The sequence below is a fragment of the Pseudomonas sp. Sample_11 genome (assembly GCF_004307505.1).
GTDB classification, from domain to species: Bacteria; Pseudomonadota; Gammaproteobacteria; order Pseudomonadales; family Pseudomonadaceae; genus Aquipseudomonas; species Aquipseudomonas atacamensis.
Genome location: NZ_RCOD01000003.1, coordinates 22594 through 63379, shown reverse-complemented (window position 1 = coordinate 63379; position 40786 = coordinate 22594). Strand labels below are relative to the sequence as shown.

General features: G+C 57.9%; 27 protein-coding genes, 2 tRNA genes, 2 pseudogenes and 1 riboswitch. Of the genes and pseudogenes, 22 read left to right on the top strand and 9 right to left on the bottom strand.

The annotated features are described in order from the left end of the window. Positions 1-51: 51 nt before the first annotated feature. Together D8U60_RS00385 and D8U60_RS00380 are read left to right on the top strand one after the other, a co-directional pair. A pseudogene (locus D8U60_RS00385) lies at positions 52-609 on the top strand (sulfite exporter TauE/SafE family protein); the annotation flags it as partial. Positions 610-685: 76 nt separating this feature from the next. Continuing rightward, positions 686-1375 carry a hypothetical protein gene (locus D8U60_RS00380; RefSeq protein ID WP_130899209.1) on the top strand — a complete coding sequence of 230 codons (690 nt, stop codon included), beginning with the start codon at positions 686-688 and terminating at the stop codon, positions 1373-1375. A 3-nt stretch (positions 1376-1378) separates the two neighbouring features. On the opposite strand, the gene D8U60_RS00375 is transcribed toward D8U60_RS00380, so the two are convergent. From D8U60_RS00375 to D8U60_RS00345, 7 genes and pseudogenes are all read right to left on the bottom strand, one after another. Continuing rightward, the gene (locus D8U60_RS00375) at positions 1379-2365 is read right to left on the bottom strand and encodes a hypothetical protein (protein WP_130899208.1); all 987 of its coding nucleotides are present in this window, start codon (positions 2363-2365) and stop codon (positions 1379-1381) included. 250 nt (positions 2366-2615) lie between these two features. Continuing rightward, positions 2616-3329 (bottom strand): HNH endonuclease, encoded by a 714-nt coding sequence (locus D8U60_RS00370; RefSeq protein ID WP_130899207.1) that lies wholly within the window; start codon positions 3327-3329, stop codon positions 2616-2618. A gap of 164 nt (positions 3330-3493) precedes the next feature. Then, positions 3494-3979, bottom strand: a pseudogene (locus tag D8U60_RS00365) (Bro-N domain-containing protein). Between the two features lie 332 nt (positions 3980-4311). After that, complete coding sequence (locus D8U60_RS00360) at positions 4312-5346, bottom strand: hypothetical protein (protein WP_130899206.1); 1035 nt, start codon at positions 5344-5346, stop codon at positions 4312-4314. 21 nt (positions 5347-5367) lie between these two features. After that, entirely contained in the window at positions 5368-7050 is a 1683-nt protein-coding gene (locus tag D8U60_RS00355) for a DNA repair ATPase (protein ID WP_130899205.1), read from the bottom strand. Between the two features lie 96 nt (positions 7051-7146). Beyond that, on the bottom strand, positions 7147-8397 hold the full coding sequence (locus D8U60_RS00350; RefSeq protein WP_039757978.1) for a ribonucleotide-diphosphate reductase subunit beta: 1251 nt from the start codon (positions 8395-8397) through the stop codon (positions 7147-7149). 550 nt (positions 8398-8947) lie between these two features. Further along, positions 8948-9208, bottom strand: a complete 261-nt coding sequence (locus D8U60_RS00345; protein ID WP_024014021.1) for a DUF2790 domain-containing protein — start codon at positions 9206-9208, stop codon at positions 8948-8950. 409 nt (positions 9209-9617) lie between these two features. On the opposite strand from D8U60_RS00345, the gene acs reads away from it, so the two are divergent. The 7 genes from acs to argR all read left to right on the top strand — a co-directional run bounded on the left by acs (position 9618) and on the right by argR (position 17650). Further along, positions 9618-11573, top strand: coding sequence for an acetate--CoA ligase (gene acs / locus D8U60_RS00340; protein WP_016773581.1), 1956 nt, complete (start codon positions 9618-9620; stop codon positions 11571-11573). A 694-nt stretch (positions 11574-12267) separates the two neighbouring features. Further along, a complete protein-coding gene (locus tag D8U60_RS00330; protein ID WP_024014020.1) occupies positions 12268-13041 on the top strand; it encodes an ABC transporter substrate-binding protein in 774 nt (257 codons plus the stop codon). A gap of 91 nt (positions 13042-13132) precedes the next feature. Beyond that, the gene (locus D8U60_RS00325) at positions 13133-13822 is read left to right on the top strand and encodes an ABC transporter permease (protein WP_016773583.1); all 690 of its coding nucleotides are present in this window, start codon (positions 13133-13135) and stop codon (positions 13820-13822) included. Beyond that, positions 13819-14517 (top strand): ABC transporter permease, encoded by a 699-nt coding sequence (locus D8U60_RS00320; protein ID WP_024014019.1) that lies wholly within the window; start codon positions 13819-13821, stop codon positions 14515-14517. The genes D8U60_RS00325 and D8U60_RS00320 overlap by 4 nt, the downstream gene beginning before the upstream one ends. A 1-nt stretch (position 14518) precedes the next feature. Continuing rightward, positions 14519-15631, top strand: coding sequence for a succinylglutamate desuccinylase/aspartoacylase family protein (locus D8U60_RS00315; protein WP_130899203.1), 1113 nt, complete (start codon positions 14519-14521; stop codon positions 15629-15631). Between the two features lie 27 nt (positions 15632-15658). Then, complete coding sequence (locus tag D8U60_RS00310) at positions 15659-16423, top strand: ATP-binding cassette domain-containing protein (RefSeq protein WP_130899202.1); 765 nt, start codon at positions 15659-15661, stop codon at positions 16421-16423. Positions 16424-16669: 246 nt separating this feature from the next. After that, positions 16670-17650, top strand: a complete 981-nt coding sequence (gene argR, locus D8U60_RS00305; protein ID WP_041479242.1) for a transcriptional regulator ArgR — start codon at positions 16670-16672, stop codon at positions 17648-17650. Between the two features lie 13 nt (positions 17651-17663). Here the strand turns inward: argR and D8U60_RS00300 are convergent, their stop codons facing one another. Continuing rightward, positions 17664-25427 (bottom strand): DUF6543 domain-containing protein, encoded by a 7764-nt coding sequence (locus D8U60_RS00300; protein WP_130899201.1) that lies wholly within the window; start codon positions 25425-25427, stop codon positions 17664-17666. A gap of 304 nt (positions 25428-25731) precedes the next feature. Here D8U60_RS00300 and D8U60_RS00295 point away from each other — a divergent pair, with 304 nt between their 5' ends. The 7 genes from D8U60_RS00295 (at position 25732) to astE (ending at position 33639) form a co-directional block, all read left to right on the top strand. After that, positions 25732-26952 carry an aspartate aminotransferase family protein gene (locus D8U60_RS00295; protein ID WP_130899200.1) on the top strand — a complete coding sequence of 407 codons (1221 nt, stop codon included), beginning with the start codon at positions 25732-25734 and terminating at the stop codon, positions 26950-26952. A gap of 246 nt (positions 26953-27198) precedes the next feature. Further along, the gene (gene aruF / locus D8U60_RS00290; RefSeq protein ID WP_016773587.1) at positions 27199-28218 is read left to right on the top strand and encodes an arginine/ornithine succinyltransferase subunit alpha; all 1020 of its coding nucleotides are present in this window, start codon (positions 27199-27201) and stop codon (positions 28216-28218) included. Positions 28219-28269: 51 nt separating this feature from the next. Beyond that, on the top strand, positions 28270-29295 hold the full coding sequence (astA, locus tag D8U60_RS00285) for an arginine N-succinyltransferase (protein WP_024014014.1): 1026 nt from the start codon (positions 28270-28272) through the stop codon (positions 29293-29295). Then, complete coding sequence (gene astD, locus D8U60_RS00280) at positions 29292-30761, top strand: succinylglutamate-semialdehyde dehydrogenase (RefSeq protein WP_164488348.1); 1470 nt, start codon at positions 29292-29294, stop codon at positions 30759-30761. Before astA ends, astD begins: the two co-directional genes overlap by 4 nt. Before the next feature lie 163 nt (positions 30762-30924). Then, positions 30925-32271 carry an N-succinylarginine dihydrolase gene (astB, locus tag D8U60_RS00275; RefSeq protein ID WP_130899199.1) on the top strand — a complete coding sequence of 449 codons (1347 nt, stop codon included), beginning with the start codon at positions 30925-30927 and terminating at the stop codon, positions 32269-32271. 57 nt (positions 32272-32328) lie between these two features. Beyond that, complete coding sequence (locus tag D8U60_RS00270) at positions 32329-32619, top strand: hypothetical protein (protein ID WP_016773591.1); 291 nt, start codon at positions 32329-32331, stop codon at positions 32617-32619. A 12-nt stretch (positions 32620-32631) separates the two neighbouring features. Further along, entirely contained in the window at positions 32632-33639 is a 1008-nt protein-coding gene (gene astE, locus D8U60_RS00265) for a succinylglutamate desuccinylase (protein WP_130899198.1), read from the top strand. Positions 33640-33791: 152 nt separating this feature from the next. Here astE and D8U60_RS00260 read toward each other — a convergent pair whose 3' ends face one another. Next, positions 33792-34301 (bottom strand): 6,7-dimethyl-8-ribityllumazine synthase, encoded by a 510-nt coding sequence (locus D8U60_RS00260; protein WP_076563870.1) that lies wholly within the window; start codon positions 34299-34301, stop codon positions 33792-33794. Positions 34302-34404: 103 nt separating this feature from the next. Further along, positions 34405-34576: riboswitch (FMN riboswitch) on the bottom strand. Positions 34577-34851: 275 nt separating this feature from the next. Between D8U60_RS00260 and ltaE the strand changes: the two genes are divergently transcribed. The 6 genes from ltaE to D8U60_RS00230 all read left to right on the top strand — a co-directional run bounded on the left by ltaE (position 34852) and on the right by D8U60_RS00230 (position 40663). Beyond that, entirely contained in the window at positions 34852-35856 is a 1005-nt protein-coding gene (gene ltaE / locus D8U60_RS00255) for a low-specificity L-threonine aldolase (RefSeq protein WP_130899197.1), read from the top strand. Positions 35857-36002: 146 nt separating this feature from the next. Then, positions 36003-38618 (top strand): alanine--tRNA ligase, encoded by a 2616-nt coding sequence (gene alaS / locus D8U60_RS00250; RefSeq protein WP_122612069.1) that lies wholly within the window; start codon positions 36003-36005, stop codon positions 38616-38618. Positions 38619-38708: 90 nt separating this feature from the next. Then, positions 38709-39950 (top strand): aspartate kinase, encoded by a 1242-nt coding sequence (locus tag D8U60_RS00245; protein WP_016773595.1) that lies wholly within the window; start codon positions 38709-38711, stop codon positions 39948-39950. A gap of 187 nt (positions 39951-40137) precedes the next feature. Then, positions 40138-40326 carry a carbon storage regulator CsrA gene (csrA, locus tag D8U60_RS00240; protein ID WP_002554426.1) on the top strand — a complete coding sequence of 63 codons (189 nt, stop codon included), beginning with the start codon at positions 40138-40140 and terminating at the stop codon, positions 40324-40326. Positions 40327-40388: 62 nt separating this feature from the next. After that, positions 40389-40479, top strand: a tRNA-Ser gene (locus tag D8U60_RS00235). Positions 40480-40586: 107 nt separating this feature from the next. After that, positions 40587-40663 (top strand) — tRNA-Arg (locus D8U60_RS00230). Positions 40664-40786 lie beyond the last annotated feature (123 nt).

The following is a 40786-nucleotide window of genomic DNA, read 5'->3' as shown; positions in this document are numbered from 1 at the left end:
GAGCATTTTCTTTGAGCGCTGCGCAGATTGCTAGGTTTTCACACAGTCTGATTGGGCGGGTTTATCGGCGTGGGCGCGGTCGTCGGCGCCATCGTTGAGATGTGGGTCAGTGGCCAAGTGATCCGCTACGCCTTCATCGGCTATCTGGGCGTGACCATCGTCGATTGCCTGCTGCGCCGAGGATTTCTCACACAGTCCCAAACCACATTACCACGGCGACTGACCACGACGGAAACATCCGCCGGCGGCGTAGGCATCGGCGCCATCGCGACGTTTCTCGGCGTAGGAGGAAGCGTCATGACCGTTCCGCTGCTGCGCCGCTGCGGGCTGAGCATGTCGAAAGCGACCTCCATGGCCAATCCGCTCAGCGTGCCAGTGGCGCTGGCCGGCACACTGACGTACATGGCGCTGGCCGGGTTCACTGAGTCTGATTTGGGCGTTTGGTATATCGGGTATGTCGATGTGCTGGCGTTTGCGCTGCTGACGGTTGGTTCGTTGCTGGGGATCAGATTGGCTGCGCGGTGGATAGGGCGAATACCGGATCGGGTGCATGCCTGGATCTATATTGGTTTGCTCATCGTGGTGCTGCTGAGCATGTCGCTCAAATGAATCGTTGATTGACGCTGGCGAAAGAAATCAGAATCGGCGTCGGGCGTTGCCCTCCAGTCTTCAGCAGAGAACCACGATGTTGATCTTCAATTGCACCGAAGCCGCCAGCAAGTTTTTCAGCCGTGTCCATAAAGGCAAAACGATCACGCCGGTGGACACCAAACCGCCGTCATCGGTTATTGAGGATGATGAGCTGAACGGCGCGGACGAACAGTGGTTGGTTCATGCGATCACTGTGCAGCGCAAACATGTGTTGTTGGTCCTGCACATCAAAACCCGCTATTGCGTGATCCTGGCTGATGCCAAAAAGGCCGACGCCGAAGGGTTTGTAGCGTGGTTTAACGAGCGTTGGCGCGAAGGTCTGATCCGCGATGCAATCAATCATGACCTCATGCAATGGGTTGATGCGGGGACAATGACCGATCGTCTCGAGCTGAGTCGCGAGTATCGTTTTTATCGCCGTGGCCATCGCAGCGCACAAAAGCACATCGAACAAATCGCCTGGTTTTTCGAGGATTGCGCGGCAGAGTGGGGCTGTTTGCCCCAAGGCGAACGTGCAGCTATCGGTTTCGATGCGCGGATGAATTCGCAAATGCGAAACACCAAGGACCGAAAAGATTACTTTCGCCCTGATGAAGAAATGCTCGCTCATTGGCTGCGCCAGTATTGCGGAGTGGAAGATCTGGGCGTTCAGGCTGCACTTGAACGACGCAGGGAGGCGGAGCGGGAGATTCGAGCGTTTGAAGAAGGGGCACGCATCAACTGAGCGTCACTCCAACCCCGGCGCGTCACGAATAATGAAGTGATCCAGGTTCTCGATATTGGCATTGAAGACCTCGAAAGGCTTTTCGGGGTTCTTCTTGCCGGGCACCTGCTTCAACTCCGGCGTCACCCCATAAAAGAAACAGAACAACGCCTTGTCGCTATCTACCGCGTGCTTGATCTCTTCCAGAAACGCCTTGCGCTTGCGGTAGTTGTCAATCAGCTTCTTGTTCAGATAAACACTGACCGGATACGGCTTCTTCTTGCTGTCTTCAGGTTTCTTGAACCAGACCTTGTCCTCGAAATCGATACGAAAACTGGCGCTGTGGAAGTCCTCGATCTTCTTGATCCGCCCCCAGTAAATCAGCCCCTTGTTGTCCGTCAGATACTCGATCTTCTTGAAGAACGAACTGTACGGCGCCGTATGCTCGCCAATCTTCAACGGCATGCGCTTGAGCAAATCCTTGTCGGCGAAGTTGGAAACAAAACACTCCACCGGATGCGCAAACACACTGGTCTTATCCGGCGCCGACTCACGACCCACCGAGTCTTTACCACTGCCCGCCGCCGCCCGCACCGGATCATCGCGCAACACATCCGCCGCCCCCGCTGGCGCGACAGGCTTGCGCACATACTCACGCCGGGTCAGTAACAACTCCGATGGGAAGTGTTCCTCACGCCCGTCATCCACCTCGCCATCCGCCGTCTCAACGCCAGAAGCCGACGCCTTCAAACTCACATACGGACAACCCGCCACATGCTGCGTCGTGGGCAGATTCTTGAAGTGCGGCGTGCGCACGTAATTCACATTCTTCGCGTTGAACGTACCCAACTCGTTGGAAGCCTCGAACGCCGCACGACAGGCATCGTTGGGGCACTGGAAGTGTTCCTTCGCCGAGTCAAACGCCACAGTTTCATCGAAATTGAGATCGCGAACGTCATAGATCGACAACTTGTCGTCGAGGCTGAGGCAGTAGGCGAGATCGAATTTCATGGTGGGGCTCGGATCCTTGAGTGGGGGAGGGGTATTAATAGCGGGAGGTGGCGCGGGTTGCACTGATTGTTTTCAGGATGATGCGAGATTTGTGGGAGGTAGCGTGCTGGCGACTCCTAGCATCAACCAGATTTCAATACTCACACCGCCATTGCAGGTTACGCATCACCCTGTGGAGAGGGAGCGTGCTCCCGCTGGGCTGCGGAGCTGCCCCAAGAACAGCAAATACGGTTGGTCAGATAAACCGCGATTATTCCTTTTCGAGTCTTCCTACGTTGTCATACAGCAAAGCAGTGAAAGCCTCTCTGTCGTCAGAATGGTGGCAGCGTCGATGACAGTTTGGGCACAGCGCTACGGTGTTGCTCTTCAAGTCCGTCCCGTTGTCCGACAAATGCTTAACGTGGTGAACCTCAAGGTAAGGTTCTCCATTCATTTCAAAAGGACCTGTTTGTCCACATCCCTCACAGACACCCTTGGCGTTGAACAGAATCCAATCTTTGACTTGGGATATGCGGGCATAGGTTTTGATTGTCCTGACGATTTGCTGGGGTATCTGCGCACCCTCTGGCCCACTCACAAAATCACGATGTTTCGCTCGTTGTACATTTCGAAGTGATGATTCTTCTTGCGTGGAAGGTGTACCGGAATCCAGCGTAATAAGACCTTTCGATTCTAAGATTTTGATCAGGCGCGCAGTAATCCCTGAACCGAGATTCACCTTTGGTTTGTAGCTAGAGATCGTTTTCAGCCCAAGATCTTCGAACAGAGCGGTAATGTTCTGCAGTCGATAGTCGATCGACTTGGTGTTTCGCCCGGCGAGTACGCCGCTCTGCAGACGCCTGTGCTCCGAGGACTTATTAAATTTTTGATCATTTGCGTAGCGGGCCTGAATATCGAGATAGCCATCAACCGAAGCTTCAAGCTCCTCATCCGTCCAGCCACTATTTTCCTTTTCCGTATCCATAAAATCGCCGAGGGTTGAAAACCCTCGGACGATACTGAGTGGCCATTACTGTTGTCTACGAAAATTCCTACAAAAAATAGCGACGGATCTCGCATGTGATCCTACAAGCGTATCGCTTACCCCATTGAATGCTTCGACGACTGAAACGCCTAAGCGAACCTCCTTCACCAAGGTTTCGTCGCGGTAGCTTTTTGCGATATTTGATCGCTCAACAGATAGGGCATGTCTCGCAGTCGAATCCAACCTTCGTTTTGCCAATGTAACAGACTCAGAGACATCTCTGGCCAATCTAATAAACTCAGCATCGGTCGATTTAAATGTCCCGAAGGTTCAGCATCGTGCAATGTCGGCACCACCTGATGAGTCAGCCACTCACGCAACAATTGATTCCCCGGAACATAGTGATACACCAATAATGCGTATACAACTGATTCGCTTATCATCAGTTGCTTGTCGGGTTGCTGGAAATACTCAATCCACAAAACGCGACGCTGATCTTAATCTAGTTTGTTGACCACGCGCTCACTCAAATGGATACCCATCAATCGACCAGTATCGCGGGCACAGAACCAGGGCTGATCTTCCAATAGGAAGGCGTGAAGAGCGAGATGGTGGCGGGAAAAGACGGTTACAGGCAGAGTATCAGAAATTACTGCGCCATGATTCTGGGTTGGGTGAAGCTTTGGTTGTTCAGGTATATCCATTACCTCTTCGCTAGATTTTGGCAGGCCTGACCCAACATAGATTACACATAAGAAATCCCAACAAGCAGTGCAACGACATAATTGACGCATGAACCTTCAAAGGCGATAGCGTGTATTGTAATTGGCAAAGCTCTCTACGGTAGGCGTTTCTTAGGCGCCTGTATAAAATAATATCTGTAAAATGGTTTTTTTGAAAGATAGGGCTTTTATTCAAAACTTGTAGAAGTAATCATCTGTTGATGATGCTGGTTTGATGCTTGGAGTTAGGGGTTGTAAGATTAACGGTCTGTTTTTAGTTGCCAGTGAATCTGATACCTGGCGGTAGAAATTATCTCGTCAAAAGATCTCGCTTGAATATTGGGTTCGTTATTTTCCGTTGGGTAATTCGATGATTTTTTTCCGCCTATTATTAGTATTTCAATTTTTTTATTTATATTTTGTTTTAATGCGTGTCGGTAGCTCGCTGCTTGAATGTAGTCAGAGTGATTTATGGGGTGTGAAGGTCTTTTAAGCTCGATTAACAAATAGTCACCATACATATTTTCATGTAATAATACATCTGGTCGAGAAGAACCATTTGTGCCTGTAAAAGATTTTTCAAGATGGTTCTCTATTTGGCGCTTTAGTGTGATATTTGAGCTGAATAGGGAGTATGTCGAGCCTAGTATCCATAGGTTGTTTTCTATCGCGGTATGCATTTCTTTTTCAAGTGTTCTTGGATTTAGTGCGAGTGACTCCAGGTGATCGAGAAAAGTAAGGCGAGATTTTGCGTTTTTGATAAGTCTAGAGACTTCGTTCAGTCCAAAGTCGTTGAGGGATTCCGCGATGTTAACAATATCAGCTCTGTCAGTGGTTGCTATATGTTTTATGATCGCTTTGTAGTCTGTGTTTTCCAGTGCATATAATGTGGTTTTTATAATATTTTCTATTTCTTCTATTGGTGTATTGAAGTGTTTTGTTAGTATCTCTTTAATTGCTGATCTGGCTATCTGGTGGTTGTCGTTCGGTAACGATGTTAGCCTGTTTTTAAGGATGGTTTCTAAACGGGTCTGTAAGTTTTTACCGAGGTTTTTTGCCGGTAAGTATCCAGAGATTCGAGGGTGTTCGATTGAATCTAAGGCGTTTGATATACACTGCATGCGAAACTCTATCGACGCCTTGGTTCTGGCTGACAGTGCGCCCTCTCTTAACTCTCGGTTGAAGTTTGCTTTACTGTATGGTGTGGACGTTTTTTCAAAATCAAGCATTTTTAGATAAGCATCTATGGACGCTTCTAGTTCTAGGTCATTCCAATCATGTATGTTGTTAATCAAATTAATTGTCTCAAGCAGCTTTTATTGATTCGGGCGAGGGCTGTAAGGCTTTTTTCTTGAGTCTTCACCGTTAACCCCCAAGTATCGCCACAGCATTGGATGCACGTAAAAAAAAGATGATCTTTTTACTTCGCTTTCTGAAATTTCAGGATCGTTATCTTGGCTCCATATAGTAGATGAGTAACTATCTCTTTTTACGCCGACTATTCCCACTTTGTAGAGGTTGCGCAACAGTTGATTCAGGAAGGTAGATCTAGATATAGTGTTGTCTTGGACAAGTGATCGCGCAAGTAGCGCCATTGGATCTTTCGGGGATTTTTCATTAATGGCTAATTCAATTGCAATTTCTTCAATTTGTTCTCTGGTGATTTCTGAATGTTTGAATCCATCTTTTCTTTTTTTAAGTATCTCGCAATAGCTTCCTAAGAGAGGGAAGTCACCAAACCATTCATGGCATAACGAGTTGAATCTCTTCTTCGAATAAGTTATTTCAGCGTCTCGTATCATTTTTGCAGTTATTTTTGGATGGCCTTGTGCTTGTTCCAAACATTCATTCATGAACAAAATCGCATCTCGAGGTCGCATTAGCGTTCTATCAAGCATGAAGTCTAATGATCTTTCGCTACCCACATGAGGTGGGAGTATGTCCTCGGATTTTACTCGGTCTTGGGTATATGCTTGTCGAATCATAAGGCTCGTGCGCTTGTCTAACATTTCCTCTATTTGTTCTTTGTTCCATTTTATCCGTAAAAACATATCCTCATATTTTTCTTCTTGGAAACCGGCATCTCTTGTTCGGTCAAATACTCGGCCAAGCAAATCAAGTCTGAGTGCGACAATGATTTTAACAGGACTTACTTTCCTGAAAGTCTTTATTGTTTCTATCAAGGCCCGAATAAGTCGGTAACGCATCTCGTCTTCGACCCAGTTATCATCTAGCTTGTCGATGATGATGAAAAATTTTTGTTGGGTGTCGTTAAATATATCTTGAGCTAATAAGTTTATGACGTTATTAAGGTCTTGGACTTGTACTTTGTTTACAACGGCCTGGGCGCGACTGCATATTTCTTGTTTTGACTCTCTCGTCAGTTTTTCTGCTCCTGAGGCGTTGATTGGGATTCCGAGTGCGTTTAGATCTATATCTCCTTTAAGTTCATTCTCCAGCTTGGTTGTTAGCTCTCTGATTCTTGTGTCTGTTTCAAGCCAAAATTTATCTCCCCATTGACGGAGGTAGTTGATGGCTTTTTCTTTCTTTTGGTCTCTTCTGAAAATTTCAGAAAGGCGTGCTAAAAACGTTCTGTTAGAGTTTTCGTTGGTGATTTTAAATTTGTTTTTTATTAACTCTACGGATAAAACGTGTCGCCATAGGAGTTGGTAGAATAAGTCGAGGTTTACTCCTAAGCTTTCAAAGAATGTAAGTATGTTTGAATTGGATATATAGCTGATAGATAGCTCTTCTGGAAGAAGTTCTATTACATGCTCTTCTTTTTGTTTTATTTTTTCCAATAAGGCACTTTTGCCGGCACCAGTTCTCCCAAGAGCAATGCATCTAGGATTGTGAATCTCTGTTAAGACTTCAAAGTCACCGGTATCGAGAAAGCAGTCTTGCAGAAAGCGATGGTCGTCCTCTGCGCTCATAGCGCCTACAGACATATGCTTTTTATATTTGAACTGTGGAGCGGGGTCTTTTTTTTCGATGCCCATATCGTTCTCCAATAAAAAAGCCCCGCGTTTGCGGGGCTTTTTAGCTTTCCCGACAAAAAGTAAGGTTAGCTTTTATAGCATGGGGTCATATTGCCATCAATCCCAGCTCAACGCCCCACCAGTCTGATACTCAATAACCCGCGTCTCAAAGAAATTCTTCTCTTTCTTCAAGTCCATAATCTCGCTCATCCAAGGGAACGGGTTAGTCGTCCCTGGGTACTCTTCTTTCAAACCAATCTGCGACAAACGACGGTTAGCGATGAACTTCAGGTAGTCCTCCATCATCGCCGCGTTCATGCCCAGTACGCCGCGAGGCATGGTGTCACGGGCGTATTCGATCTCCAGCTGCGTGCCTTGCAGAATCATCTGGGTCGCTTCTTCCTTCATTTCGGCATCCCACAGGTGTGGGTTTTCGATTTTGATCTGGTTGATCACGTCGATGCCGAAGTTCAGGTGCATGGATTCGTCGCGCAGGATGTATTGGAACTGCTCGGCGACGCCGGTCATTTTGTTGCGGCGGCCCATGGAGAGGATTTGGGTGAAGCCGCAGTAGAAGAAGATGCCTTCCAGAACGCAGTAGTAGGCGATCAGGTTGCGCAGCAACTCTTTGTCGGTGTCCGGGGTGCCGGTTTCGAACTTCGGATCGGAGATCGAACGGGTGTACTTCAGGCCCCAGGCGGCTTTTTTCGCGACCGATGGGATCTCGTGGTACATGTTGAAGATTTCGCCTTCATCCATGGCCAGCGATTCGATGCAGTACTGGTAAGCGTGGGTGTGGATCGCTTCTTCGAACGCCTGGCGCAGGATGTACTGGCGGCATTCCGGGTTGGTGATCAGGCGGTACACGGCCAGGACCAGGTTGTTGGCAACCAGGGAGTCGGCGGTGGAGAAGAAGCCGAGGTTGCGCATGACGATGCGGCGCTCGTCGTCGGTCAGGCCTTCCGGGTTTTTCCAGAGGGCGATGTCGGCGGTCATGTTGACTTCTTGCGGCATCCAGTGGTTTGCGCAACCGTCCAGATACTTCTGCCAGGCCCAGTCGTACTTGAATGGCACGAGTTGGTTGAGGTCGGCGCGGCAGTTGATCATGCGCTTTTCGTCAACGGCGACACGAGCGGAGGCGCCTTCGAGTTCGGCGAGGCCTTCGGCGACGTCGAGGGAGTTCAGTGCAGCCTTGGCGCGGGCCACGGCGGCCGAGTCGTCGGCGGTGACGGCGCGGGCTTCCAGCGCGGCGGCGCCGCCGGCGTTGTCGAGGCGGTCCATGTTGGCTTCGCTTGCGTGGCCGGCATTGGCGCCTTTCACGGTTGCGACTTCACTGTCTTCTTTATCGAATTCGTCCCAGCTCAGCATGACGTGTCGTCTCCTGCGTGAGGGCTTGTGCCCGTGTGAAACCTGATGGGTTGGTTTTTCACACGGCCAAACAAGCCGCGTTGGATGTCGTTTTTTGCAGCGCTGCACGCAGGCAAATAAACAGAAATTTTGACGGGTCCCGAGAGCCTCTGATGGGCGCAATCAGCGTCTGGCACTGTTGCGGGGCTTCAGAATGGCTTTTGCTCCCTGTAAGGGAATATTGCTGACCCGTATAGGGCGGCATTATAGGGAAATTTTTACCGGCGTGGTGCGGCGAATCGGCTCATGGCGAGGCCGAGGAGGGGGTGGATTTCGGTCCGACCGAGGGATTACAGGGCTTTGCGCGGAATTGGCCCGAGCAGATTTTTTTTCGTTAATTTTTTGGCAGGTGGTTTTTTGTTTAAAAAATAGCCAGAAAAGCGGGTTTTTCACTATATCTAGTGTTTTGCAAGCGTTTTTCACGGCTCCAGACACAACTGAGCCCGACCGAAGCCGGGCTGGAATCGACCCTCAATGTAGCGCTGAGCGATCCGATTCGGTGCAGTCTGATTCAGTTCGTGCAGCCGTTGCCCATGATGCTGTAGCGCAGGATGTGGCGTTGGCCTTTGGAGTCGTCGTATTCCATTTTTGCCGGTACAACTTCGCAGACATTCGGAACGTCGCTCATCGATACAACTTTGGCGATGTCCAGATGTGTGGAGTAAGTGTATTCCTCGATGACCGGTTGTTGCTGTGCGACATCAGTCGGGACCTCGTCTGCCATGGCGGTTGCGCACAGACTGCTGAGGGCCAGAACCAATAAAGCTTTCATTTCTAATTCACCTTTTTGAGGTCGAGTGGGGTCACGCAACCTTTTTAGGGTTGCGTGTGCAGCTTGAGTATTTGATGCGTTACTTGGAGAGCTGGATTAACGGCCTTCGTGGGGGCTGTAACGTTGTTAATCGCGGTTGCCTTGTTGGCGAGGTGAATTTTAGGGCGGTGGGGCCGGGGTAAACAGAGCGGGTTTTGATAAACACTTTTGGCATATTTGGTAACAATCCCTCGTGCGGGCCCTGTAGGAGCTGTCGAGTGCAACGAGGCTGCGATCTTTTGATCTTGCTTTGAAGATCAAAAGATCGCAGCCTGCGGCAGCTCCTACAACCATCGTCGAATGGTTCTATGGGCCCCACCCGGCTACAACGGGGTCATACAAAAACAACTATTACACCGAGGTAGGAAAGATGAGTGCGGCTTCTCTGTATCCCGTTCGTCCCGAGGTTCTGGCAAACACGCTGACTGACGAGGCGACCTACAAAGCCATGTACCAGCAGTCGGTCGTCAACCCTGACGGCTTCTGGCGCGAGCAAGCCAAGCGTCTGGACTGGATCAAGCCTTTCACCACGGTGAAGCAGACGTCGTTCGACGATCACCATGTCGACATCAAGTGGTTTGCCGACGGCACCTTGAACGTTTCCTATAACTGCCTCGACCGTCATCTGGCCGAGCGCGGCGATCAAGTCGCGATCATCTGGGAAGGCGACGATCCTTCCGAAAGCCGCAACATCACCTACCGCGAACTGCACGAGCAAGTGTGCAAACTGGCCAACGCCCTGCGTGGCCAAGACGTGCACCGTGGCGACGTGGTGACCATTTACATGCCGATGATTCCCGAAGCCGTGGTCGCCATGTTGGCCTGCACCCGGATCGGCGCGATTCACTCGGTGGTGTTCGGCGGTTTCTCGCCGGAAGCCTTGGCCGGTCGCATCATCGACTGCCGCTCGAAAGTGGTGATCACCGCTGACGAAGGCATCCGTGCCGGCAAGAAGATTTCCCTCAAGGCCAACGTCGATGACGCGCTGACCAACCCGGAAACCAGCAGCATCCAGAAAGTCATCGTCTGCAAGCGCACCGGTGGCGACATCAAGTGGAACCAGCATCGCGACATCTGGTACGAAGACCTGATGAAAGTCGCGGGCACCGTTTGCGCGCCGAAAGAGATGGGCGCCGAAGAAGCGTTGTTCATCCTTTATACCTCCGGCTCCACCGGCAAGCCGAAGGGCGTGCAGCACACCACCGGCGGTTATCTGCTGTATGCGGCGATGACCCACGAGCGCGTGTTCGACTATCGTCCAGGCGAAATCTACTGGTGCACCGCCGACGTCGGCTGGGTCACCGGCCACAGTTACATCGTCTACGGCCCGCTGGCCAACGGCGCGACCACCGTGCTGTTTGAAGGTGTGCCGAACTACCCGGACATCACCCGGGTGGCGAAGATCATCGACAAGCACAAGGTCAACATCCTCTACACCGCGCCGACCGCGATCCGCGCGATGATGGCCTCGGGTCAGGCTGCCGTGGAAGGCGCCGATGGCAGCAGCCTGCGTCTGCTCGGTTCGGTCGGTGAGCCGATCAACCCGGAAGCCTGGGACTGGTACTACAAGAATGTCGGCAAGTCGCGTTGCCCGATCGTCGATACCTGGTGGCAGACCGAAACCGGCGGCAACATGATGAGCCCGTTGCCGGGTGCTCACGCGCTGAAGCCGGGTTCGGCGGCGCGTCCGTTCTTCGGTGTGGTGCCGGCGCTGGTCGACAACCTCGGCAACATCATCGAGGGCGAGGCCGAGGGCAATCTGGTGATTCTCGATTCGTGGCCGGGTCAGGCGCGTACGTTGTACGGCGATCACGATCGTTTCGTCGATACCTACTTCAAGACCTTCCGTGGCATGTACTTCACCGGTGACGGCGCGCGTCGCGATGCCGATGGTTACTACTGGATCACCGGGCGCGTGGACGACGTGCTCAACGTCTCCGGCCACCGCATGGGCACCGCCGAGATCGAAAGCGCGATGGTCGCGCATCCGAAGGTGGCCGAAGCTGCGGTGGTGGGTGTGCCGCATGACATCAAGGGGCAGGGCATCTATGTCTACGTGACCTTGAAGAATGGCGAGGAGCCGACCGAGCAGTTGCGCCTGGAGCTGAAGAACTGGGTGCGCAAGGAGATCGGCCCGATCGCTTCGCCGGACGTGATCCAGTGGGCACCGGGGCTGCCGAAGACCCGTTCGGGCAAGATCATGCGCCGCATCCTGCGCAAGATTGCCACGGCGGAATACGATGGCTTGGGCGACATCTCGACCCTGGCGGATCCGGGTGTGGTGCAGCATTTGATTGATACGCACAAGACCATGAATGTTGCTTAAACGTTAGAAACATAGGAGCCCTGTCCGGTGATGCCGGGCGGGGCTTTTTTGTGTCTGGTGGATTTGTGTCGATCGGGCTGGCCTCTTCGCGAGCAGGCTCGCTCCCACAAGGAAACGGGCGCATTTCAAATGTGGGAGCGAGCCTGCTCGCGAAGGCGATCTGTCAGACACCGCAGTATTCACCTGTAGGAAGCCGCAACACCCCAACCAATAATTATCGATCTGCACCGTCAGACCTTTCCCGCTGTTACCCGCCACAGGCCAATGTGTAACCGCCCGCGCCAAACCGGGGCGAAGGGAAACGCGGTGCGCCGTTTTAGAGCCTCCAATGCCCCGCGGAAAAATAAGACATAACGCTGCGCTTGCCGGATTAGAAGGGTTTGCGAATAATGGGCCCGCAACTTGCAATATGTATCGGTTCACTGTCTTTCGCTCTTGCATGAAATTGCAGGGCTGTCAATGAGCTCAAACCGCTTTCTCGGTGCATCTGTAATTAGTTGTCGCATTGAAGAAATATCGGCTTCGGGCCTGTCGTTAGAATGCCGATCACTCGCTCATCGTGGCTGACGTTGAAATCGCCTGCGGTTTCAATGGGAAATTTCCGCCGATGCGCAACCGATTTCCGATTCACCCATTCGCATATTGGGCTGTCGCTCACTCTGCCGTTTTTGCCCTTTACCGATGGAGTCCCAAGATGAAGAAACTTGTGCTGCTTGGCGCCCTGGCACTGTCCGTGCTGTCGCTGAATGCCGTCGCTGACGAAAAACCTGTGAAGATCGGCATCGAAGCGGCTTACCCTCCATTCGCTTCGAAAGCACCGGACGGCAGCATCGTCGGTTTCGACTACGACATCGGCAACGCGCTGTGCGAAGAAATGAAGGTCAAGTGCGTGTGGGTCGAGCAAGAGTTCGACGGTCTGATCCCAGCTCTCAAAGTGCGCAAGATCGACGCGATCCTGTCGTCGATGTCGATCACCGAAGATCGCAAGAAGTCGGTCGACTTCACCAACAAGTACTACAACACCCCGGCGCGTCTGGTCATGAAGGCCGGCACTCAGGTCAGCGAAGGTCTGGCTGAACTGAAGGGCAAGAACATCGGCGTACAGCGTGGCTCGATCCACGAGCGTTTCGCCCGCGAAGTTCTGGCTCCATTGGGCGCCGAGATCAAGCCGTACGGCTCGCAGAACGAAATCTACCTCGACGTGGCTGCCGGTCGCCTCGACGGTACCGTGGCTGACGCTACCCTGCTGGACGATGGTTTCCTGAAAACCGACGCCGGTAAAGGCTTCGCGTTCGTTGGCCCGGCCTTCACCGACGTCAAATACTTCGGCGACGGCGTAGGTATCGCAGTGCGCAAGGGCGACGCCCTGAAAGACAAGATCAACACTGCCATCGCGGCCATCCGCGAAAACGGCAAATACAAAGCAATCCAGGACAAGTACTTCGCCTTCGACATCTACGGCAAGTAAGACGTCTCTGCGACAAGTCCGAAATGGCGCAAGCAACAGAATCTCTGCGGTTTGCGCCATTTTTTCATCCCAACTTTCGAGGACCTGAATCATGTTGAAAGGCTACGGGGCTGTCATCCTCGATGGCGCATGGCTGACGCTTCAGCTCGCCTTGTCGTCCATGGCTCTGGCCATCGTTCTCGGGCTGATCGGTGTCGCGTTGCGCCTGTCGCCGGTGCGCTGGCTGGCGTGGCTGGGCGACCTGTATTCGACGGTGATCCGCGGCATTCCCGATCTGGTGCTGATCCTGCTGATCTTCTACGGCGGTCAGGACTTGCTCAACCGCGTCGCGCCGATGCTCGGCTATGACGACTACATCGACCTGAACCCGCTGGCCGCCGGTATCGGCACCCTCGGTTTCATCTTCGGTGCGTACCTCTCGGAAACCTTCCGTGGTGCGTTCATGGCGATCCCCAAAGGCCAGGCCGAAGCGGGCATGGCGTACGGCATGAGCAGTTTTCAGGTGTTCTTCCGGGTGATGGTGCCGCAGATGATTCGTCTGGCGATTCCCGGCTTCACCAACAACTGGCTGGTACTGACCAAGGCCACCGCGCTGATTTCCGTGGTCGGTCTGCAAGACATGATGTTCAAGGCCAAGCAGGCGGCGGATGCCACGCGCGAGCCTTTCACCTTCTTCCTCGCAGTGGCGGCGATGTACCTGGTGATCACCAGTGTTTCGTTGCTGGCATTGCGTCACCTTGAGAAGCGCTACTCGGTAGGCGTAAGGGCGGCTGATCTATGATCTTCGACTACAACGTCATCTGGGAGGCACTGCCGCTGTACTTCAGCGGCCTGCTGACCACCCTCAAATTGCTCGCGCTGTCGCTGTTCTTCGGTTTGCTCGCGGCGTTGCCGCTGGGGCTGATGCGCGTCTCGAAAAACCCGTTCGTCAACGGCGCCGCGTGGCTGTACACCTACGTGATTCGTGGCACGCCGATGCTGGTGCAGCTGTTCCTGATCTACTACGGTCTGGCCCAGTTCGAAGCGGTACGCGAAAGCTTCCTGTGGCCGTGGCTGTCGAGCGCAACGTTCTGCGCCTGCCTGGCTTTTGCCGTGAACACCAGCGCCTACACCGCAGAAATCATTGCCGGCAGCCTCAAGGCCACGCCGAACGGTGAGATCGAAGCGGCCAAGGCCATGGGCATGTCGCGCTTCAAACTGTACAAGCGCATTCTGCTGCCGTCGGCCCTGCGCCGCGCGCTGCCGCAGTACAGCAATGAAGTGATCATGATGCTGCAGACCACCAGTCTGGCGTCGATCGTGACCCTGATCGACATCACTGGCGCGGCACGTACCGTCAACGCGCAGTTCTATCTGCCGTTCGAGGCGTACATCACCGCTGGCGTGTTCTACCTGTGCCTGACCTTCATTCTGGTCAAGCTGTTCAAACTGGCCGAGCGTCGCTGGTTGAGCTACCTCGCGCCACGGAAGCACTGATATGCAACGCATCGACCACGTATTGCCGTGGAGCCACTTGGGCAGCGAGCGCAAGGTTTCGGTTTTCCGTTTCGGCAGCGGCGAGCGCAAGGCCTACATCCAGGCCAGCCTGCACGCCGATGAACTGCCGGGCATGCGCACCGCCTGGGAGCTGAAAAAGCGCCTCGGCGAACTCGAAGCCCAAGGCTTGCTCAACGGCGTGATCGAGCTGGTGCCGGTGGCCAATCCGATCGGTCTAGGGCAATTGCTGCAAGGCAATTTCCAGGGCCGTTTCGAGGCGGGCAGCGGCAAGAATTTCAACCGTGATTTCGTCGAGCTCAGCGCGCCGGTCGCGGCGGCACTGGGCGACAAGCTCGGTGATGATCCCCATGCCAACGTGCGCCTGATCCGCCAGGCAATGGCCGACCACTTGGCCGGCTTGCCTGAAGCGAGCAGCCAGTTGCAGGGCATGCAGCGTGTGCTGCTCAGCCACGCTTGCACCGCCGATGTGGTGCTGGATCTGCACTGCGATGCCGAAGCCGCGCTGCACATGTACGCGCTGCCGCAGCACTGGCCGCAGTGGCGTTCGCTGTCGGCGCACCTGAACGTCAAGGTTGGTTTGCTCGCGGAAGATTCCGGCGGCAGCTCGTTCGATGAAGCCTGCTCGTTGCCGTGGCTGCGCCTGTCGCGGCAGTTTCCCGATGCGCAGATTCCGCTGGCGTGTCTGGCGACGACCATCGAGCTGGGCGGGCAGGCCGACACTGGCCGCGTCGAAGCCGAGGCTTATGCCGAAGGCATTCTGGCGTTCCTTGCCGAGCAAGGCCTGATCACCGGCGAGTGGCCGGACCCGGCCTTCGAACCGTGCGAAGGCATGCCGTTCGAAGGCACCGAATTGTTGTTCGCGCCGCACCCCGGTGTGGTGAGTTTTTCCCGCAGGCCCGGCGAATGGGTCGAGGCGGGCGATGAAATTTTTCAAGTGATCGACCCTGTGTCCGATCGGGTCAGCACGGTATGTGCTGGTACGTCCGGGGTGCTGTTTGCCATTGAACGGCTGCGCTATGCCCAACCCGGTTTCTGGCTGGCCAAGGTGGCGGGGCGCGAAGCGCTGCGTCACGGGCGCTTGCTCAACGACTGACTGACTGTTTTTGTGAGAACCGACCGCATGTACAAACTTGAAGTCCAAGACCTGCATAAACGCTATGGCAGTCACGAAGTGCTCAAGGGCGTGTCCCTGAAAGCCGCCGCCGGCGATGTGATCAGCATCATCGGCTCCAGTGGCTCCGGCAAAAGTACTTTCCTGCGTTGCATCAACCTGCTTGAGCAGCCGCACGCCGGCAAGATCCTGCTCAACAACGAAGAGCTGAAACTGGTGGCGAACAAGGACGGCGCGCTGAAAGCCGCTGATCCGAAGCAGCTGCAACGCATGCGTTCGCGCCTGTCGATGGTGTTCCAGCATTTCAACCTGTGGTCGCACATGACGGCGATTGAAAACATCATGGAAGCACCGGTGCACGTGCTCGGCATACCCAAGTACGAAGCGCGGGAAAAAGCCGAGTACTACCTGAACAAGGTTGGCGTGGCCCATCGCAAAGACGCGTTCCCGGGGCACATGTCCGGCGGCGAGCAGCAGCGCGTGGCGATCGCCCGTGCACTGGCGATGGAACCGGAAGTGATGCTGTTCGACGAACCGACCTCGGCCCTTGACCCTGAACTGGTTGGCGACGTGCTGAAAGTCATGCAGGCGCTGGCGCAGGAAGGCCGCACCATGGTCGTGGTGACCCACGAAATGGGCTTCGCCCGTGAAGTGTCGAACCAGTTGGTGTTCCTGCACAAAGGCGTCGTCGAAGAAAGCGGCAACCCGCGCGAAGTGCTGGTCAACCCGCAGTCGGAACGCTTGCAGCAGTTCCTGTCGGGCAGCCTGAAATAAATCAGGGCTGCCGTTGTGCACCAGATTAGGTCATGCTTCGCGACCTGAAGCCTGACCCAGATCCCCTGTAGGAGCTGCCGAGTGCAACGAGGCTGCGATCTTTTGATCTTGTTTTTCAAAAATCAAAAGATCGCAGCCTTCGGCAGCTCCTACATGGATCTGTGTCGGACTCAGGATTTGTATTCATTTCCGGGCTAGCATTGGCCCATGCCTTCATCACCGTTGTTCGTTTCGGATTGCCCGCCCATGACTGCCCATCGAATTGGTTTCCTGATTTGGCCCAGCACTAAAGCGTTGACGCTGGCGCTGGCGGAGGAGGCCTTGCGTGTTGCGCAGCGGGTGCACCCGGACGTGGTTTACGAACTGTCGTTCTTGCAGGCCGAGCCGCAGACCGAAGGGGCCTGGCAATTGCCCGGCGAGCCGTGGGCCGGCAAGCTCGAGAATTTCCAGAAACTGTTCCTGCTCGCTGACGAGCCACCGACCACGCTCGCGCCGGCGCTGAGCAGTGCGCTCAAGCAACTGGTGCGTGCCGGTTGCGTGATCGGTGGTCTGTCGGCCGGTGTCTATCCGCTGGCCCAGCTCGGTTTGCTCGACGGTTATCGCGCCGCCGTGCACTGGCGCTGGCAGGACGATTTCGCTGAGCGCTTCCCGAAAGTCATCGCCACCAGTCATCTGTTCGACTGGGATCGCGACCGCCTGACCGCTTGCGGTGGCATGTCGGTGCTCGACCTGTTGCTGGCGGTGCTGGCCCGCGATCACGGTGCGGAACTGGCCGGTGCGGTGTCGGAAGAACTGGTCGTTGAGCGCATCCGCGAGGGCGGTGAGCGTCAGCGCATTCCGTTGCAGAATCGCCTCGGCTCCAGCCATCCGAAGCTCACCCAGGCGGTGTTGCTGATGGAAGCCAACATCGAAGAGCCGCTGACTACCGACGAAATCGCCCAGCATGTGTGCGTATCCCGTCGGCAACTGGAGCGGATCTTCAAGCAATACCTCAACCGCGTGCCGAGCCAGTACTACCTGGAACTGCGCCTGAACAAGGCCCGGCAGATGTTGATGCAGACCAGCAAGTCGATTATCCAGATCGGCCTGTCGTGTGGCTTCTCCTCGGGGCCGCACTTCTCCAGCGCCTATCGCAATTTCTTCGGGGCCACGCCGCGGGAAGATCGCAATCAGCGACGCAGCAGCAGCCCGTTCGAATTGTCGTCAGTGCCGCCGGAGCGTGGCTGAGCGCGGGCCGAGTTCAATCGGTGTCGATGCTGCTGGAAAAATCATGGAAGTCCTCAAACGACTGATACACGGTGTCGTTGCTCGCCTGTCGCTCCGCCAGGCGCAGTTGATACGCCGCCTCATAACGCTGCAGGCGCTGCTGGCTTTCTGCGGTCAGCGGGTTGTCGCCGAAGGCATATTCGGTCAGCACCTCGCCGGGCTGTAAAGGAAACCCGACCGGCAACTCGGTAATCGCGTTCCCGGACAAGTCCGCGTACATCAATCGAGGCAGTTCGAACAGGCCATCAGGCACCTTGCTCAAGGCGCAATTGCCCAGACGCACATCGGTCATCTGCGGGAAATGACTCAGATCCGGAGCCATGTTGAGCGGATTGTCGCTCAGGTCCACGGATCTCAGGTTTCTCAGCATTCTGAAGGCTTCTGCGGTCTGCGCAGTCAGCGTGATTTCACAGCCAGGCAGATACAGGCTGTGCAGTCTGTCCATTCCGAAGATTCTGGGGGGAACCTCGCGCAACGGATATTTGCGGATGGTGATGCTTTTGAGTTTGGGAAAAAGCGCCAACAATTGATCGACCCTGGGCGGGGCGGACGCTCCGCTTGTCAGTCGCAACTCTTCGATATGGTCGAAGCTTGCGGCCAGCGCCGGCAGCTCGCCGGTGAACGAAATGTCGCAGGTAACTCTTGGGTCCATGATGTACGTGGGCGCCCGGCGCAGGTCGGTTTCCAGATCTCGCCTGAAATGTTGGCGATTGCGTGTTTCCCTGGCTGCCGCGTCGTTCGCCAGTGGCATTTGCGTGTCAGGATCGTTGGGGATCTCATTTGCCCAGCTATCCAGGCGTTCGAGCAGGCTGGTGAGGCCGGTTTTGCGGCGCATCAGCTCAAGACGTCCATCGGCCAGCGTACCCGCCAGCTTGTAGACCAGATCGTTGGCATCGAAGCCGGACAGCGACGGGTAAAGGCTTTGCGCCAGATCGATGTCGTCCTGTTGGACCCAGACACCGAAATTGTCGGCTTTGGCCTGGAAAGCGGCTTTGACACGTTCTCTGGAAGCAACCGACAACGGGTTGGCGCCCAGTTCCATGCCGCGACCGGAATAACGCGTCAGCTCCGTCGGCACCTCGATGATGTTGTTGTCGCTCAGCAATGCAACTTCCAGCTGCGGCAGCTGTTCCAGCCCGGCAGGAACGCTATCGATTCCGGTGCTGGTCAGATCGATGAACGTCAGGTTCTGCAGTGCCGACACATCGGGCGTGACCTGCAGCGGATTGCTATACAAGTCCAGAGATTTCAAGCGGGTCAGCGTGGACAAGACCGCTTGTCCGGCAGGATCCAGTGTGATCTGGCACTTGCTCAGCATCAGCGTTTCCAGCGACGGCAGGCTTTGCAGCGCTTGAGGCATCTGGCCCAGGGACAAATCCTGCAATTCCAGGCCCTGCAATCCGCTGAAGCTTGTGAGAAAACCGTCGGAAACCTTCAGTGCCGGATTGCCCTGCAGACTGAGATGGGAGATGTGACTGAAGTCGGTGGCCAATTGCGGTAACTCACCGGTAAATGCCGCATTGGCATTGAAGGTATTGAACCGTAGTGCTGAATTGTCGGTGCGCCTGCCGCGCCACAGTTGTTCGAGGCTTTCGCTGAATTTTTGTCTCTCGGCGAGTTCTGCGGCTTTTTCCTGCGCAGTCCATGGCCGTTCTGTCGATGGATTGTTGACTGGCAGACGCTCACGCCATGCGTTGAGATCGCCAATCATGCGGGCGATTTCGCCCTCCCACCTGATCAGTTGCGCCGTGCCGGTCTGTAATGTCCCGGGCAGGCGATAAATCATGTTGATCGCAGCGTTTTCCCCAAGTCGCGGGAACAGTCTCTGCGCCATGGCAATGTCAGCCGATGGCGGCTTGATCCGGAAGTTGCGCCCGTGTGCCGCGTAGTAGAACTTGACGCGCTCGCGGGCATTTATCGACAGAGGGTTGTCGTTCAGATAGATGCCGTCGGCCTTATCGGGCTTCAGGCTGAAGATTGCGTCCGGCAGCTCGGTAATCTGGTTGTTGGCAAGCGAGAGCTCTCGCAGCAGCGGATGCTCGGCGATGCCCTTCGGCACGCTGGTCAGATCGGTATGGCCAAGTAAAAAGTTGGTGACCTTGGGCAGGGTGGTCAGATCGGGCGCGTTTGACAGTGGGTTGTGGCTCAGATCGAGCAGCCGCAACTCGGGCAGGGTGCCGAGTAGTTGCTGCCCGGCAGGTGACAGTGTCAGCGCGCAGTCATTCAGTTTGAGCTCTTTGAGATACTGCAGGCGGCCGACGAATGAGGGTATGTCATAGAGCGTGAAGGCTTTCAATTTCAGCGTCTGAAGATTCGGGAACAAGGCAGCGAACGGCTCCAGTCCGGCGGTCGTCACGTTGCCGGTGAGCTTGAGGCTGGTCACGTGATCGAAGTTGACACTCAGGCGCGGCATTTCGCCGAGAAACTTCAGGTCTGCCGCAAACAATGCGCTGCGCTTGCCGCTTCCCATCGATCTTTCGCTCCAGAAATCCTCCAGCAATTGCTTGAAGTCCGAGCGTGCGGATCGTTGCGCCAGATGCTCGCTTACGCTCAAGGCCTGGCCTGTGACCGGGTGCGCGGACGGAATTGCCGAGGCCCAGCCGGTCAGGTCATCGCGCATCTGTTGCTGCTCCGCTTTCCAGCGAAGGAGCTGTTTGCGGCTGTCGCCCAGATTGCCGGGCAAGTCGTAGATCATCTCGCTGGCCTCCTGCTTGTTCAAACCGGGAAACAGCTGCCGGGCGAGGCTGACATCCTGCTCGGGCGCCAGGACGTCAAAGTCGTTTCGATGGATGCGGAAGTAGTTTTTGATCTGATCGCGCGTTGCTGCCGATAGCGGATTGTCGGCAAGGTCAATGCCGTCACTGCGCTCGGCGGGGAGGTCGAACAGCGCCTCCGGCAATTGCGTGATGCGGTTGCCCGAGAGGGCTGCGATTCGTAACCCCGGATGGCTGCTCAGTCCTTCGGGAACGACGGTCAACCCGCAGTTGGACAGGTCGAGATGGAACAATTCCGGCAACAGGTTCAGGTCGGGGAACGTTCCCAGCGGATTGTTGCTCAGGTCCAGCGTATCCAGGGCGGTGAGTGACAGCAGCGCAGCCTGGTTTTCCGGGGTCATGACCACGCCACAATTCTTCAGTTCCAGATCGGTCAGCCGAGGCAGTTTTGCTTCGCCAAGCGCCAGCGGTTCCAGTTCGAAGCCGCTCATTTTCAGCTTGGCAAGGTTGGGCAAGCACTCCACGAAGCGCAGGGCGGCGGTGATATTGGCGTTGCCAACGAGGTTCAACCGGGTAACGCGCTCCAGACCGGTGCTGAGTATCGGCATATCGCCACTGAAGGCCGCCGTTGCCCTGAGTTCTTCAAGGCGCGGGTACGTGGGCGGGCTGCGCCAGAATTGTTCGATCTGTTGCGCAAAGTCTCGCCTGGCATCCAGTTCGCGGGTCTGCGTCTCGAGCGGCAGACGTTCTCCCGATTCGGCGGCAGTCACGGCGGCCTGGTTGATCCATTGGCTGAGTTCGAGATTCACAACGCCGAGCTCATTTTCCCAGCGTGACAACTGTGCACCGCACTCGGCCAATGGCCCGGGCAATCGGTACAAAACCCGTGTCGCGCCTTCGGTGTCAAGGGAAGGGAACAAGGCGATGGTGCGCTGCAGATCCTCCTGCACAGGCCGGACCCCGAAGTGCTTGCCGGTATGCTCGTAAAACACCTTGACCCGTTCGCGAGAGGCCGCGGTCAACGGGTTGTCTGCAAAGGTGTAACCGTCGCTGAGGGAGCTGGCCAGGTTGAAGAACTTTTCCGGTATCCGCGTGATGCGGTTGCGATCGAATTGCGCCGAGATCAATCGCGGATGATCCAGCAGATCGTCGGGCACCGTATGAATGCCGGTGTCCGACAGATTGACGTAGCGCAACGAAGGCATCGCGTGCAGATCCGGCGGCAAGCCCAGCGCATTGCCTTGCAGATCCAGCAGGGTAAGTTGTGGCAAGGAAGCCAGCACCGACTCTGTGACCGTTGTCAGGCTCACTCGGCAATCGCGTAAACGCAGTTCGCGCAGCGAGGGCATTGAAGTCAGTGCTTGCGGCAGGCTGGGCAGATTGAGATTGCGCGCATCAATATTCTGCAACTGACTGAAGGACTGCAGAAAGCTGTCGACAGATGTGGTCATCGGGCTGCCATCAATGGCGAGCGAGGTGATATGGCTGAAGTCCGCTGACAACACCGGCAAGTCGCCCATCACCGCCGGTGTAAGGCGCAAGGCGTATCCGGCGGCGAAGCCCTGTTGACTGATACCCGTGACGTGCTCCCGCCTCCAGGCTTTGAGCAATTGCTCCCTGAGCAGCCTGCGATTCTGGAGTTCGGCGCGCTTCTCCAGCGACGTCAGCGCCGTGCCGGTTTCCGGGTGTACAGCGGGCGGATTGTTGGCCCAGACATGCAGCTCGTTCTGCAATTGCAAGTAGTCATTTTGCAAGCGAAGCATCTCTGCGCGCGGGCCTGCGGGACTCCTGCGCATGCTTTCGGCGAGAAAGCGCATCTCATGATTCGACATGCGTGGATAGAGCACGCGGATGTCTTCTTCGAGGGTGTGCGGCTGGTAAGCGGAGCGTGGCGGACGCGGAGCATGGGCGTAACCGTCGGTCCCCAGCAGGCGCAGGGTGTCGACAGTCGGCGCTCGGGACGGCGTATCGGCAATCACCTGACGCCACTCGTTGCGCTCGAGCGTACGTTGACGAATGGCCGCCTTCAGCGCCTGACTCTGACCGATGCGCAGGTCCAGGCTCTGGCGCTCGCTGTCGGGCAATGCGTACAACAGGCTGGAATAGAAATCAGTGAATGAGTGCAGCTGCTGCCCACGATCGTCATAAGGTTGATATTGGCCATCGTCGCGGCGAACCAGCACCTTGTGTGCAGGCGCATCGTCACGGCCGATGGTGTCCAGTAATGTGCCCCCGTAGCGCCCATCACGGATTTCGATGCGCACATCACCACTCCAGCCCGGCAGCAGTTTGAGGCTGTGCAGCGCCAGAGAATCAGAGTCGGGGTTGCTCACCGAGGCCAGCTCAAGGCCTTCATACGCGCGGGTGACGCGCACCTCGTCACTGGCCATCTGCATGAGCGTCTGTTGGCGCGCCGGCAATTGTCCTTCGCTGATCTGCAGCAGTTCGCTGCCGGTCGCGGTATCGAGCAGTTCGCGGGTGATGCTGGCCGGCAATTTTGGAGGGTGGGTCTTGAGTCGTGCCGCCAGCGGGTCGTCGAGGTGCTGAAGGGCTTGATAGCGCGACTCGAACAGCGCGCTCGTGTTGCGTCTGGCGAGGTCGGCCACTTGCTTGCGCAGGTTCTGGCTGCGGACCTCGATGGACGGCGTCGGTCCGGCGAAGGGCTCGTCCAGCAAGGCTTTGATCTGCGTCTCGTCGAGTGCTTGGAGCAGGGTTTTGAGCACGTCGCCACCGGCCAGCGTGTCGTGGCGTAGTTCGATCACCGGCAGGCTTGTGTCGGCAGACGATTGCCACAGTTGCTCGCCTCGGCGATCGAGCAGACGCAGGCATTTGTCGCTTGGCCAGCGACCGTATTCGCTGAGCACCTGCAGCTGCATGGTCGGGTCGGCGCGCGAAAAAACTTCAGCGTCATCGCTGTCGAGCTGGTCGATGAAACGTTGCCACTGCTGATCAAGCTTGAAGCGCTGAATGCTGTCGGCCAGCAGCGGCGGGACCTTTTCCTGCTCGACATGCATTTTGCGCAGCGCGTCTTCGCTGGTTCCGCTGATCTGCAGGACGGTTTCGCGCTCGCTCGCGGACAAGCTCTCGACCGCAGGGCCGATACGGCGCAGCGCGGTTGCGCCATCCCACTCCAGCGGTTGCTCGAGTTCAGTGTGCCAGGCGCCTTCGCCATTGTGGCGCAGCACCGGTTGGTATGCGTCGGGGCGACTCGGATGTTCGATGCGGTACTGCCCCGGCACCTGACTTTCCGTGACTGCAAAATGCGCGTCCTCCAGGGGCAGCAGGCGCTTGTCTTCATGGGTATGCAGACCCAGCGCATCGGGTTGCGAATCGGCAGTCGGGCGCTGCGGATGTTTGTAGCGTTCGAGATCCGGTTGCCAATAGCGGGTGTCACCATTGGCCAGTTGTACCGGTTTGAAGCGGTCGATGAACGCCACGATCTCCTTGGGCAATACCTTGCGAAACTCGGCCGCACCAATCGCGCCGCCGACGGCGAACATGCCCAGCTGGATCATCGATTCCACGGTCCCCATCAGGTGTTCGACCGCTTCGGTCGTGCGCCCCTGCGCCCACTCGACAATGCCTTCGAATACTTCATCGAGCATCTGATAGGCCATGTACGCCATCATCGCTTCACCGAGCACCGGCACGAACGGCGCGACGATCATCGCGGCGGTCTGGGCGATGGAAGAGAGGATGTTGACCAGCGAATCCCAGAATGCCCAGCGCGCCCTTTGATCAACCAGGGCAGTCGGTACGGCAATGGTTCGGGCGTCATTGAAAGTCTTGTTCAGCTTTGCCTGGTACAGGTGTTGCCAGACATCGTCGTAAAACGGCGTCAGCGCGGTCTGCAGATCGGGCCGCTCCACCGGGGCTTCGCGCCACGCCGGCAGCGGGTCGCCGGGTTCGTGCGGATGCCAGCGGATTTCACTCAGCCGGCTGTTGAGGGTGCTGAAGAAGAAACCGCGCTGGTCGTGGTTGACGAAGCGGCTGAAGAACTGCTGATAGTCCCTGGAGCGCAACTGGCGCGTCAGCTCCACGACCATTTCCAATGGCGAGCCGTACTCCTTGAACGGATGTTCGGGGTCATCCGGGACGTAGGCAACGACGCGCGCGGCATTGCGCGTCATGTACAGGTCCGGGGCGAATACCACGATGCCGGTCAGCGGTGCGCAAAGCATCGTCATGTCATGACACAGCAGCGGGGCGCCATGCACATGCAGGCCTTTCACGCCGTCGAGCATGGCCTCGATCGTGCGTAACGCGTTTTCCGAGACATCGCGGTTCATCCGCGCCCATTGCAGGGCAGACTTCATCGCGGCCTTCTGGCTGGCGTCGATTTTGCCGCGCAAGACCGACGCGACCATCGGATCGGAATAGCCCAGATTGTCTTCCAGACTGGCTTTGTATTGGGCGCCGATATCCAGTCGACGGCATAGTTTTGTGAAAGCGGAAATGCTCAGTTTCGCCTTGATCTCGGGCAGGGTTTCAAACTGCCCTGTGGCCGAGGGGGCGCTGGTGAATGTCGACTCGGCTTCGAAGGCGTTGTCTTCGGTTTCCCTGTCTTCGAAGTTATGCAGCGCAGCCTCGAGCAGTGACACGGACCAGGCGCGGGCGCCGGTGCGGATCGGAAACCACGGGGTGGTGGCAGGAATGTACAGGCGCACGTAGGTGTTTCTGACATCCAGCTCCAGATCGAAGCAGCTTTTCAGCTCGGCCTTGAGCAGGGGCTCGGCGAAGGCCGCAGCGTCCTGCAAGTGCTCCAGGCTTTTATCGACCCGGCTCTGGGCGCTGATATGCGCCGCCCCAAGGCTTTTCATCAGCGCGTGCTGTTCGGCTGGCGCGTTCTTGAGCGCGGCCGGCTGTTGCGGGAGGCTGCTTTTCAGTGCTTCTCGCCGAGTGGCTGAAGTGTCGCCCAGCCAGGCGGGAATCGCGTTTTTCAGTGGTTGATAATGCTCGTCCGCATGGTGCGCGTCAGTTGCGTCATCCGGGCTTGCCGATGGGGGTGCTTCAGACAAATGCATGGCCATTCCTTGGCGTTGGGAAGAACCCTCAGCAAATCAGCAGCAAGCGCCCCCCGTGCGGTAGATATTTATGTCTCTGCCGTGGGGGCTGACTTGGTATCCTGCGCGGCCTGCCGCAAATCGGCCGCGCCCGGTAAACTGCGCCTTTGCGACGCTATATGTCGCATTGCCGTAAACCCGGGAAAATCCGGGGTTTGCGCTATAAGAAGTTGTCGCTTGGCGACAAGGCCGGGCACCCAACTGTCCTTACAATCCCCTCATCGCTCGCCAGTTCCAGGCGGGTGTTCCTCTTCAGGAGACTCCGATGTCCGTTGAGCACGCTGCGGTACAACGCGCCGATTTCGACCAGGTAATGGTTCCCAACTACGCGCCTGCCGCTTTCATTCCGGTGCGTGGCGCCGGTTCCCGGGTCTGGGATCAGGCCGGCCGCGAGCTGATCGACTTCGCCGGCGGGATTGCCGTTAACGTCCTGGGCCACGCGCATCCGGCGCTGGTCGGTGCCTTGACCGAACAGGCGAACAAGCTGTGGCACGTGTCCAACGTGTTCACCAACGAACCGGCCCTGCGTCTGGCGCACAAGCTGATCGACGCCACGTTTGCCGAGCGCGTGTTCTTCTGCAACTCCGGCGCCGAAGCCAACGAGGCCGCATTCAAGCTGGCCCGTCGCGTCGCATTCGACCGTTTCGGCAGCGAGAAATACGAAATCATCGCCGCGCTGAACAGCTTCCACGGCCGTACCCTGTTCACCGTCAACGTCGGTGGCCAGTCGAAGTACTCCGACGGCTTCGGCCCGAAAATCACTGGCATCACCCACGTTCCCTACAACGATCTGGCGGCACTGAAAGCCACGGTGTCCGACAAGACCTGCGCGGTCGTGCTCGAGCCGATCCAGGGCGAGGGCGGCGTACTGCCGGCCGAGCTGGCTTACCTGCAAGGTGCCCGCGAACTGTGCGACGCGAACAACGCCCTGCTGGTGTTCGACGAAGTGCAGACCGGCATGGGCCGCAGCGGCAAGCTGTTCGCCTACCAGCATTACGGCGTGACCCCCGACATCCTCACCAGCGCCAAGAGCCTGGGCGGTGGTTTCCCGATCGCGGCGATGATGACCACCGAAGCGCTGGCCAAACATCTGGTCGTCGGCACCCACGGCACCACTTACGGCGGCAACCCGCTGGCCTGCGCCGTTGCCGAAGCGGTGATCGACGTGGTCAACACCCCTGAAGTGTTGAACGGCGTGAACGCCAAGCACGACAAGTTCAAGACCCGCCTGCAACAGATCGGCGAGAAATACGGCCTGTTCACTCAGGTACGCGGTCTCGGTCTGCTGATCGGTTGCGTGCTCAGCGAAGCGTGGAAAGGCAAGGCCAAGGACATCTTCAACGCCGCCGAACAGGAAGGCCTGATGATTCTCCAGGCTGGTCCGGACGTGATCCGTTTCGCCCCGAGCCTGGTGGTGGAAGACGCCGATATCGACGCCGGTCTCGACCGCTTCGAACGTGCCGCAGCGAAGTTGACGCAAGCCTGATGGACCTTTCGGCGCCTGGAGTTTTTCCGGCGCCGAACCAATTTTTGATACCGGGCACATTCACCTGTTGGATTGAACCTGTGGTGAGGGGATTTATCCCCGATGGGCTGCGCAGCGGCCCTAGATTTTTGGGGGGGCTTCGCCCCCCAGCGGGGATAAATCCCCTCGCCACAAGTCCCATTCCTGCATCGATCTTTATGTGGGCCCGGTTTTTTCTGTGAATATTGAAGAGAAAGGAGTGACACCATGCTGGTGATGCGCCCCGCGCAAATGGCTGACCTGGGCGAGGTACAGCGTCTGGCTGCGGACAGCCCGATTGGTGTCACTTCCTTGCCGGATGACGTGGAACGTCTGAGCGACAAGATCGCCGCGAGCGAAGCTTCGTTTGCCGCCGAAGTGAGCTTCAACGGTGAAGAGAGTTACTTCTTTGTCCTCGAAGACTCCACTACCGGCAAACTCGTCGGCTGCTCGGCCATCGTCGCTTCCGCCGGTTATTCGGAGCCGTTCTACAGCTTCCGCAACGAGACTTTCGTCCACGCCTCCCGCGAGCTGAAGATCCACAACAAGATCCACGTGCTTTCGCAGTGCCACGACCTGACCGGCAACAGCCTGCTGACCAGTTTCTATGTGCAGCGCGAGCTGGTCGGATCGCCGTGGGCCGAGCTCAATTCCCGTGGCCGTCTGCTGTTCGTCGCCAGCCACCCGGAGCGTTTTGCCGATTCGGTGGTGACCGAGATCGTCGGTTACAGCGACGAGAATGGCGATTCGCCGTTCTGGGATGCGATCGGGCGTAACTTCTTCGACCTCAACTACGCCGAGGCCGAGCGCCTGTGCGGGTTGAAAAGCCGCACCTTCCTTGCCGAGCTGATGCCGCATTACCCGATCTACGTGCCGCTGCTGCCGGATTCCGCGCAAGAGGCGATGGGCCAAGTGCACCCACGGGCGCAGATCACCTTCGACATCCTGATGCGCGAAGGCTTCGAGACTGATCACTACATCGACATCTTCGACGGCGGCCCGACCCTGCATGCGCGGGTTTCCGGGATCCGTTCGATCGCCCAGAGCCGCGTGGTGCCGGTGAAGATCGGCGAGCCGGTCAAAGGCGCCGGGCGTCAGTACCTGGTGGCCAACGCACAGTTGCAGGATTACCGCGCGGTGTTGCTGGAGCTGGATTACGCGCCGGGCAAACCGGTGACGCTGGATATGGAAGCAGCCGAAGCCTTGGGCGTCGGTGAAGGTGCCAGCGTGCGCCTGGTGGCGGTTTAACGCCTTAGCGAGTTTCACGGGTGGCGCGAGCGGCCCGTTTGAGGAGATAGCATGATTGTTCGTCCCGTACGCAGCAGCGATTTATCCGCGCTGATCGACCTGGCCCGCAGCACCGGCACCGGCCTGACTACCTTGCCGGCCAACGAAGAGCGCCTGACCCACCGGGTCGGCTGGGCCGAGAAGACCTTTCGCGGCGAAGCCGGGCGTGGCGATGCCGACTATCTGTTCGTGCTCGAAGACGATGACGGCCGTGTGGTGGGCATTTCCGCCATCGCCGGCGCGGTTGGCCTGCGTGAGCCCTGGTACAACTTCCGCGTCGGTCTGACGGTCAGCGCTTCGCAAGAGCTGAACATCTACCGCGAAATCCCGACGCTGTTTCTGGCCAACGACCTGACCGGCAATTCCGAGCTGTGCTCGCTGTTCCTGCACGCCGATTACCGCAACGGCCTCAACGGCCGGATGCTGTCCAAGGCGCGCATGCTGTTCATCGCTGAGTTCCCGGAGCTGTTCGGCAACAAGATCATCGCCGAAATGCGTGGCGTGTCCGACGACGCCGGGCGCTCGCCGTTCTGGGAAAGCCTCGGCCGCCATTTCTTCAAGATGGAATTCAGCCAGGCCGATTACCTGACCGGCGTCGGCAACAAGGCGTTCATCGCCGAACTGATGCCGAAATTCCCGCTGTACACCTGCTTCCTCTCGCCGGACGCGCGCAACGTCATCGGCCAGGTGCACCCGGACACCGAGCCGGCACTGGCGATGCTCAAGAGCGAAGGCTTCAGTTACCAGGGTTACGTCGACATCTTCGACGCCGGCCCGGCCATCGAATGCGAAACCAGCAAGATCCGCGCTGTGCGTGACAGCGAAGCGCTGGTGCTGGCCGTCGGCACGCCGGGCGATGACGCCACGCCGTTCATCATCCACAACCGCAAGCGTGAGGATTGCCGCATCACGGCTGCCCCAGCGCGTCTGGCTGCGGGCACCCTGGTGGTCGATCCGCAGACCGCGAAACGTCTTCAACTCAGCGCCGGCGATCAGGTTCGCGCCGTGGCGCTGTCCGCTGCACGGGAGTCGAAATAATGAATTCGCTATACATCGCAGGTGAATGGCTGGCCGGTCAGGGCGAAGCCTTTCAATCTTTGAACCCGGTGACCCAGCAAGTGCTGTGGGCGGGCGAGGGCGCCACTGCCGCGCAGGTCGAGTCGGCGGTTCAGGCTGCTCGCCAGGCATTTCCTCAGTGGGCACGTCGCACCCTCGAGGAGCGCATCAGCGTCCTCGAAGCTTTCGCCGCTGCGTTGAAAAACCACGCTGACGAACTGGCTCGCACCATCGGCGAAGAAACCGGCAAACCGCTGTGGGAAGCCGCGACCGAAGTCACCAGCATGGTCAACAAGATCGCGATTTCGGTGCAGAGCTACCGCGAGCGCACCGGCGAGAAGAGCGGCCCATTGGGCGACGCCACCGCCGTATTGCGCCACAAGCCCCACGGCGTGGTCGCGGTGTTCGGCCCTTACAACTTCCCCGGTCACCTGCCTAACGGTCATATCGTCCCGGCGCTGCTGGCCGGTAACAGTGTGCTGTTCAAACCCAGCGAACTGACGCCGAAAGTCGCCGAGCTGACGGTCAAGTGCTGGATCGAAGCCGGTCTGCCGGCAGGCGTGTTGAACCTGCTGCAAGGCGCGCGGGAAACCGGTATCGCTCTGGCGGCGAACCCGGGTATCGACGGTCTGTTCTTCACCGGTTCGAGCCGCACCGGCAATCACCTGCACCAGCAGTTTGCCGGGCGTCCGGACAAGATTCTTGCGCTGGAGATGGGCGGCAACAACCCGCTGGTGGTCGATCAGGTCGCTGATCTGGACGCGGCGGTGTACACCATCATTCAGTCGGCATTCATTTCCGCCGGCCAGCGCTGCACCTGCGCCCGCCGTCTGCTGGTGCCGCAAGGTGCGTGGGGCGACAGCCTGCTCAAGCGACTGGTTGAAGTCAGTTCGACCATTGAAGTCGGTGCGTTCGATCAGCAACCGGCACCGTTCATGGGCTCGGTGATTTCCCTCGGCGCGGCGAAAGCGCTGATGGATGCGCAGGAACAACTGCTGGCCAACGGCGCGGTGGCGTTGCTGGAAATGACTCAGCCACAGGCGCAATCGGCCTTGCTGACTCCGGGCATCGTCGATGTGACGGCAGTGGCCGAGCGTCCGGACGAAGAACTGTTCGGGCCGTTGCTGCAAGTGATCCGCTATGCCGATTTCGGCGCCGCGATCACTGAAGCCAACAACACCGCTTATGGACTGGCCGCCGGTTTGCTCTCCGATTCCGAAGCGCGTTACCAGCAGTTCTGGCTGGAAAGCCGCGCCGGCATCGTCAACTGGAACAAACAGCTGACTGGTGCCGCGAGCAGCGCGCCATTCGGCGGCGTCGGCGCCTCGGGCAACCACCGTGCCAGCGCCTATTACGCAGCGGATTACTGCGCATACCCGGTGGCGTCGCTGGAAACCCCGAGCCTGGTGCTGCCATCGGCCCTGACGCCTGGCGTGAAAATGGCGTAGCGCCAAATCGCTGGCAAGCCAGCTCCCACAGGGTCAGAGACGTCCACACATTTTGTGTACGACGCGGTCAATGTGGGAGCTGGCTTGCCAGCGATGGCCGCACCTCGGTCTTAAAGAATAGTTACTGAAGCCTATAACAACAGATTCTCGTGGAGCCTCGCTGATGAAATCCTATGAAGTCAATTTTGACGGTCTAGTGGGGCCGACCCATAACTACGGTGGTCTGTCCTACGGCAACGTCGCCTCGCAGAGCAACAGTCAGCAATCCTCGAATCCGAAGGAAGCGGCGCTGCAAGGTCTGGCAAAAATGAAAGCGCTGATGGACATGGGCTTTCAGCAAGGCGTGCTGGCTCCGCAGGAACGTCCTGATGTGGCGGCGCTGCGTCGTCTGGGCTTCAGTGGCACTGACGCGCAGGTGATCGAGCGCGCCGCCAAAGAAGCGATGCCGCTGCTGGTCGCCAGTTGCTCGGCGTCGAGCATGTGGGTGGCCAACGCCGCCACGGTCAGCCCGAGTGCCGACACCGCTGACGGCCGCGTGCACTTCACTGCTGCCAACCTCAATTGCAAATATCACCGCAGCATCGAACACCCGACCACCAGTCGCGTGCTCGGCGCGATGTTCGCCAATCAACAGCACTTCGCCCATCACGCCGCTTTGCCGGCAGTGGCGCAGTTCGGCGACGAAGGCGCGGCCAACCACACGCGTTTCTGCCGTGAGTACGGCGAAGCGGGCGTCGAGTTTTTCGTGTTCGGCCGCAGTGCGTTCGACAACCGTTTCCCGGCGCCGCAGAAATACCCGGCGCGCCAGACCCTCGAAGCCTCGCAAGCCGTGGCGCGTCTGCACGGTCTGCGTGACGAAGGCGTGGTCTATGCGCAGCAGAACCCCAACGTTATCGATCAGGGCGTGTTCCACAACGACGTGATCGCCGTGGGCAACGGTGAAGTGCTGTTCTATCACGAGGACGCGTTCCTCGAGACCGACAAGATGCTCGCCGAACTGCAAGGCAAACTGGCCAAGGTCGGCGGCAACTTCCAGTCTGTTTGCGTGCCGCGTTCGGCAGTCAACGTGGATGACGCGGTGCGTTCCTACCTGTTCAACAGCCAGTTGCTGTCGCGTGCCGATGGCTCGATGCTGCTGATCGTGCCGCAGGAATGCCAGGCCAACGAACGCGTCTGGGCTTATCTGCAAAGCCTGACCAGCTCCGGCGGGCTGATCCGCGAAGTGAAGGTCTTCGATCTCAAGCAAAGCATGCAGAACGGCGGTGGCCCGGCGTGCCTGCGTCTGCGCGTGGCGCTGAATGAAACCGAACTGGCGGCAGTCAACCCAGGCGTTATCATGACGGCCCCGTTGTACGGTTCGTTGACCGCATGGGTTGAAAAGCACTACCGCGACCGCCTGAGCGAAACCGATCTGGCGGACCCGCAGTTGCTGCTTGAATGCCGGACGGCACTGGATGAACTGACGCAAATCCTTAAACTGGGCGCGGTTTATCCCTTCCAGATCAATTGATCGCCAGCGCGCTGCCTGAACGCGGCGCGCGGCGTGTCACCCCAAGAGAGTAAAAACATGAGCGATTCCCTGCAGCTGATCCTTGAAGACACCGACGGCACGCAATTGCAAACCTCGTGCACCCGCGTTGCGGTCATGTGGCAAGGCAAAGAGCTGTGGATCCAGCAGGACGGCCGTGGCCAACTGCTGATCGGCGTCGACGTCGAGGAAGGTGACGAAGAGTACGCCAACCTGCTGCTGCGCCCATTGGCGACTAATCTGGTAAGTCTGCAACTGGAAATGGAACCGGCTGACCTCGGCGCTGACGAGGATCACGTACACGGCCCGGATTGCAACCACGACCACTAAGGAAACCGCTCTATGCTCGCCCTCGGCAAACTGCTTGAACTGACCCTCGCCGGCCGTGAACCGGCGGAGAAGACTCAACTGACTGTCGAAGGCGTGCGCATGCGCTGGTTGAGCGAAGGGGCGCTGGAAGTGCGGCCCCCGGAAGCGCGCGACAATGGCCTGGACCTGCTGCTGTCGGCAGGTATCCACGGCAACGAAACGGCACCGATCGAGTTGCTTGATCGGCTGCTGCACGACATCGCACGCGGCGATCTCAAGCCGCGCGCACGCATTCTGTTCCTGTTCGGCAACCCGGAAGCGATTCGCAAGGGCGAGCGTTTCGTCGAGCAGGATGTCAATCGGCTGTTCAACGGCCGCCACGAACAAAGCAGCGGCTCGGAAGCGTTGCGCGCCTGTGAGCTGGAACGGCTGGCGGCGAGTTTCTTCAGCAAGCCCGATCGCGAGCGTCTGCACTACGACCTGCACACGGCGATTCGTGGGTCGAAGATCGAACAGTTCGCCTTGTACCCGTGGAAGGAAGGACGCCAGCATTCCCGTCGCGAACTGACGCGCCTGCGCGCCGCCGGCATGGAAGCAGTGCTGTTGCAGAACAAGCCATCGATCGTGTTCAGCTCGTACACCTACGACAAGCTCGACGCTGAAGCTTTTACCTTGGAACTGGGCAAGGCGCGGCCGTTCGGGCAGAACGATGGCGTCAACGTCTCACTGCTGGAAACCCGTCTGAAGCAGATCATCGAAGGCACTGAGCCGGAGACAGAAGAAGGGCTGGACGGCTTGCAACTGTTCAGCGTGGCGCGGGAAATCATCAAGCACAGCGATGCGTTCCGCCTGAATCTGCCAGCGGACATCGAGAACTTTTCCGAGCTGGAACCGGGTTATGTGCTGGCCGAGGATCTGGCCAATACCCGCTGGGTGATCGAAGAGCAGGGCGCGCGGATCATCTTCCCCAACCCCAAGGTCAAGAACGGCCTGCGCGCCGGCATCCTGATCGTCCCGGCCACAGACGAAAACCTCGCCTGATAGCGACATCTGAATCGGCACAAAACCAATGTGGGAGCGAGCCTGCTCGCGAAAGCGGTCTACCAGTCAACTTGTCGTCGGCTGGCAGTCCCTCTTCGCGAGCAGGCTCGCTCCCACATTTGATTTGAGTGAGGTCAAAAACTCACTCGACGTTACACGGCTACCGCACGCGGCTCTGTACGACGCAGCGCACGAACTTTCTGCAGCGTGTCCGCGCAAGTCCGCGCTGCTTCCTGACCCTTGTGCACAAAGTGCTCGAAGAAGAACTTCTGATGCTCTTCGCCCGAATGGAAGTGATGCGGGGTCAGCGACACCGAGAACACCGGCACTTCGGTTTCCAGCTGCACCTGCATCAGGCCGCTGACCACCGATTGCGCAACGAACTCGTGCCGGTAAATGCCGCCGTCCACCACCAGGGCGGCGGCGACGATGCCGGCGTAACGGCCGGACTTGGCCAGCAGCTTGGCGTGCAGCGGCATTTCAAAGGCGCCGCCGACTTCAAAGAAATCGATGTCCGATTCCTGATAACCCTGCACCAGCATTTCAGCGACGAAGCCTTTACGGCTCTGGTCGACGATTTCCTTGTGCCAGCAGGCCTGGATGAACGCGACGCGCTCGCCCTGTGGGTGTTTGCTTTTGCTGTCGATAGCGGTGGGTTGCATGTTCTGACTCCTGTTTGTGTGAAAAACAGGGCGTTATGAATCGAAAGGGATGCAGGGGTGCGAACGCAGGCACGGATGCACGCGGACGGCCCTTTGGCGTCGATCCCGTTCTCTCTTCATCCGGACTATGACCGTCGGCCCCGGGATCACACCGGGTCTGCTGACCTTGCCGACGCACCCGACTCAAGTCGTGCGCAGCGCCAAGCGCTCGCGGGCTATGCGCGTTGCGCGCAATTACCGCCGGTGGGGAATTGCACCCCGCCCTGAGAACGTTTGTGCCGCCCAATCTCGGGCAGCGCGCAGTTTGTAACACATATTTTTCGGTCCTGCACAGAACCTGTGGGAGCGAGCTTGCTCGCGAAAGCGGCTTCACATTCAACGAATATGCTGCCTGTTACTGCTCTTTCGCGAGCAGGCTCGCTCCCACATGGATTGTGCTTTTTCCTGAGGACGGTGATTTTTCCTTCTTCAAGGCTTGATTAATCTGCGCGATGACCGCAGTAATCCCACTTCACAAAGGGATTTCCCCATCTGACCAGAGGCCAGGTTCATGAGCGTTATCGATCTTCGCAGCGACACCGTCACCCAACCGACTCCCGCTATGCTCGAGGCGATGACCGCAGCCGATACCGGTGACGATGTGTACGGCGAAGATCCGACGGTCAATCACCTCGAGGCCGAACTGGCCCAACGCCTGGGCTTTGCTGCTGCGCTGTTCGTGCCGACCGGAACCATGAGCAACCTGCTCGGCCTGATGGCGCACTGCGAGCGTGGCGACGAATACATTGTCGGTCAGCAGGCGCACACCTATAAGTACGAAGGTGGCGGGGCGGCGGTGCTCGGTTCGATTCAGCCGCAGCCGCTGGAGCTGCAGAGCGACGGTTCGCTGGATCTGGATCAGGTCGCCGCCGCGATCAAACCGGACGATTTCCATTTCGCCCGCACGCGTTTGCTGGCGCTGGAAAACACCATGCAGGGCAAAGTCTTGCCGCTGGAGTATCTGGCGCGCGCGCGACGCTTTACGCAGGAACACGGCCTGGAATTGCACCTGGACGGCGCGCGGTTGTACAACGCGGCGGTCAAGCTCGGCGTCGATGCCCGCGAGATCACCCAGCATTTCGATTCGGTGTCGGTGTGCCTGTCCAAAGGCCTCGGCGCGCCGGTCGGCTCGGTGCTGTGCGGCTCCGAGCAACTGATCGGCAAGGCGCGGCGTTTGCGAAAAATGGTCGGTGGCGGCATGCGTCAGGCCGGGTTGCTCGCGGCGGCTGGCTTGTACGCGCTGGATCATCACGTCGAACGGCTGGCGGATGACCATGCCAACGCGCAGTTGCTCGCCGAGGGTCTGCGTGAGGCCGGTTTCGTCGTCGAGCCCGTGCAAACCAATATGGTTTATGTGCAGATGGGTGACAAGGCCGCAGCACTCAAGGACTTTGCCGGCGAACGCGGGATCAGGCTCAGCGCCGCTGCGCGCTTGCGCATGGTCACGCACATGGACGTCAGCCGCGCGCAAATCGAACAAGTGATCGAGACATTCGTCGAGTTTTCACGCAAGTGACAGCGTCAGCCGTCCAATTGACCGTTTCTATCGTATAAACACGCTGTACCCCGCGCGCAGGGCCGATATAATGCGGCCCTTTGCCGTCGCTTCGTCTCACGACGTTTCGAACAGGCCTTTGGCCGCAGCCTCCGTGGAAGAACCTAATGAAAAGCGCAGAAATCCGTGAAGCCTTCCTTCGCTTCTTCGAAGAGCAAGGCCACACCCGTGTAGCCTCCAGCTCTTTGATTCCGGGCAACGACCCAACCCTGCTGTTCACCAACGCGGGGATGAACCAGTTCAAGGACTGCTTCCTGGGCCAGGAAAAACGTGCGTACACCCGTGCCACCAGTAGTCAGAAATGCGTGCGCGCCGGCGGCAAGAACAGTGACCTGGAAAACGTCGGTTATACCGCACGTCACCACACGTTCTTCGAGATGCTCGGCAACTTCAGCTTCGGCGACTACTTCAAGCACGACGCGATCACCTTTGCCTGGACCTTCCTGACTGGCGTGCTCAAGCTGCCGAAGGAAAAGCTCTGGGTCACTGTCTACGCCACCGACGACGAAGCGTATGACATCTGGACACAGAAAATCGGCGTGCCGGCCGAGCGCATGATCCGCATCGGCGACAACAAGGGCGCTCCATACGCTTCCGACAACTTCTGGACCATGGGCGATACCGGCCCGTGCGGCCCGTGCACCGAGATTTTCTACGATCACGGCGAGCACATCTGGGGCGGCCCACCGGGCTCGCCGGAAGAAGATGGCGATCGCTACATCGAAATCTGGAACAACGTGTTCATGCAGTTCAACCGCACCGCCGATGGCGTGTTGCATCCGTTGCCTGCGCCGTCGGTGGACACCGGCATGGGCCTGGAGCGGATCAGTGCGGTGATGCAGCACGTCAACTCCAACTACGACATCGACCTGTTCAAGAACCTGCTCAAGGCTTCGGCTGAAGCGATCGGCTGCGAAAACGGCGATCAGTCGTCGCTCAAAGTCGTCTCCGACCACATTCGTTCCTGCGGTTTCCTGATCGCCGACGGCGTGCTGCCGTCCAACGAAGGTCGCGGTTACGTGCTGCGCCGGATCATCCGTCGCGCCTGCCGTCACGGCAACAAGCTCGGCGCCACCGGCAGCTTCTTCTACAAGATCGTCGCGGCGCTGGTTGCCGAGATGGGCGAAGCCTTCCCGGAACTGCAGAAGCAGCAAAGCAACATCGAGCGCGTGCTCAAGGCTGAAGAAGAGCAGTTCTCCAAGACCCTGGAGCACGGCCTGAAAATCCTCGAGCAGGATCTGGCCGAGCTCAAAGGCACCGTGGTGCCAGGTGACGTGGTGTTCAAACTCTATGACACCTACGGTTTCCCGATGGACCTGACCGCCGACATCGCCCGCGAACGCGGCCTGACCGTCGACGAAGCCGGTTTCGAGCGCGAGATGGAAGCGCAGCGTGTTCGCGCGCGTTCGGCCAGCTCGTTCGGTCTGGACTACAACACCCTGGTCAAGGTCGACGTGGCCACCGAGTTCACCGGTTACGCGGCCACCAGCGGCTCGGCGAAAATCGTTGCCATCTATAAGGATGGCCAGTCGGTCGACGTGCTGAGCGAAGGTCAGGAAGGCGTGATCGTGCTCAACCAGACGCCGTTCTACGCCGAATCCGGTGGCCAGATCGGCGACTGCGGTTTCATTCAGGCCGGCAGCAGCCGCTTCGACGTGCGCGACACCACCAAGACCGGTGGCGCATTCCTGCACCACGGCGTGCTGGCCTCGGGCAGTCTGACCATTGGCGCACCGGTGGAAACCCACGTCGACGCCGAAGTGCGTCACGCCACCGCGCTGAACCACTCGGCCACTCACTTGCTGCACGCCGCGCTGCGTCAGGTGCTCGGTGAGCATGTGCAGCAGAAAGGTTCGTTGGTCGACAGTCAGCGTCTGCGTTTCGACTTCAGCCACTTCGAAGCGATCAAGCCAGAACAGATCAAGCAGCTGGAAGACATCGTCAACGCCGAGATTCGCAAGAATTCCGCCGTTGAAACCGAAGAAACCGACATCGAAACCGCGAAGAACAAAGGCGCCATGGCGCTGTTCGGCGAGAAGTACGGCGACAGCGTGCGCGTGCTGAGCATGGGCGACTTCTCGGTCGAACTGTGCGGCGGTATCCACGCCAACCGTACCGGCGACATCGGCCTGCTGAAAATCATCAGCGAAGGCGGTGTGGCCTCGGGCGTGCGTCGTATCGAGGCGGTCACTGGCGCTGCGGCGCTGGCCTACTTGAACGCGGCGGAAGAACAACTCAAGGAAGCGGCCAGCCTGGTCAAGGGCAGCCGCGACAACCTGATCGACAAGCTCTCGGCGGTACTGGAGCGCAACCGTCTGCTGGAGAAACAACTCGAGCAGTTGCAGGCCAAGGCAGCCAGCGCGGCGGGCGACGATCTGTCGGCCTCGGCGGTGGACGTCAAGGATGTGAAGGTGTTGGCCGCCCGTCTGGACGGTCAGGATGGCAAGGCGCTGCTGGCGCTGGTCGATCAGCTGAAAAACAAACTCGGCCGCGCAGTGATCCTGCTCGGCGGTGTCCATGAGGAAAAGGTCGTACTGGTTGCAGGCGTAACCAAGGACCTGACTGGCCAACTCAAAGCCGGTGATTTGATGAAACAGGCTGCTGCGGCAGTGGGCGGGAAGGGCGGTGGTCGTCCGGACATGGCGCAGGGCGGCGGTGTCGATGCCGCTGCGCTGGATGGCGCGCTGGCGCTGACCGTTCCATTCGTCGAGCAGGCTTTATAAGACGGCTCGCCGGGCCCGCAGTCTAGTGGCGGGCCTGGCGACTGTTCGAAAGATTATTGGGCGCCCTTCATGGGCAGAGGCGGCTTTGAAATGGCTTTGATCGTACAGAAATTTGGAGGCACCTCGGTCGGCACTGTCGAGAGAATCGAGCAGGTCGCCGACAAGGTTAAGAAATTCCGCGATGCCGGCGATGACCTGGTGGTTGTGCTGTCTGCAATGAGCGGCGAAACCAACCGTCTGATCGATCTGGCCAAGCAAATCAGTGGCGAGGCACAACCGGTTCCGCGCGAGCTGGACGTGATCGTATCCACCGGTGAGCAGGTGACGATTGCCCTGTTGGCCATGGCGCTGATCAAGCGCGGTGTGCCGGCGGTGTCGTACACCGGCAATCAGGTGCGGATCCTGACTGACAGTGCGCACAATAAAGCGCGTATCTTGCAGATTGATGACCAGAAGATTCGCGGTGATCTGAAGGCTGGCCGTGTGGTGGTTGTCGCCGGTTTCCAGGGCGTCGACGAGCACGGCAACATCACCACCCTCGGTCGCGGCGGTTCCGATACCACCGGCGTGGCACTGGCGGCGGCCTTGAAGGCGGATGAATGCCAGATCTACACCGACGTCGACGGTGTCTACACCACCGACCCGCGTGTGGTGCCGGTCGCTCAGCGTCTGGACAAGATCACCTTCGAAGAGATGCTGGAAATGGCCAGCCTCGGTTCCAAGGTGCTGCAGATCCGTGCGGTGGAATTCGCCGGCAAGTACAACGTTCCGCTGCGCGTACTGCACAGCTTCAAGGAGGGTCCGGGCACCCTCATTACTATTGATGAAGAGGAAACCATGGAACAGCCGATCATTTCCGGCATCGCTTTCAACCGCGATGAAGCCAAGCTGACCATCCGTGGCGTGCCAGACACCCCGGGCGTGGCGTTCAAGATTCTCGGCCCGATCAGTGCCGCGAACATCGAAGTCGACATGATCGTGCAGAACGTCGCGCACGATAACACCACCGACTTCACCTTCACCGTGCACCGCAACGACTACCAGGCCGCACAGACTGTGCTGGAAAACACCGCTCGCGAGATCGGTGCCCGTGAAGTGGTCGGCGACACCAAGATCGCCAAGGTCTCGATCGTCGGCGTCGGCATGCGTTCCCACGCAGGCGTGGCCAGCCGCATGTTCGAATCCCTGGCGAAAGAAAGCATCAACATCCAGATGATCTCGACTTCGGAAATCAAGGTGTCCGTAGTGATCGAAGAGAAATACCTGGAACTGGCTGTGCGCGCGCTGCACACGGCTTTCGAACTGGATGCTCCGGCCCGTCAGGGCGAGTAATCCGCTTCTGTGAAGGGCGCGGTCTGACCGCGCCCTTTATTTTTGAATGGCGCGAGCCCCGGAACTGTTCTTTTGCTCGCGCTGGTCAATACTCAGGCATGTAGGGCTACGATCGCTGCGGTTGTAGGTCGGGTGCCTTTTTTTTGCAGACTGTTGTCCCTGAAATGAATGGCGTAAGGAGAAAGGTATGCTGATTCTGACTCGTCGGTGCGCGGAAAGCCTGATTATCGGTGACGGCGAAATCACCGTGACCGTGCTCGGCGTCAAAGGAAACCAGGTGCGTATCGGCGTCAACGCTCCGAAAGAGGTTGCGGTGCACCGTGAGGAAATTTACCTGCGTATAAAGAAAGAGAAGGACGAAGAACCAAGCCATTAATTTTTATCGATTTTTATGTTTGCAAACGGGGAAGAAGCTGGTTAATATACGCCCCGTGTTGCGGAGAGCTGGCCGAGTGGCCGAAGGCGCTCCCCTGCTAAGGGAGTACACCTCAAAAGGGTGTCGGGGGTTCGAATCCCCCGTTCTCCGCCATTATTTGCTTAGTACGTCGTAATCTGGCTTCTTCTGTAAGTTGTTGAAATTACTAGAAAAAGTGTTTGACATAGAGATTAGACGGCCTATAATGCGCGGCAACAAATGCACTCGTAGCTCAGCTGGATAGAGTACTCGGCTACGAACCGAGCGGTCACAGGTTCGAATCCTGTCGAGTGCACCATTTAAGAGTTATTTGCTGTAAGGTGAGTAACTCGGCTTCAGCCAGTTGTGGTCTGGTTTAAAAACACAAAATGCACTCGTAGCTCAGCTGGATAGAGTACTCGGCTACGAACCGAGCGGTCAC

Coding starts and splice junctions, on each gene's coding strand:
- D8U60_RS00380 (WP_130899209.1), top strand. CDS start 686: ATGTTGATCTTCAATTGCACCGAAGCCGCCAGCAAGTTTTTCAGCCGT.
- D8U60_RS00375 (WP_130899208.1), bottom strand. CDS start 2,365: ATGAAATTCGATCTCGCCTACTGCCTCAGCCTCGACGACAAGTTGTCG.
- D8U60_RS00370 (WP_130899207.1), bottom strand. CDS start 3,329: ATGGATACGGAAAAGGAAAATAGTGGCTGGACGGATGAGGAGCTTGAA.
- D8U60_RS00355 (WP_130899205.1), bottom strand. CDS start 7,050: ATGGGCATCGAAAAAAAAGACCCCGCTCCACAGTTCAAATATAAAAAG.
- D8U60_RS00350 (WP_039757978.1), bottom strand. CDS start 8,397: ATGCTGAGCTGGGACGAATTCGATAAAGAAGACAGTGAAGTCGCAACC.
- D8U60_RS00345 (WP_024014021.1), bottom strand. CDS start 9,208: ATGAAAGCTTTATTGGTTCTGGCCCTCAGCAGTCTGTGCGCAACCGCC.
- acs (WP_016773581.1), top strand. CDS start 9,618: ATGAGTGCGGCTTCTCTGTATCCCGTTCGTCCCGAGGTTCTGGCAAAC.
- D8U60_RS00330 (WP_024014020.1), top strand. CDS start 12,268: ATGAAGAAACTTGTGCTGCTTGGCGCCCTGGCACTGTCCGTGCTGTCG.
- D8U60_RS00325 (WP_016773583.1), top strand. CDS start 13,133: ATGTTGAAAGGCTACGGGGCTGTCATCCTCGATGGCGCATGGCTGACG.
- D8U60_RS00320 (WP_024014019.1), top strand. CDS start 13,819: ATGATCTTCGACTACAACGTCATCTGGGAGGCACTGCCGCTGTACTTC.
- D8U60_RS00315 (WP_130899203.1), top strand. CDS start 14,519: ATGCAACGCATCGACCACGTATTGCCGTGGAGCCACTTGGGCAGCGAG.
- D8U60_RS00310 (WP_130899202.1), top strand. CDS start 15,659: ATGTACAAACTTGAAGTCCAAGACCTGCATAAACGCTATGGCAGTCAC.
- argR (WP_041479242.1), top strand. CDS start 16,670: ATGACTGCCCATCGAATTGGTTTCCTGATTTGGCCCAGCACTAAAGCG.
- D8U60_RS00300 (WP_130899201.1), bottom strand. CDS start 25,427: ATGCATTTGTCTGAAGCACCCCCATCGGCAAGCCCGGATGACGCAACT.
- D8U60_RS00295 (WP_130899200.1), top strand. CDS start 25,732: ATGTCCGTTGAGCACGCTGCGGTACAACGCGCCGATTTCGACCAGGTA.
- aruF (WP_016773587.1), top strand. CDS start 27,199: ATGCTGGTGATGCGCCCCGCGCAAATGGCTGACCTGGGCGAGGTACAG.
- astA (WP_024014014.1), top strand. CDS start 28,270: ATGATTGTTCGTCCCGTACGCAGCAGCGATTTATCCGCGCTGATCGAC.
- astB (WP_130899199.1), top strand. CDS start 30,925: ATGAAATCCTATGAAGTCAATTTTGACGGTCTAGTGGGGCCGACCCAT.
- D8U60_RS00270 (WP_016773591.1), top strand. CDS start 32,329: ATGAGCGATTCCCTGCAGCTGATCCTTGAAGACACCGACGGCACGCAA.
- astE (WP_130899198.1), top strand. CDS start 32,632: ATGCTCGCCCTCGGCAAACTGCTTGAACTGACCCTCGCCGGCCGTGAA.
- D8U60_RS00260 (WP_076563870.1), bottom strand. CDS start 34,301: ATGCAACCCACCGCTATCGACAGCAAAAGCAAACACCCACAGGGCGAG.
- ltaE (WP_130899197.1), top strand. CDS start 34,852: ATGAGCGTTATCGATCTTCGCAGCGACACCGTCACCCAACCGACTCCC.
- alaS (WP_122612069.1), top strand. CDS start 36,003: ATGAAAAGCGCAGAAATCCGTGAAGCCTTCCTTCGCTTCTTCGAAGAG.
- D8U60_RS00245 (WP_016773595.1), top strand. CDS start 38,709: ATGGCTTTGATCGTACAGAAATTTGGAGGCACCTCGGTCGGCACTGTC.
- csrA (WP_002554426.1), top strand. CDS start 40,138: ATGCTGATTCTGACTCGTCGGTGCGCGGAAAGCCTGATTATCGGTGAC.